General features: G+C 48.7%; 58 protein-coding genes (1 of these 58 only partly in view). 28 read left to right on the plus strand and 30 right to left on the minus strand.

Annotation, left to right across the window (positions count from 1 at the left end; translation table 11 throughout):
- The 6 genes from gltB to U0008_RS18200 form a co-directional block, all read left to right on the plus strand.
- Nucleotides 1–508, plus strand: the 3' end of a protein-coding gene (gltB, locus tag U0008_RS18175; protein ID WP_043489298.1) for a glutamate synthase large subunit. The gene continues 3,950 nt to the left of window position 1, outside the view; only the last 508 of its 4,458 coding nucleotides appear in the window; the start codon falls outside the window, past its left edge; it ends in the stop codon at nt 506–508.
- A gap of 14 nt (nt 509–522) precedes the next feature.
- Nucleotides 523–1,941: a glutamate synthase small subunit gene (locus U0008_RS18180; RefSeq protein WP_043489295.1), complete on the plus strand. Its 1,419-nt coding sequence runs from the start codon at nt 523–525 to the stop codon at nt 1,939–1,941.
- 182 nt (nt 1,942–2,123) lie between these two features.
- Nucleotides 2,124–2,804 carry an N-acetylmannosamine-6-phosphate 2-epimerase gene (locus U0008_RS18185; RefSeq protein ID WP_043489294.1) on the plus strand — a complete coding sequence of 227 codons (681 nt, stop codon included), beginning with the start codon at nt 2,124–2,126 and terminating at the stop codon, nt 2,802–2,804.
- 12 nt (nt 2,805–2,816) lie between these two features.
- The gene (nanK, locus tag U0008_RS18190) at nt 2,817–3,701 is read left to right on the plus strand and encodes an N-acetylmannosamine kinase (RefSeq protein ID WP_043489292.1); all 885 of its coding nucleotides are present in this window, start codon (nt 2,817–2,819) and stop codon (nt 3,699–3,701) included.
- A 12-nt stretch (nt 3,702–3,713) separates the two neighbouring features.
- Nucleotides 3,714–4,184 carry an N-acetylneuraminate anomerase gene (gene nanQ, locus U0008_RS18195; RefSeq protein WP_043489290.1) on the plus strand — a complete coding sequence of 157 codons (471 nt, stop codon included), beginning with the start codon at nt 3,714–3,716 and terminating at the stop codon, nt 4,182–4,184.
- A gap of 175 nt (nt 4,185–4,359) precedes the next feature.
- Nucleotides 4,360–5,241, plus strand: coding sequence for a MurR/RpiR family transcriptional regulator (locus tag U0008_RS18200; RefSeq protein ID WP_043489288.1), 882 nt, complete (start codon nt 4,360–4,362; stop codon nt 5,239–5,241).
- A 96-nt stretch (nt 5,242–5,337) separates the two neighbouring features.
- On the opposite strand, the gene sspB is transcribed toward U0008_RS18200, so the two are convergent.
- The 5 genes from sspB to zapE form a co-directional block, all read right to left on the minus strand.
- Entirely contained in the window at nt 5,338–5,835 is a 498-nt protein-coding gene (gene sspB / locus U0008_RS18205) for a ClpXP protease specificity-enhancing factor (RefSeq protein ID WP_040047157.1), read from the minus strand.
- 2 nt (nt 5,836–5,837) lie between these two features.
- Entirely contained in the window at nt 5,838–6,479 is a 642-nt protein-coding gene (gene sspA, locus U0008_RS18210) for a stringent starvation protein SspA (RefSeq protein ID WP_004091284.1), read from the minus strand.
- Between the two features lie 347 nt (nt 6,480–6,826).
- Nucleotides 6,827–7,219, minus strand: a complete 393-nt coding sequence (rpsI, locus tag U0008_RS18215) for a 30S ribosomal protein S9 (RefSeq protein ID WP_025801139.1) — start codon at nt 7,217–7,219, stop codon at nt 6,827–6,829.
- A 15-nt stretch (nt 7,220–7,234) separates the two neighbouring features.
- Nucleotides 7,235–7,663, minus strand: a complete 429-nt coding sequence (gene rplM / locus U0008_RS18220; RefSeq protein ID WP_004091281.1) for a 50S ribosomal protein L13 — start codon at nt 7,661–7,663, stop codon at nt 7,235–7,237.
- Nucleotides 7,664–7,954: 291 nt separating this feature from the next.
- The gene (gene zapE, locus U0008_RS18225; RefSeq protein ID WP_043489286.1) at nt 7,955–9,103 is read right to left on the minus strand and encodes a cell division protein ZapE; all 1,149 of its coding nucleotides are present in this window, start codon (nt 9,101–9,103) and stop codon (nt 7,955–7,957) included.
- Between the two features lie 409 nt (nt 9,104–9,512).
- Here zapE and zapG point away from each other — a divergent pair, with 409 nt between their 5' ends.
- From zapG to degS, 3 genes are all read left to right on the plus strand, one after another.
- A complete protein-coding gene (gene zapG, locus U0008_RS18230) occupies nt 9,513–9,908 on the plus strand; it encodes a Z-ring associated protein ZapG (RefSeq protein WP_040047155.1) in 396 nt (131 codons plus the stop codon).
- A 209-nt stretch (nt 9,909–10,117) separates the two neighbouring features.
- Nucleotides 10,118–11,446, plus strand: coding sequence for a Do family serine endopeptidase (locus tag U0008_RS18235; RefSeq protein WP_043489303.1), 1,329 nt, complete (start codon nt 10,118–10,120; stop codon nt 11,444–11,446).
- Between the two features lie 122 nt (nt 11,447–11,568).
- The gene (degS, locus tag U0008_RS18240) at nt 11,569–12,645 is read left to right on the plus strand and encodes an outer membrane-stress sensor serine endopeptidase DegS (protein ID WP_025801135.1); all 1,077 of its coding nucleotides are present in this window, start codon (nt 11,569–11,571) and stop codon (nt 12,643–12,645) included.
- Between the two features lie 80 nt (nt 12,646–12,725).
- Here degS and murA read toward each other — a convergent pair whose 3' ends face one another.
- The 7 genes from murA to mlaF form a co-directional block, all read right to left on the minus strand.
- Entirely contained in the window at nt 12,726–13,985 is a 1,260-nt protein-coding gene (gene murA, locus U0008_RS18245) for a UDP-N-acetylglucosamine 1-carboxyvinyltransferase (RefSeq protein WP_025801134.1), read from the minus strand.
- Nucleotides 13,986–14,051: 66 nt separating this feature from the next.
- Complete coding sequence (gene ibaG, locus U0008_RS18250) at nt 14,052–14,306, minus strand: BolA family iron metabolism protein IbaG (RefSeq protein ID WP_008815209.1); 255 nt, start codon at nt 14,304–14,306, stop codon at nt 14,052–14,054.
- Nucleotides 14,307–14,494: 188 nt separating this feature from the next.
- The gene (gene mlaB / locus U0008_RS18255; protein WP_025801133.1) at nt 14,495–14,809 is read right to left on the minus strand and encodes a lipid asymmetry maintenance protein MlaB; all 315 of its coding nucleotides are present in this window, start codon (nt 14,807–14,809) and stop codon (nt 14,495–14,497) included.
- Nucleotides 14,809–15,450, minus strand: coding sequence for a phospholipid-binding protein MlaC (mlaC, locus tag U0008_RS18260; protein ID WP_025801132.1), 642 nt, complete (start codon nt 15,448–15,450; stop codon nt 14,809–14,811). Before mlaC ends, mlaB begins: the two co-directional genes overlap by 1 nt.
- 17 nt (nt 15,451–15,467) lie before the next feature.
- The gene (mlaD, locus tag U0008_RS18265; protein WP_025801131.1) at nt 15,468–16,007 is read right to left on the minus strand and encodes an outer membrane lipid asymmetry maintenance protein MlaD; all 540 of its coding nucleotides are present in this window, start codon (nt 16,005–16,007) and stop codon (nt 15,468–15,470) included.
- Between the two features lie 4 nt (nt 16,008–16,011).
- A complete protein-coding gene (gene mlaE, locus U0008_RS18270) occupies nt 16,012–16,794 on the minus strand; it encodes a lipid asymmetry maintenance ABC transporter permease subunit MlaE (protein ID WP_025801130.1) in 783 nt (260 codons plus the stop codon).
- Nucleotides 16,795–16,798: 4 nt separating this feature from the next.
- Nucleotides 16,799–17,629: a phospholipid ABC transporter ATP-binding protein MlaF gene (mlaF, locus tag U0008_RS18275; RefSeq protein ID WP_025801129.1), complete on the minus strand. Its 831-nt coding sequence runs from the start codon at nt 17,627–17,629 to the stop codon at nt 16,799–16,801.
- A 542-nt stretch (nt 17,630–18,171) separates the two neighbouring features.
- Here mlaF and U0008_RS18280 point away from each other — a divergent pair.
- The 12 genes from U0008_RS18280 to U0008_RS18335 all read left to right on the plus strand — a co-directional run bounded on the left by U0008_RS18280 (nt 18,172) and on the right by U0008_RS18335 (nt 31,122).
- The gene (locus U0008_RS18280) at nt 18,172–19,155 is read left to right on the plus strand and encodes a calcium/sodium antiporter (protein ID WP_043489284.1); all 984 of its coding nucleotides are present in this window, start codon (nt 18,172–18,174) and stop codon (nt 19,153–19,155) included.
- 75 nt (nt 19,156–19,230) lie between these two features.
- Nucleotides 19,231–20,217, plus strand: coding sequence for an arabinose-5-phosphate isomerase KdsD (gene kdsD, locus U0008_RS18285; RefSeq protein ID WP_025801127.1), 987 nt, complete (start codon nt 19,231–19,233; stop codon nt 20,215–20,217).
- Nucleotides 20,218–20,242: 25 nt separating this feature from the next.
- Nucleotides 20,243–20,809: a 3-deoxy-manno-octulosonate-8-phosphatase KdsC gene (gene kdsC, locus U0008_RS18290; RefSeq protein ID WP_043489281.1), complete on the plus strand. Its 567-nt coding sequence runs from the start codon at nt 20,243–20,245 to the stop codon at nt 20,807–20,809.
- Entirely contained in the window at nt 20,806–21,384 is a 579-nt protein-coding gene (lptC, locus tag U0008_RS18295; protein WP_040047150.1) for an LPS export ABC transporter periplasmic protein LptC, read from the plus strand. Before kdsC ends, lptC begins: the two co-directional genes overlap by 4 nt.
- On the plus strand, nt 21,353–21,982 hold the full coding sequence (gene lptA, locus U0008_RS18300; protein WP_025801124.1) for a lipopolysaccharide ABC transporter substrate-binding protein LptA: 630 nt from the start codon (nt 21,353–21,355) through the stop codon (nt 21,980–21,982). The genes lptC and lptA overlap by 32 nt, the downstream gene beginning before the upstream one ends.
- A 6-nt stretch (nt 21,983–21,988) precedes the next feature.
- Nucleotides 21,989–22,714: an LPS export ABC transporter ATP-binding protein gene (gene lptB / locus U0008_RS18305; protein WP_025801123.1), complete on the plus strand. Its 726-nt coding sequence runs from the start codon at nt 21,989–21,991 to the stop codon at nt 22,712–22,714.
- 133 nt (nt 22,715–22,847) lie between these two features.
- Nucleotides 22,848–24,281 carry an RNA polymerase factor sigma-54 gene (rpoN, locus tag U0008_RS18310; RefSeq protein ID WP_025801122.1) on the plus strand — a complete coding sequence of 478 codons (1,434 nt, stop codon included), beginning with the start codon at nt 22,848–22,850 and terminating at the stop codon, nt 24,279–24,281.
- A 23-nt stretch (nt 24,282–24,304) separates the two neighbouring features.
- Entirely contained in the window at nt 24,305–24,592 is a 288-nt protein-coding gene (gene hpf / locus U0008_RS18315; protein WP_040047149.1) for a ribosome hibernation promoting factor, read from the plus strand.
- Nucleotides 24,593–24,716: 124 nt separating this feature from the next.
- Nucleotides 24,717–25,181, plus strand: a complete 465-nt coding sequence (ptsN, locus tag U0008_RS18320) for a PTS IIA-like nitrogen regulatory protein PtsN (RefSeq protein ID WP_025801120.1) — start codon at nt 24,717–24,719, stop codon at nt 25,179–25,181.
- Nucleotides 25,182–25,323: 142 nt separating this feature from the next.
- Nucleotides 25,324–26,175, plus strand: coding sequence for an RNase adapter RapZ (gene rapZ, locus U0008_RS18325; protein WP_025801119.1), 852 nt, complete (start codon nt 25,324–25,326; stop codon nt 26,173–26,175).
- Nucleotides 26,176–26,185: 10 nt separating this feature from the next.
- Nucleotides 26,186–26,458, plus strand: coding sequence for a PTS phosphocarrier protein NPr (gene npr, locus U0008_RS18330; protein WP_025801118.1), 273 nt, complete (start codon nt 26,186–26,188; stop codon nt 26,456–26,458).
- A gap of 239 nt (nt 26,459–26,697) precedes the next feature.
- On the plus strand, nt 26,698–31,122 hold the full coding sequence (locus U0008_RS18335) for a S6 family peptidase (RefSeq protein WP_327058432.1): 4,425 nt from the start codon (nt 26,698–26,700) through the stop codon (nt 31,120–31,122).
- A gap of 80 nt (nt 31,123–31,202) precedes the next feature.
- On the opposite strand, the gene U0008_RS18340 is transcribed toward U0008_RS18335, so the two are convergent.
- From U0008_RS18340 to U0008_RS18380, 9 genes are all read right to left on the minus strand, one after another.
- Complete coding sequence (locus U0008_RS18340) at nt 31,203–33,122, minus strand: BglG family transcription antiterminator (protein WP_043489270.1); 1,920 nt, start codon at nt 33,120–33,122, stop codon at nt 31,203–31,205.
- Between the two features lie 371 nt (nt 33,123–33,493).
- A complete protein-coding gene (dagF, locus tag U0008_RS18345; protein ID WP_043489268.1) occupies nt 33,494–34,234 on the minus strand; it encodes a 2-dehydro-3-deoxy-phosphogluconate aldolase in 741 nt (246 codons plus the stop codon).
- 16 nt (nt 34,235–34,250) lie between these two features.
- On the minus strand, nt 34,251–35,363 hold the full coding sequence (locus tag U0008_RS18350) for a DgaE family pyridoxal phosphate-dependent ammonia lyase (protein WP_038502481.1): 1,113 nt from the start codon (nt 35,361–35,363) through the stop codon (nt 34,251–34,253).
- Nucleotides 35,353–36,486 (minus strand): amidohydrolase/deacetylase family metallohydrolase, encoded by a 1,134-nt coding sequence (locus tag U0008_RS18355; RefSeq protein ID WP_043489264.1) that lies wholly within the window; start codon nt 36,484–36,486, stop codon nt 35,353–35,355. Before U0008_RS18355 ends, U0008_RS18350 begins: the two co-directional genes overlap by 11 nt.
- Before the next feature lie 76 nt (nt 36,487–36,562).
- Complete coding sequence (locus U0008_RS18360; RefSeq protein WP_025801114.1) at nt 36,563–37,210, minus strand: DUF4310 family protein; 648 nt, start codon at nt 37,208–37,210, stop codon at nt 36,563–36,565.
- Between the two features lie 18 nt (nt 37,211–37,228).
- Complete coding sequence (locus U0008_RS18365) at nt 37,229–38,005, minus strand: DUF4311 domain-containing protein (protein ID WP_025801113.1); 777 nt, start codon at nt 38,003–38,005, stop codon at nt 37,229–37,231.
- 170 nt (nt 38,006–38,175) lie between these two features.
- A complete protein-coding gene (locus U0008_RS18370; protein ID WP_025801112.1) occupies nt 38,176–38,475 on the minus strand; it encodes a DUF4312 family protein in 300 nt (99 codons plus the stop codon).
- A 3-nt stretch (nt 38,476–38,478) separates the two neighbouring features.
- Nucleotides 38,479–38,841: an SFCGS family glycine-rich protein gene (locus U0008_RS18375; protein WP_025801111.1), complete on the minus strand. Its 363-nt coding sequence runs from the start codon at nt 38,839–38,841 to the stop codon at nt 38,479–38,481.
- A 2-nt stretch (nt 38,842–38,843) separates the two neighbouring features.
- Entirely contained in the window at nt 38,844–39,158 is a 315-nt protein-coding gene (locus tag U0008_RS18380; RefSeq protein ID WP_372338162.1) for a transcriptional regulator, read from the minus strand.
- A 462-nt stretch (nt 39,159–39,620) separates the two neighbouring features.
- On the opposite strand from U0008_RS18380, the gene rnk reads away from it, so the two are divergent.
- Complete coding sequence (gene rnk / locus U0008_RS18385; protein ID WP_043489262.1) at nt 39,621–40,031, plus strand: nucleoside diphosphate kinase regulator; 411 nt, start codon at nt 39,621–39,623, stop codon at nt 40,029–40,031.
- A 157-nt stretch (nt 40,032–40,188) separates the two neighbouring features.
- On the plus strand, nt 40,189–41,280 hold the full coding sequence (locus U0008_RS18390; protein ID WP_043489261.1) for a transglutaminase-like domain-containing protein: 1,092 nt from the start codon (nt 40,189–40,191) through the stop codon (nt 41,278–41,280).
- Between the two features lie 61 nt (nt 41,281–41,341).
- On the opposite strand, the gene U0008_RS18395 is transcribed toward U0008_RS18390, so the two are convergent.
- The 3 genes from U0008_RS18395 to pmbA form a co-directional block, all read right to left on the minus strand.
- The gene (locus U0008_RS18395; protein ID WP_226930203.1) at nt 41,342–41,842 is read right to left on the minus strand and encodes a cytochrome b/b6 domain-containing protein; all 501 of its coding nucleotides are present in this window, start codon (nt 41,840–41,842) and stop codon (nt 41,342–41,344) included.
- 14 nt (nt 41,843–41,856) lie between these two features.
- A complete protein-coding gene (gene cybC / locus U0008_RS18400) occupies nt 41,857–42,249 on the minus strand; it encodes a cytochrome b562 (protein ID WP_025801106.1) in 393 nt (130 codons plus the stop codon).
- 236 nt (nt 42,250–42,485) lie between these two features.
- On the minus strand, nt 42,486–43,826 hold the full coding sequence (pmbA, locus tag U0008_RS18405; protein ID WP_025801105.1) for a metalloprotease PmbA: 1,341 nt from the start codon (nt 43,824–43,826) through the stop codon (nt 42,486–42,488).
- Between the two features lie 188 nt (nt 43,827–44,014).
- Here pmbA and yjgA point away from each other — a divergent pair, with 188 nt between their 5' ends.
- Entirely contained in the window at nt 44,015–44,572 is a 558-nt protein-coding gene (gene yjgA, locus U0008_RS18410; protein ID WP_025801104.1) for a ribosome biogenesis factor YjgA, read from the plus strand.
- 83 nt (nt 44,573–44,655) lie between these two features.
- Here the strand turns inward: yjgA and U0008_RS18415 are convergent, their stop codons facing one another.
- The 4 genes from U0008_RS18415 to U0008_RS18430 all read right to left on the minus strand — a co-directional run bounded on the left by U0008_RS18415 (nt 44,656) and on the right by U0008_RS18430 (nt 47,643).
- Nucleotides 44,656–44,934 (minus strand): barstar family protein, encoded by a 279-nt coding sequence (locus tag U0008_RS18415; protein WP_043489253.1) that lies wholly within the window; start codon nt 44,932–44,934, stop codon nt 44,656–44,658.
- Nucleotides 44,935–44,939: 5 nt separating this feature from the next.
- Nucleotides 44,940–45,398 (minus strand): ribonuclease domain-containing protein, encoded by a 459-nt coding sequence (locus tag U0008_RS18420; protein WP_025801102.1) that lies wholly within the window; start codon nt 45,396–45,398, stop codon nt 44,940–44,942.
- 256 nt (nt 45,399–45,654) lie between these two features.
- Entirely contained in the window at nt 45,655–47,115 is a 1,461-nt protein-coding gene (locus U0008_RS18425; protein ID WP_168126605.1) for an NAD-dependent succinate-semialdehyde dehydrogenase, read from the minus strand.
- Between the two features lie 213 nt (nt 47,116–47,328).
- Complete coding sequence (locus U0008_RS18430) at nt 47,329–47,643, minus strand: HdeA/HdeB family chaperone (RefSeq protein ID WP_025801100.1); 315 nt, start codon at nt 47,641–47,643, stop codon at nt 47,329–47,331.
- A gap of 710 nt (nt 47,644–48,353) precedes the next feature.
- On the opposite strand from U0008_RS18430, the gene hha reads away from it, so the two are divergent.
- From hha to glsA, 4 genes are all read left to right on the plus strand, one after another.
- Nucleotides 48,354–48,563 carry a hemolysin expression modulator Hha gene (hha, locus tag U0008_RS18435; RefSeq protein ID WP_121626083.1) on the plus strand — a complete coding sequence of 70 codons (210 nt, stop codon included), beginning with the start codon at nt 48,354–48,356 and terminating at the stop codon, nt 48,561–48,563.
- A gap of 227 nt (nt 48,564–48,790) precedes the next feature.
- Nucleotides 48,791–50,191 (plus strand): glutamate decarboxylase, encoded by a 1,401-nt coding sequence (locus U0008_RS18440; RefSeq protein WP_025801098.1) that lies wholly within the window; start codon nt 48,791–48,793, stop codon nt 50,189–50,191.
- 152 nt (nt 50,192–50,343) lie between these two features.
- Nucleotides 50,344–51,891 carry a glutamate/gamma-aminobutyrate antiporter gene (gene gadC, locus U0008_RS18445; RefSeq protein ID WP_043489249.1) on the plus strand — a complete coding sequence of 516 codons (1,548 nt, stop codon included), beginning with the start codon at nt 50,344–50,346 and terminating at the stop codon, nt 51,889–51,891.
- Nucleotides 51,892–51,995: 104 nt separating this feature from the next.
- Nucleotides 51,996–52,934: a glutaminase A gene (glsA, locus tag U0008_RS18450; protein ID WP_043489247.1), complete on the plus strand. Its 939-nt coding sequence runs from the start codon at nt 51,996–51,998 to the stop codon at nt 52,932–52,934.
- 129 nt (nt 52,935–53,063) lie between these two features.
- On the opposite strand, the gene U0008_RS18455 is transcribed toward glsA, so the two are convergent.
- Together U0008_RS18455 and evgA are read right to left on the minus strand one after the other, a co-directional pair.
- Complete coding sequence (locus tag U0008_RS18455) at nt 53,064–56,474, minus strand: response regulator (RefSeq protein WP_147440555.1); 3,411 nt, start codon at nt 56,472–56,474, stop codon at nt 53,064–53,066.
- Nucleotides 56,475–56,661: 187 nt separating this feature from the next.
- Nucleotides 56,662–57,276, minus strand: coding sequence for an acid-sensing system DNA-binding response regulator EvgA (gene evgA / locus U0008_RS18460; RefSeq protein ID WP_025801094.1), 615 nt, complete (start codon nt 57,274–57,276; stop codon nt 56,662–56,664).
- Between the last annotated feature and the right edge of the window lie 395 nt (nt 57,277–57,671).

A 57,671-nucleotide genomic window follows, 5' to 3' on the forward strand; every position in this document is an offset into this window, starting at 1 on the left:
TAGCCATGAGGCCAGCATTATTGGCAACACCTGCCTGTATGGCGCAACCGGCGGCAAGCTGTTTGCAGCAGGCCGCGCCGGTGAGCGTTTTGCGGTACGAAACTCCGGTGCTATTACCGTGGTTGAAGGTATCGGCGATAACGGCTGCGAATATATGACCGGCGGGATCGTCTGCGTCATGGGCCGCACCGGTATCAACTTCGGCGCAGGCATGACCGGTGGATTCGCTTACGTACTGGATGAAGACGGCGAATTCCGCAAACGCGTTAACCCAGAACTGGTTGAAGTGCTGAGTATGGAACAGCTGGCAATCCACGAAGAGCATCTGCGTGGTTTAATCACCGAGCATGTGCAACTGACCGGCTCGAGTCGTGGCGAAGAGATCTTGGCACACTGGCCTGAATGGGCACCAAAGTTTGCTTTGATCAAACCAAAATCCAGCGATGTAAAAGCACTGTTAGGTCACCGTAGCCGTTCCGCAGCTGAGCTGCGGGTACAGGCGCAGTAAGGGCGGAGAAGAATATGAGCCAGAACGTTTATCAATTTATTGACCTACAGCGCGTAGATCCGCCTAAGAAACCGCTCAAGATCCGTAAGATCGAGTTCGTCGAAATCTACGAACCCTTTTCTGAGACACAGGCGAAATCGCAGGCCGATCGTTGCCTATCATGCGGCAACCCGTACTGTGAGTGGAAGTGTCCGGTCCATAACTACATTCCAAACTGGCTGAAGCTGGCGAATGAAGGACGGATTATGGAAGCCGCCGATCTGGCGCACCAAACCAACAGCCTGCCTGAGGTGTGCGGCCGCGTATGTCCGCAAGATCGTTTGTGTGAAGGTTCATGCACCTTAAACGACGAGTTTGGCGCAGTGACCATCGGCAACATTGAGCGTTATATCAATGACAAAGCCTTAGCGATGGGCTGGAAGCCCGATATGTCGCACGTGCAGCCAACCGGCAAGCGCGTTGCCGTGATTGGCGCAGGCCCTGCTGGGCTGGCCTGTGCTGATGTCCTCGCTCGCAACGGCGTTCAGGCGGTGGTGTTCGATCGTCATCCAGAAATCGGTGGCCTGCTCACCTTTGGTATTCCGGCCTTCAAGCTGGAAAAAGAGGTGATGACCAAGCGTCGTGAAATCTTCAGCGGCATGGGTATCGAGTTCCGCTTGAACACGGAAGTGGGTAAAGACGTGCAGATTAGCGACTTACTCAATGAATACGATGCCGTTTTCCTGGGCGTGGGTACCTATCAATCGATGCGTGGCGGTCTGGAGAACGAAGACGCCAGCGGCGTATTCGATGCGCTACCGTTCCTGATTGCGAATACCAAGCAGCTTATGGGTTACGCCGCTACGGAAGAAGAGCCTTACGTTAGTATGGAAGGCAAGCGCGTGGTCGTGCTCGGTGGCGGCGATACGGCGATGGACTGCGTGCGCACGTCTATTCGTCAAGGCGCAACGCAGGTTTCCTGTGCCTACCGTCGCGATGAAGAAAACATGCCGGGCTCGAAGCGCGAAGTAAAAAATGCGCGAGAAGAAGGCGTGGAGTTCATGTTCAATCTGCAACCGTTAAGCGTTGAGCTTAACGGCGCTGGCCGCGTCTGTGGGGTGAAAATGGTGCGTACTGAACTAGGCGCACCGGATGCTGCCGGTCGCCGTGTCGCACAGCCCATCGCGGGCTCTGAGCACGTACTGGATGCGGATGCCGTAGTGATGGCATTTGGTTTCCGTCCTCACGCTATGAGCTGGCTGGCAGAACATGATGTGGTTCTGGATAAACAGGGGCGCATCGTGGCACCAGAAGGCAGCAATAACGCCTTCCAGACCAGTAATCCGAAAATCTTTGCCGGTGGCGATGCGGTTCGTGGCTCTGACTTAGTGGTCACCGCCATTGCGGAAGGCCGTAAAGCAGCTGAAGGGATCATGAGCTATTTAGAGGTGTAGAACTTCATCAGCGCATAATTTCCCATAACTAAAACGGAGCTTCGGCTCCGTTTTTTACTCTCGCAGCCCTCCGCTTTATGACACTGTTCACGTTTTAGTCACCTTTTGCTTGAAGCCGTATGGCGCCATCTCATATTGTATTTTGGAGTTTAACTTCAATAAAAATTTCAGGATGGAGCAGAATGTCACTCTTAAGCGATTTAGAACAATGCGTACGCGATCAGGGCGGATTGATTGTTTCTTGCCAGCCAGTGCCCAACAGCCCAATGGATCGCCCAGAGATCGTCGCGGCCATGGCACAAGCCGCCGTATCAGCGGGTGCGGTTGCCATACGCATTGAAGGAATTGAAAATCTGAAAGTCGTGCGCCCGCATATCCCCGTACCGATCATCGGGATCGTTAAGCGCGATCTCATCGACTCACCGGTGCGCATTACCCCTTTTCTCGAAGACGTCGATATGCTGGCAGAGGCCGGAGCCGATATCATCGCCTTTGATGCCACTTTCCGTTCACGTCCGGTTGATATTGACGCGCTCATTGCACGCATCCACCAGCATGGTTTATTAGCGATGGCAGACAGCTCAACCGTAGAGGAAGGGCTCAACTGCCAGCAAAAAGGCGTTGAGTTTATTGGCACCACGCTGTCTGGCTATACCTGCACGGTCACACCGGAAGAACCGGATCTGGCTATGGTGTCAGAACTCAGCCATGCAGGCTGTCGGGTGATCGCCGAGGGGCGTTACAACTCCCCTGCTCTTGCCGGTAAAGCCATCGAGCATGGGGCATGGGCTGTCACCGTAGGCTCAGCCATTACGCGTATTGAGCATATCTGCCAATGGTTTAGCCACGCCGTTAAACGCTAGACGGAGCGCACGATGAACATACTCGCCATTGATATTGGTGGAACCAAACTGGCCGCAGCACTTATTGAGGCAAACAGCCAGATATCGCAACGTCTTGAAATCGCGACGCCAGCCAGTTCATCGCCACTGGCTCTGGAAGAGGCGTTAGCGCAGCTGGTAGCACCTTATCAGGGTAAGGCACAGTGTGTCGCTGTGGCCTCAACCGGCATCATTGATCAAGGCATACTCACAGCACTTAACCCCGACAATCTCGGTGGGCTCAATCAGTTCCCACTGCAGCAAACCCTACAGCGATTAACCGCACTTCCCTGCACGGTATTAAACGATGCGCAGGCCGCCGCATGGGCTGAATATCACCATCTGGCAGACCGATTTAAGCACATCACTTTTATTACGGTTTCCACCGGCGTCGGCGGCGGCGTGATTATCAACGGTCAGCTCCTCACCGGGCCGCACGCATTTGCAGGACACATCGGTCACACGCTGGCCGATCCAAACGGGCCTCGCTGCGGATGTGGTCGCACCGGCTGCGTGGAGTCCATTGCTTCAGGACGCGCCATTGCCGCTGCGGCTCAAAATGAATTGCAGGGAAAAGATGCACGGCAGATTTTTAGCGCCGCGCAAAACGGCAACCTCCAAGCCAAACGGCTGATTACCCATTCAGCTCAGGCTCTTTGCCAACTGATCGCCAATCTTAAAGCTATTTTAGATACGGAATGCGTGGTTTTAGGCGGCAGCGTTGGTTTGGCACAGGACTATCGTCAGCAGGTCGAGGACGGCCTTGCTTTATTACCGTCGCCGTTTCATATCCCTGTGTTTGCCGCCCACTACAAACATGACGCAGGGCTGATTGGTGCCGCGTTATTTGCTGCCGAACAGAACCAGAATAAATATTAAAAGGATGGCTTTATGATTTTGGGAAAAATAACCGATATTGACCAACAGGCCGATCTCCCAGCCGCACTACGGGCGATCGTCAAACAAGCATTAGCTTTAGCGCCCGAAACGCTAGAGCCCGGACGCTATGAAATCGACAGCGACGATATCTTTATCAATGTGATGGCCTTTGAAACCGCCGATGCACAAAGCAAGCGTTACGAACAACACCGCGACTATGCTGATATTCAAATTCTGCTTAGCGGGAATGAACGTATCGATTTTGGCCCCGCCGATTCAGGGCAAGAGCTCGATACTTATCATGAAGACAATGACTATCAGCTGTGCAGCAAAGTTGAACCGCGCCAAACGCTTCACATGCAAGCGGGCATGTTTGCGGTGTTTCTGCCCGGCGAACCGCATAAGCCGGGGTGCATCGCAACTCAATCACAGACAATAAAAAAAGCGGTGATCAAAGTGCGGCAACGCTATCTCACCCACTGAGATTTCCAAATAATAATAACCATGCAGTAAGACGACTGTTTATCTTTGACCGCGTGATGTATATATACCCCCTATGTGTACATCGCGCTTTTTTTAACATACCACACTTGCTACGCTCTATGACATCAACTCTCCGCAGCCACGATCGCCTTAATCAGGTGGAAACAGGGAAATTATGCAGCCTCAAGCCCCTCGCCTTAAACCGGGGAAAATCCTCGACACCTTAGGTGCGATGCAAAACAGCCTGACTCGTGTTGCCCAACGCATTGCGCAGTACATTCTTCGTACCCCTCATCGCGTCACGCAGCTTTCCATTGCCGAGCTTTCCCGAGAAACGCAGGCGGGAGAAGCCTCCGTGATCCGTTTATGCCGGACGCTGGGTTATAAAGGTTTTCAAGATTTCAAAATGGATTTGGCTATCGAGTTGGCCACCGCAGAACCTGAAATCAATGCACCGTTGCTCGATGCTGAAATTGGAAATATCGACGATGCTCACACCATTGGCTTAAAACTCCAAAATACGATCAACAACGTATTGTCAGAAACGCTCAACCTGTTAGACCTGCATCAGGTCAGTCAGGTGGTTGAGGCGCTGAGAAACAGCCAGTCGGTTTATATTTTTGGCGTGGGATCCTCCGGCATTACCGCCGAAGATATGAAGCATAAACTCATGCGCATTGGGCTGCGGGTTGATGCCGTGACCAATAATCATTTTATGTATATGCAGGCTACGCTGCTCAACGCTGGCGATGTTGCAATTGCCATCAGCCACTCAGGCAGTTCGCCAGAAACGGTGCATGCGCTCACGTTAGCAAAACAGGCCGGAGCTACCACCGTTGCACTAACGCATAATTTAGGCTCTCCATTGAGCGAGGTGGCAGATTTCAGCCTTATCAACGGCAATCGGCAAGGCACGTTGCAGGGGGACTCGATTGGAACCAAAACGGCACAGCTGTTCGTTTTAGATTTGCTGTACACCTTGCTGGTTCAGGCCGCACCGGAGCAAGCGAGAGAAACTAAACTGCGCACCATGAGAGCCTTGGATATAGCCAAATAATCCCTCGAAAGCGCCACTGTTTTGCCTGATTTCAAATACAAAAAAGCCAGTCATATGACTGGCTTTTTACTGACTTAACAACCTAAATTCACGTTGCTATTTAACAACGCGCAATGAAGGTCGTCCGCGAGGCGGCGGCGTTGGCTCATCGCCATCGTCATCAGACTCAACGGGAACGTCTGGCAAATTGCCATCAATCACCGTCATGCTCGGCTCGCTTGTCGTTTCATCGTCTTCTACCGACATCAACGGCATTTCGTTTTCGTAAGCAGGCTCAGGCTCAAACATCGTACCAGCCCCGTTCTCACGCGAGTAAATCGCCATGACTGCGGAGATAGGCACGTAGACGTTACGAGGAACGCCACCAAAACGCGCATTGAAGCGAACGGCATCATCGCCCAGCTCAAGATTACCCACGGCACGCGGTGCAATGTTCAATACGATTTGACCATCGCGCGCAAACTCCATCGGCACCATCACGCCATGGCGGTTAACATCCACCACCAAGTGAGGCGTAAGCTGGTTATCAAGCAACCACTCATAGAAGGCACGCAGCAAGAAAGGACGGCGTGGCGACATTTGAGACAATTCCATGATTAGCCTCGGGTATGCAGACGCATTTCACGCTCAGCTTCAGTCATAGAAGCCAAGAATGCATCACGCTCAAAGACGCGAGTCATGTAGATTTTCAGTTCTTTAGAACCCGCGCCAGACAATTCAATGCCTAGAACCGGCAAACGCCATAACAGCGGTGCCAGATAGCAGTCAACCAAGCTGAACTCGTCGCTCATGAAGAATGGCTTCTGAGTAAAGACAGGCGCGATAGCCAGCAGCTCTTCACGCAGCTGTTTGCGCGCGTTGTCAGCTTCCTGAGCAGTACCTTTTTCAATTTTGTGCAGCAGTGAATACCAGTCGTTTTCGATGCGATGCATCATCAGACGGCTTTCACCACGGGCAACTGGATAAACTGGCATCAATGGTGGATGCGGGAAACGCTCGTCCAGATATTCCATGATGATACGGGATTCATACAGAGTCAGCTCACGGTCAACCAACGTCGGTACTGTGCGGTACGGGTTGAGGTCAATCAGATCCTGCGGCAGGTTATCCATCTCAACCTGCTCAATCTCGACGCTGACACCCTTTTCGGCCAGTACGATACGTACTTGATGGCTAAAGATGTCGGTCGGGCCGGAAAACAGCGTCATTACCGAACGTTTGTTGGCAGCGACAGCCATGAAAACCTCCAAGTTTATCTAGAAAACGGTATGAATAGCCGCCATCGGGCAGCGCTATCCAGATATTTGTTGTCACTCCTGACAGCCGTATAAGCCATAAAAATGAAGCATAAATAACAGGTTAGATTATTTAGTGCCTCTATTGCTCAACAATTGTACGGATAACAGGGCGCAAAAGTGGGAGATAGTTTAACAGAATTTGACGGTGTTGTGGGGAAGCGATGGTTATTTCATGGCGTAATAAGTTTACGACACGTAAATTTCCGTGTTTTTTGACTGTTTACAGATACAAAAAAGCCCGGCAAGCCGGGCTTTTACTATTAATGCTCTGCCGAAGCAGAAAAACATTAACGTTTGGAGAACTGAGGACGACGACGTGCTTTACGCAGACCGACTTTCTTACGTTCAACTTCACGAGCATCACGAGTAACGAAGCCAGCTTTACGCAGTTCGCCACGCAGGGACTCGTCGTACTCCATCAGAGCGCGGGTGATACCATGACGGATCGCACCAGCCTGACCAGAAGTACCACCACCTTTAACGGTGATGTACAGATCGAATTTCTCAACCATATCAACCAATTCCAGCGGCTGACGAACTACCATGCGGGCAGTTTCACGACCGAAGTACTGTTCCAGAGAACGTTGGTTGATTACGATTTTACCACTGCCCGGTTTGATAAACACGCGAGCGGCGGAGCTTTTGCGGCGACCAGTGCCGTAGTATTGAGTTTCAGCCATTGCCTATAATCCCGATTAAATGTCAAGAACTTGCGGTTGCTGTGCCGCGTGATTGTGCTCGTTACCAGCGTAAACTTTCAGTTTACGGTACATAGCACGACCCAGCGGGCCCTTCGGCAGCATGCCTTTAACCGCGATCTCAATGACACGCTCAGGGTGGCGAGCAATCATCTCTTCAAAGGTCGCTTGTTTGATACCACCGATGTGGCCGGTGTGATGGTAATAGATCTTGTCAGAACGCTTGTTGCCGGTTACAGCAACTTTTTCTGCGTTCAGAACGATGATGTAATCACCAGTATCAACGTGCGGAGTGTATTCCGCTTTATGCTTGCCACGCAGGCGACGAGCCAGTTCAGTAGCCAAACGGCCCAGAGTCTTGCCGTCTGCATCAACTACGTACCAGTCACGTTTTACGGTTTCTGGCTTAGCTGTAAAAGTTTTCATTAAAAGCTTACCCAATTTAAGTTACACGTTGGTGAACACCCAAACGCTTACCTGTTTAAAAAAGTAAATGTATTAGAGGCTCACACGACCATCGTCCAGCAAACCTACCCCTTCGAATAGCCAATGCCGGCACATAAAGTTTTTGGGAAAAAAAACTTCGTTGTAACGTGGGGTCGCAAGATTATAGAGAAGTAGAATCTAAAGATCGAATAATTTTTCGGGCTAAAATTGATTTTATGATTGCATCCGGTAGACAGCGGCACCGGATGCGAGTGTTTTTTAAACAAAACGTTACGGCAAATGCTCTAAGCGCAAATAATCTTCGCTTTGCATCTCCTGTAAACGAGACAAGCAGCGCTGATATTCAAACTTCAAATGATCGCCCTGATAAATTTCGAACATCGACAGCTCCGCGCTGATGATCAGTTTTACATGACGCTCATAAAACTCATCCACTAGTGCAAGAAAGCGGCGCGCCGTATTTTCATTCAGCGTATCCATCTTCTTGACGTGATGCAAAAACACGGTGTGGTAGCGTCGCGAAAGCGCAATGTAATCAAGCTGGCTACGCGCCTCCTCGCACAGAACTGCGAACTCAACGGCTAATACGCCACCCGAGCTGCACAGCGCAGGCAGTGGCCGATGGTTGATCTCTAACACGGGGTTAATCTCCCCCACGCTGCCCGCTAATTTGGCAAACATTTCATCCATGCGCTGCCGCGTTTCGGTGGTCATCGGCGTGAAATACAGCCCTGCCTGCGTCAACGTACGCAGACGATAATCGATACCCGCATCCACATTCATTACGGTGCAATAGCGTTTAATCAGATCGATAGCGGGCAGAAAGCGGGCGCGCTGCAAGCCATTATGATAAAGGTTATCAGGAGGAATATTTGAGGTAGAAACCAGCGTAATGCCTCGGGCGAATAGGGCTTGCAACAGCGTGCCTAGCAGCATGGCATCCGTGATATCTGACACAAAAAACTCATCAAAGCACAGTACATCCGCTTCTTTTTTAAAGCCATCAGCAATGATTTCTAATGGGTTTTCTTGCCCTTGCAGCGCAACCAGCTCTTCTTGTACCCGCAGCATAAAGCGGTGGAAATGCAAACGCAGCTTCCGCTCGCTGGGAATGCTGTGGAAAAACAGATCCATTAGCCATGTTTTGCCCCGACCAACGCCGCCCCACATATACAGACCTTGCACCGGCTCCTGCGGCTTGGCGGCAGGTTTTCCCAACAGGCTCTGCAAACGCCCGCGTAATCCTCGACTCTCAGCGACGGGTGTAGACCGTTCTCTCTCGATAAGCGCTTGCTGAATGACGGTTAAAGCCTCGACGGTTTGCCGCTGCACTGCGTCGGGTTGGTAGTCTCCGGCATCGAGCGCCTGCTGGTAGAACATGGTTGGCGTCAGCACGGACGTGGGGCGATTTGATGGCATTAGGTACAGGATCCCTACTCAATTTTTATCATTAGTTATATACCCAAAATAATTCAAGTTGCATTGCGGCGGCAAGTGAGCTCATCCCGATGAGCTTACATCAGTAAGTGATTCGGATGCGCGAATGTAGCCAACAAAAATGCGGCTTGAAGTATGACGGGTATAAAGAATTTTAAAAATCTTAAACGCGACTTTTCGCGCAGCTTAGCGGCTGATTGTCGCCTGTTAACTGACTTTTGTCTTGTATCGACAATTGTTTTTGCCCGTAAATCTCTCAGCAATGCACCTTCAGGATTCCACTCAGGTAAGGTTAACGGTTATAGTGTGCTTATGTGTAGGATATGTCGTTGAATCCCTACTAAGTAAAATAGCTAACGCAAGCACATTCTATATACAGATAGGAGTCATCATGACCTGGGAGTATGCGCTTATTGGTTTAGTCGTCGGTATCGTGATTGGTGCGATAGCGATGCGTTTCGGCAACCGAAAACTCCGCCAGCAGCAGGTGCTGCAAAACGAGCTCGAAAAAAGTAAAAACGAGTTGGAGCAATATCGCCAAGAACTGGTGAGCCACTTTGCTCACAGCGCCGAGTTACTTGATAACATGGCAAGCGACTATCGCCAGCTGTATCAGCACATGGCGAAAAGCTCAAACAATCTGCTGCCAGATATGCCGCCGCAGGATAATCCTTTCCGTTACCGCTTGACCGAAGCGGACAACGATCAGGCACCCGTTGAGTTCCCACCTCGTGATTACTCCGATGGTGCATCTGGATTACTGCGCGCCGAACGCCGCGACAAATAAGAAATATACCCAAAATAATTCACGGGTATAAGGTACTTCGGTGGCTGTTTTTTCTAACAGCCACCTCTTTTAATTACTCTTCTTAATCCCCACTTTGTTATTCTGAATAATATGGAACTTAATGCGCGCTGTTCGTTCTGAGTAGCACACCGGATTAATTTGCCCAAGACACATTGACCCTTTTGAAGACCATGAGAAAACATTCCATGATGAAGAAAAAATCTTTATTGCTCAGTGCGCTTGCTTTAAGCATGGGCTTAACAATGTTATCCGCACCGTTTGCGAATGCCGCATTACCACCCATCGTTGCTGGACAAAGCGTACCAAGCTTAGCGCCGATGTTGGAAAAAGTGCTGCCAGCCGTGGTAAGCGTTCACGTTGAAGGGATGCAAAATGCCAAACCAACGCCGGCGGCCAAAGGTGGGGAACGTCAGTTTGAGGGCTTAGGTTCAGGTGTCATTATTGATGCAGCCAAAGGCTATGTGCTGACCAATAACCACGTTATCAGCAATGCGACTACCATCAAAGTGCAGCTCAACGATGGACGCGAATACGCCGCTAAGCTGATTGGCCGTGACGAACAATCGGATATCGCGTTAATTCAGCTCACCGACGCGAAAAACCTGACGGCGATAAAAATCGCGGACTCAGACAAACTGCGCGTGGGTGATTTTGCCGTTGCCGTGGGTAACCCATTTGGGATTGGGCAAACGGCCACCTCAGGCATTATTTCTGCATTGGGTCGCAGCGGGTTAAATCTCGAAGGTCTGGAAAACTTTATTCAAACAGATGCTGCCATCAACCGCGGTAACTCCGGTGGTGCCCTGATTAACCTCAACGGCGAGCTGATTGGCATTAACACCGCGATCTTGGCTCCGGGCGGCGGGAATATCGGTATCGGCTTTGCGATCCCAAGTAACATGGCGCAAAGCCTCAGCGCTCAGTTGATCAAATACGGCGAAGTTAAACGCGGCGTTCTCGGTATTCGCGGTCGGGAAATGACGGCTGACCTCGCGCAGGCCTTCAAGCTTGACGCACAACGCGGTGCTTTCGTGAACGAAGTATTGCCAAACTCTGCCGCGGCGAAAGCGGGGATTAAAGCAGGTGACGTCATTACCGCACTGGATGGCAACCCACTCAGCAGCTTCGCCGAGCTGCGCGCCAAAATTGGCTCTGCCGCTCCGGGTACCGTGCTAAAGCTCGGTTTACTTCGCAACGGCAAGCCATTAACCGTTCCCGTTACGCTGGAAAATAGCGGTGTTACCACCACTCAAGCAGAAAACATCAGCCCTTCACTGCAAGGTGCAACGCTGAGCGATGGTGATGTGAAAGGCACACCGGGCATTAAAATTGATGACGTTGCCAAAGGCTCTGTTGCTGCACAAATGGGCATGCATAAAGGCGACCTGATCATCGGTATCAACAGCGAACGTATTCGTGATATCGCCTCTTTGCGTAAGGCACTGGCGGCAAATCCACCGGTTATTGCGCTGCACTTATTGCGCAACGGTGAAGGCCTATATTTGCTGATTCGCTAAATGCGGCTTCACTAAAAGAGTGATTTAAACAAAAACTGCACAAAAATCGGGCATAGGCGTGTGCCGTGCCCGATTTTCTCTGTTATTCTTCGCCTATCTTTTCTTACCCTTTCAGAAACTTCATGTTTACTAAGATATTACGCTCAGTTTTTCTGGGGCTTGTGGTAGCCATCATTTTGCTGATTGCGGTGCCATCACTGCGTCCGGTAGGGCTTTTTTCGCTATTTAAAGCAGCCTCATTCGAAGAAGCACCTATTAGCTACAATTCTGCGGTGAAACGAGCTGCACCCGCCGTCGTTAACGTTTACAACGGCAGCATGAATAATAGCGGTCAAGGCAACAATGGCTTAGCAATCAAAACCCTAGGCTCTGGCGTTATCATGGATAGCCGAGGCTACATACTCACCAATAAACATGTTGTCAGCGGCGCAGACCAAATCGTAGTCGCGCTACAAGATGGTCGCGTTTTTGAAGCTATGCTCGCCGGTTCAGACACGCTCACCGATTTGGCCGTACTGAAAATTCAGGCGACTAATCTGCCCGTTATCACCATCAACCCAAAACGCGTTCCTCACATTGGCGACGTGGTACTGGCTATCGGTAACCCCTATAACATTGGGCAAACCACAACCCAAGGGATTATCAGCGCTACCGGTCGTGTAGGGTTAAGCACCTATGGACATCAGAACTTCTTACAAACCGACGCCTCAATCAACCACGGTAACTCAGGCGGCGCATTAGTGAACACGCTGGGTGAATTGGTGGGAATCAATACCCTATCGCTTGATAAGAGCAACGACGGCGAAACGCCTGAAGGCATTGGTTTTGCCATTCCAACCGCCCTTTCGACCAAGATCATGGCCAAGCTGATTCGCGATGGACGCGTTATTCGTGGCTTTATCGGCGTGAGCGGCAGAGAAATTGCACCGGCGCGCAATCAGCCGCAGGCGAATGCGATGGAGCGTATTCAGGGTATTATCGTGCGTGACGTGGCCGCTAACGGCCCTGCGGCTAACGCAGGGATCCAGCCGGGCGATATCGTGCTCAACGTCGATGGAAAACCTGCGGTCAGCGCAGCCGAAACCATGGATCAGGTGGCTGAAATTCGCCCTGGAACGGTAGTACCAGTAATTATTATGCGTAACGGTGAACGTATGACGCTAAGCGTGACCATCGAAGAGTTTCCAAACGTCGATTGATAACCTTACACCACAGCGAAAAAATACCATAAAAAAACGCCATCGAAGGATGGCGTTTTTGTTTTCAAGCGTAGGCTAAATTACTCGCCTTTTACGCGCTCGATGTTTGCGCCCAAGGCGCTTAACTTGTTCTCGATGCGGTCATAGCCACGGTCGATGTGGTAAATACGATCGACGATAGTTGTACCTTCCGCAACGCAGCCAGCAATAACCAAACTTGCAGACGCACGCAGGTCAGTGGCCATTACCTGCGCACCAGACAGTTTTTCAACGCCGTAGCAGATCGCAGTATTACCTTCGATTTCAGCATGAGCACCCATACGGATAAGCTCAGGGATATGCATGAAGCGGTTTTCGAAGATAGTTTCGGTGATAACACCAGTACCTTCAGCCACCAGATTCAGCAAGCTGAACTGAGCCTGCATATCGGTTGGGAAACCAGGATGCGGAGCAGTACGAACGGTAACGGCTTTTGGACGCTCACCGTGCATATCTAAGGAAATCCAGTCTTCGCCGGTTTCAATATCTGCACCCGCTTCACGCAGTTTTGCCAACACGGCATCCAGCGTATCAGGACGAGTATTACGGCAGATAATCTTGCCGCGTGTAACCGCAGCGGCGATCAGGAAAGTACCGGTTTCGATGCGATCTGGCAGCACGCGATAAACACCGCCGCCCAAGCGCGCAACACCTTCGATGGTGATACGGTCTGAACCCGCGCCTGAAATTTTTGCCCCTAAGGTGTTCAGGAAGTTCGCGGTATCCACGATTTCCGGCTCACGCGCGGCGTTTTCAATAATCGTTGTGCCTTCAGCCAGCGTAGCCGCACTCATGATGGTTACGGTAGCGCCAACGCTTACCTTATCCATAACGATATGCGCGCCTTTCAAGCGACCATCAACGGAAGCTTTCACGTAGCCTTCTTCCAGTTTGATTTCTGCACCCAGCTGTTCTAAACCGGTGATGTGCAAATCAACGGGGCGAGCGCCAATCGCGCAACCACCCGGCAAGGAAACCTGACCATAGCCAAAGCGAGCAACCAGTGGGCCCAACGCCCAAATAGACGCACGCATGGTTTTCACCAGATCGTAAGGAGCACACAGCTCATTTACGTTGCTTGCATCAACGTGAACCGAACCGTTACGTTCAACGCGAACACCTAACTGGCTTAACAGTTTCATCGTGGTGTCGATGTCTTTCAACTTCGGCACGTTTTGAATTTCTACAGGCTCTTCCGCCAGCAACGCGGCGAAAAGAATTGGCAGGGCTGCATTTTTTGCACCAGAAATGGTGACCTCGCCGCTTAGGCGAGTGGGCCCCTGCACACGAAATTTATCCATTATTACCGATCTCAGTTAAATATTTGAAACAACCATCACCGCGAACGGTAATAGCGAGTATTGGGATCACAACGCATTAAGCTTGCGATCGCGCTGCCATTCTTCAGGAGTGAAAGCCTTGATCGACAGTGCGTGAATTCTGTTATCTGCGATGTATTCCATCAGAGGTGCATACACCGTCTGTTGTTTTTTAACACGGCTCATACCAGCAAACTGTTCGCCGACAACAATCACCTGAAAGTGGCTGCCGTCACCGGTTACATGGGCTTCCTGCAGGGATAATGCGTTCATCAACACATCTTTAATTTCGTTGTTGTCCATGGGCGCTCAATCATTGAATAAAGAAAAAATATGAACATCGTTTTGGCATTATTGGCATAAATGCTCTTTGCAGCCAAAAGGACTAAGCCGCCCATATTAGAGTAAATATGCTCTATCTTAAACAAAGAAAAGCCCCCGATAGCATCGTTATCGAGGGCTTTAGAAATAATCCTAATTATTGCACTGGGTTAGGAGGCTAATTCAGCCCCTTCAGCGATCAGGATGTCATTGAGGTTATAGAGCGCAATCAGCGTGCGTAGACGCTCGCTCACACCGGTAATCACAATCTGGGAAGCACCGCTCGCAGGCGTGTTTTGCACGTGAACCAGCATGGCGAGGCCCGCAGAATCCACACGCGCCAACTCGCTTAAATCCAGACGTTTCTTACCTTCAAGCAACGTGTGGCGATCGTCCCAAAAACTCATGAGTGAATCTCGATCGAGAATACCAATCAGCTTGAGCGTATCTTCTTCGCTACGCCATTGCAGGACATTCGGCGTCATTATTTTTGATCCAGCGTAATCGGCTGTTGCGCAGATGAGATCAGCTGTTTGGTTAAACCATCAACGCCGTTCTGACGCAGAATAGATGCCCACTCATTTTGTTTGGTGGTGATCATGCTGACGCCTTCAGCGATCATATCAAACGCCTGCCAGTTGCCCGTTTGGCTGTTTTTACGCCACTGGAAATCCAGACGAACCGGAGGGCGCCCCTGCGGGTCAATGATAGTGACGCGAATAGGTACGATGGTCGCATCGCCCAAATCACGCTCTGGCGCAATGTTGTAGGTCTGGCCATGATACATTGCCAGAGCCTGACCATAAGCCTGTTCTAAGTATGACTGGAAAGCCTTGAAGTAAGCGTCACGCTGTGCAGGTGTCGCGCCACGGTAATACTGACCTAGCACCAGCGCGCCTGCGTATTTGACCTGCACATACGGCATCAGCTCTTCATGCACGATGGTGCGCAGATAGTTAGGATCCTGCTTGATTTTAGGCTGTTCGTTTTTAAGACGATCAAAAGTTTGCTTGGCTGCGGCATCCATCAGCTTGTAAGGGTTTGTCTGATCGACGGCAGCATTTGCCAGTGTGGGTACCAGTGGGGCTACCGCCAGCAGTGCCACCATTAACATACGTTTAAACATGAATAAATCCCCTTAAATTAATGTGCTGCCGGAGCTTCAGCAGGCGCAGATGCGTCGCCCGAAGCGCTGTCTTTCTTGTTGGCGTCATCGTTGCCGCTCTTATATAAGAACTGGCCAATCAAATCTTCCAATACCATCGCCGATTTGGTGTCTTGAATGGTGCCGCCATCTTTAAGGATAGACGTTCCCATTTCAGGATCTTCAAAGCCCACGTTTAATGCGAGGAATTGCTCACCCAGCAGCCCTGACGTGCGAATAGCCAATGAGCTGGTATCTGGGATCTGGTTATACTGCTCGTCGATATCCATCGCGACGCGAGGCAGATACGTTTTAGGATCTAAGGTAATATCCGCAACGCGTCCAATCACAACGCCGCCGATTTTGATTGGCGAACGTGCTTTCAAACCACCGATGTTATCGAATGTCGCATAGATACGATAGGTTGGCTCATTGCCCAGCGATTTAACGTTTGCAACCTGCAAGCACAGGAATACTACCGCACACAGCGCGATAAGCATGAATACGCCAACCCAAATTTCACTTTTTTTCGTTTGCATTGCATCAGTTCCCAAACATCAGTGCTGTCAGCACAAAATCTAATCCCAAGACCGCCAGTGACGAATGCACGACGGTGCGCGTGGTCGCGCGACTAATCCCTTCAGAAGTGGGTATCGCATCATATCCGTTGAACAAGGCAATCCACATGATTGTAATGGCAAACACCACGCTCTTAATCATGCAGTTGACTAAATCCGTATGGAAATCGACCGAGCCCTGCATCGCTGACCAGAAGAAACCGCTATCAATGCTTTTCCAATCGACGCCCACTACAGATCCGCCCCAGATACCCACAGCGACAAAGATCGCCGTCAACAAAGGCATACTGATAAGGCCAGCCCAAAAGCGTGGCGCCACGATGCGGCGTAGCGGATCGACGGCCATCATCTCCATGCTGGAGATCTGTTCTGTGGCTTTCATCAGACCAATTTCAGCCGTCACCGCAGAACCGGCTCGGCCCGCAAACAGCAACGCGGTGACAACCGGGCCCAGTTCACGCAGCAGCGACAACGCCACCATCATGCCAAGACTCGCCTCAGCGCTGTAGGTGGTTAAAATCAGATAGCCCTGTAAACCGAGCACCATGCCGATAAACAAACCAGAAACCACGATGATCAGAAGAGACTGCACGCCAACGCTATACAGCTGTTTACGCAGCAGCGGCCATTGTTTGGCAAATTCTGGTTTACCTATCAAGGCATTAAACATCATCAAGCCTGCGCGCCCAAATGAAGCACAGACGTTGATTCCTCGGCGTCCAAACGACGCCAACGCATTTAACAGCATGAGATCACTTACTCCCTGATCCTAATGGGGCTAATCCAAGCAGCGCGGAACGATAATCGCCAGCCGGATAGCGGAATGGCACGGGTCCGTCCGCGATGCCGTCAAGGAACTGTCGGACTCGCGGATCGCTATTGCCGCTGAGCTCCGCTGAACCGCCCTGCGCAACTACGCGCTGATCCGCCACAATATAAGCGTAATCCGCAATACTCAATACCTCAGGCACGTCGTGCGACACCACCACGCAGGTAATACCCAGCGAGTGATTTAGCTCATCAATCAATTTGACCAAAACGCCCATTGTTATTGGATCTTGCCCAACAAATGGCTCATCAAACAAAATCATTTCAGGATCAAGTGCGATGGCACGTGCCAACGCCGCGCGCCGCGCCATCCCACCAGAAAGCTCTGACGGCATTAAACCGCCGGCACCACGCAGCCCTACCGCCTCTAATTTCATCAATACCGTCGTGCGGATTAACGATTCTGGCAGTTGGGTATGTTCACGCAGCGGAAACGCCACGTTATCGAATACGGTCAGATCGGTAAACAACGCGCCAGATTGAAATAGCATGCTCATTTTTTTGCGAGCTTCAAACAGCTTATGACGCGAAAGCGATGGGATATTTTGCCCATCGAACCAAATTTCACCTTTATCTGGGCGGATCTGCCCGCCAATCAAACGCAGTAGCGTGGTTTTACCGATCCCCGAAGGCCCCATGATGGCAGTGATTTTTCCTTTCGGGACGGTCATCGTAATATCGGTAAAAATTTGCCGGTTACCACGGCTAAAACTCATGCCGTTGATTTCCACCAAATTTGTTGCCTGTTGATTCATGAGCAAGATTCTCTTAGTCATCTTTATGGCACTGATTTATGGCGATTTTCGCCCTCATCCATGAGGCTGCATTAGATTTCACAGCACACGCGTTCCAAACGGTATTTCAAAGATCGGGATTCTCTCACGTTCTGACCCAATACCGCGCCAATACTTTGGCTATATTTATAACAATTTTGCGATTACGGCGCTTAAACCAGACTTATCCGGCTCATTCTGACAAATAATTCTCATGTTTTTCTGGCTAAAGGTGCCATGGGTTTTACTTTTCCCTCTCCGGCAGTCAGAATTGTTAAGATTCACGATAGTTATGGCTTAACGCTACATCGGTAGTTCATTTTCAAGAATTTCCGCCCCATTTGATAAGCCAGATCTTCGGAAATCATTTTTTCGCTTAACGTTTTTTACTATACCCAAAATAATTGGCGTTGCATCAAGGCGGCAAGAGAGAGGATCCCGAATGCAGCCAACACAGGGGCAACGTCAGGTATGACGGGTATAGAAACTGCAAACGCTGGATTATACCCAACAAAGGACTCTGCATGCTGCTCGCCACCCTATTGTTGATCGTTGGTTTAATACTATTAGTTTATGGCGCAGACCGCTTAGTTTACGGTGCCGCAGCTATAGCACGCTCATTCGGCGTCCCGCCGATGATTATTGGGATGACCATCGTGGGGATAGGCACATCCCTGCCCGAGCTGACGGTTTCCCTCACCGCGGTAATGAATAATCAAATAAACACCGCTGTCGGTACAGTCATTGGCTCAAACATCGCGAATATCTTACTTATTTTAGGCAGCGCCGCGATATTACGCCCACTTTCAGTTCGGTCTGATATTCTCAGGCGCGAACTGCCGTTAATGTTAGGCGTCACAATTTTGTGCGGGTTTGTCCTTTATGACAATCAGCTAACGCGCGTAGACGGCGTTATTTTGATTCTCGCCTTTGCGGCTTTTATGTGGCTGATGTTAAAGATGGCACGGCTGGCGATGCGCGACGGTAACGATCCGCTCACCGACGAGCAAATGGCAGAACTTCCCAAGGATACCAGCAATACCGTGGCTTTATTATGGATTGCTTTGGGGCTGATTATTTTGCCGCTGTCGGCCAAGATAATCGTTGATAACTCAACGGTAATCGCCCGTTATTTCGGCGTCAGTGAATTGGTGATTGGCCTAACCATTATTGCCATTGGCACTAGCCTGCCAGAATTGGCAACGTCCATCGCAGGAGCGATAAAAGGTGAGCACGATATCGTGTTGGGTAATATTATTGGCTCCAATATTTTCAATATTTTGATTGTACTTGGTGTTCCAGCCCTCATATCACAAGGGGATACCCAATTTGATCCCAGCGCCTTTAGCCGCGACTACTGGGTCATGCTTGGCGTGAGCGTGGTGCTGACTGCCCTGTGTATCAGGCGAAAACACAAAATTGGACGAACGGCCGGAGCGCTACTGCTTTGCGGATTTGCAGCCTACGTGGTGATGCTATTCATACATCAGCCGATGGGTATGGATTAAATAAGTACGAGACGGTGAGTACCGATTCATTAAACGTACCGCCGATTAAACCGCTGAATCGAGTGAGAAAAAAACATGTCACATTTGGATTTACAGCCGGGATTTGATTTCCAGCATGTGGGAAAGCAGGTTCTTCAGACTGAACGCGAAGGGCTGGCACAGCTAGATCAATATATTAATCAGGACTTCACCCACGCCTGCGAGGCGATTCTTTCCTGCATAGGAAAAGTTGTCGTGATGGGCATGGGCAAATCCGGTCATATTGGCCGCAAAATTGCCGCTACGCTTGCCAGTACAGGAACCCCCGCGTTCTTTGTACATCCTGGCGAAGCTAGCCACGGCGATCTCGGCATGGTCACCTCCCATGATATCGTGCTGGCGATTTCAAACTCTGGCGAATCTCACGAGATCCAGGCGCTGATTCCAGTTCTAAAACGCCAAAAAGTTAAGCTTATCTGCATGACCAATAATCCAGAAAGTTCAATGGGTAAAGCTTCAGATATCCATTTGTGCGTTAAAGTCCCACAGGAAGCCTGTCCGTTAGGATTAGCCCCAACCACCAGCACGACCGCAACGCTGGTGATGGGCGATGCGCTGGCCGTTGCTCTGCTACAGGCGCGCGGTTTCACCGCTGAGGATTTTGCACTTTCGCACCCTGGCGGCGCATTGGGCCGTAAATTGTTGCTGCGCGTCAGCGACATCATGCACACCGGTAGCGAATTACCACACGTCAGCCGCGATGCTTCACTGCGCGACGCACTGTTAGAGATTACGCGTAAAAACCTTGGGTTAACCGTTATCTGTGATGATTTGATGAAAATCGAAGGGATTTTCACCGATGGTGACCTGCGCCGGATTTTTGATTTGGGTGTTGATTTAAACAATGCGAAAATTGCCGACGTGATGACATCTGGCGGGATTCGTATTCGTCCAAATGCCTTAGCGGTCGATGCATTAAACTTGATGCAGGCTCGTCATATCACGTCGTTGTTGGTTGCCGACGGCGATCAACTGATCGGCGTCGTTCATATGCATGATATGCTGCGCGCTGGCGTGGTTTAAGATTTAACGTTTAGGTGAAAAATTAATGAGTGAACAAGGTATGAATATCGCTACCTGTTACGGCCCGGTTGCCCGTAAAATCATGGACAGCGCAGCAGATATTCGTCTCGTTATCTGCGACGTAGACGGTGTGCTATCTGATGGTCTGATTTACATGGGCAACAATGGCGAAGAGCTAAAAGCGTTTAACGTTCGCGATGGCTATGGTATCCGCTGTCTCATTACCGAAGGCATTCATGTGGCGATCATTACCGGTCGCCAATCCAAATTAGTCGCCGACCGCGCGGCTACATTGGGAATTGAGCACCTATATCAAGGGCAATCTGATAAACTGATTGCCTTTGAAAAAATTCTCTCCGATCTGAATTTGCAGCCAAATCAGGTTGCGTATATTGGTGATGATTTGATCGACTGGCCAGTCATGGCCAAAGTAGGACTTTCTGTTGCTGTAGCAGACGCGCACCCTATTTTATTGCAGCGCGCTCAATATGTTACCCGCATTGTAGGCGGGCGCGGTGCTGTTCGTGAGTTATGCGACCTTATCCTACAGTCACAGGGCAAACTGGATGAGGCCAAAGGGCTATCAATATGAGTAAAACCAAACGCTGGGTCATCCTGCTATTAACGGTTATTGCATTGGCGCTGATTGGATGGAATCTCACCGAAAATGATTCCGATTCCGTGCTGACCCCCACGAATAATCAGGAACCGACCTACCGCAGCCAGCATACCCTGACCGTGGTCTATGACCCGACGGGTAAACTAAGCTATAAGCTGGTAGCAGAAGATGTTCAGCATTTCACCGAGGATAAAACCAGTTGGTTTACCCATCCGGTGCTAACGACTTACGATCAGGACATTCAACCGACCTGGTCTATTCGCGCTGATAAAGCAAAACTTACCGATGACCGTATGCTTTATTTATACGGCAACGTTGAAGTAAACAGTTTGACGACGACCTCGCAATTGGAAAGGATTACCACCGATAATGCGCAGGTAAATCTAGTGACTCAGGACGTCAGCTCTGATGATGAAGTCACTCTTTATGGGTCAAACTTCACCTCCCATGGTCTGAAGATGCGCGGGAACATGCGGGAAAAATCCGCAAGGCTGATTGACAAGGTAAAAACCTATTATGAAATTCAAAACAAACAACAAAATCCTTAGCCTTATCATTGCCGGTTCATTGATCGCAGCCAGCGCCCCTGTGCTGGCGCTGACCGGGGATACCGAGCAACCGATTCATATTGACTCGGCTCAGCAGTCTTTGGATATGCAAGGCAACACCGTGACGTTTACCGGTGATGTGGTCGTGACCCAAGGCACTATCAAAATCAACGCCGATAAAGTTGTGGTGATCCGTCCTAACGGTGCTCAAGGCAAAGAAGTCGTTGAAGGTTACGGTAATCCCGTCACTTTCTATCAGATGCAAGACAACGGCAAACCGGTTAGCGGTCATGGACAGAAACTGCGTTATGAACTGGATAAAGACTTTGTCATCCTGACCGGCGACGCTTTCCTGAAACAGGTTGATAGCAGCATCAAAGGCGACAAAATCACCTATCTGGTCAAACAGCAGCAGATGGAAGCCTTTAGCGATAAAGGCAAGCGCGTAACCACGGTACTGATCCCATCCCAGTTGCAAGATAAGGGCGGCAAAGCGGCTCCGGCGGCAGCGCCAGCTAAATCACAACCGCAGAGCAAGCCTGCCGCACCGCAGGGTAAATCTCCGTTTAGTCAGTCCTCACAGACCAAGAGTAACTAATTCGTTATGGCAACTTTAATTGCTGAAAATCTGGCCAAGGCCTACAAAGGCCGCCGTGTGGTTGAAAACGTTAGCCTCACCGTTAACTCAGGCGAAATCGTAGGGCTGCTAGGGCCTAACGGCGCGGGTAAAACCACCACCTTTTATATGGTTGTTGGTATTGTGCCACGTGATGCGGGTCGCATTGAGATTGACGATGAAGACATCAGCCTGCTGCCGTTGCACGCACGTGCTCGTCGTGGGATCGGCTACCTGCCGCAAGAAGCCTCTATCTTTCGCCGCCTGAGTGTGTATAACAACCTTATGGCCGTGTTAGAGATTCGCGAAGATTTAACCAAAGAGCAGCGTGCCGATCGTGCCGATGAGCTTATGGAAGAGTTCCACATCGCTCATCTGCGTGACAATCTCGGACAATCGCTGTCTGGTGGTGAACGCCGTCGCGTTGAAATTGCACGTGCATTAGCCGCAAATCCTAAGTTCATCCTGTTAGATGAACCTTTTGCGGGCGTTGACCCAATCTCTGTTATTGATATTAAAAAAATTATCGAACACCTGCGCGACCGCGGTTTGGGCGTATTGATTACTGACCATAACGTGCGTGAAACGCTAGACGTTTGTGAACGTGCTTATATCGTGAACCAGGGCAACCTAATTGCTCATGGTACGCCATCTGAAATCTTGGCCGATGAGCAGGTTAAACGCGTCTATCTGGGTGAAGAATTCCGTCTGTAACGACGGCTATCTTGCGTCATATTTACCCTGTGCCATCTCGTGCAGGGTATACCGCACGGTGGTCTTCATGCGGCCGGACTCTTTTTAGTTTAGCAGGCACTCTGCTTACACCAATGGAAATGAGCTCGCGATTATGAAGCAAGGTTTGCAACTCAGGCTGAGTCAGCAGTTAGCGATGACTCCACAGCTGCAGCAGGCAATTCGCCTGTTGCAATTATCAACGCTAGAGCTTCAGCAAGAGATTCAACAAGCATTAGAAAGCAACCCGCTGCTTGAACAAGATGACACTCACGATGAAATCGAAACTTCAACGGAAGAAGTCAACGAAGAGCTGGATACCCGCGAACAGCTAGAGCAGCCGGATATGCCGGAAGAACTTCCTCTCGATGCCACATGGGACGAAATCTATACGGCTGGCACCCCATCAGGTACAGGAACCGACTACAGCGACGACGAGCTACCGATCTATCAGGGTGAGACCACCCAGACCCTGCAAGACTATCTGATGTGGCAAGTTGAACTCACCCCATTTAGTGATACCGATTTGGCTATTGCCACCGCCATCGTGGATGCCGTGGATGATACCGGCTACCTCACCTCCTCTCTCGACGATATTTTAGAGAGCATGGGCGATGAACACGTCATGATGGATGAAGTCGAAGCAGTACTTAAACGCGTACAGCGTTTCGACCCCGTCGGCGTTGCCGCCCGCGATCTGCGTGATTGCCTGCTGGTTCAGCTCTCACAGTTTACCGATGGAACGCCTTTCCTTATCGAAGCACGCCTCATTGTTGATAAGCATTTAGATCTCTTAGCGAATCACGATTTCCGTAATCTGATGCGTTCGACTAAGCTAAAAGAAGATGTCCTCAAAGCGGCGATGCAGCTGATCCAAACGCTCGATCCGCGCCCAGGGCTTTCTATCAATACCGGCGAATCCGACTACGTTATCCCAGACGTTTTGGTACACAAACATCAAGGACGCTGGGCAGTTGAATTAAATCAGGACAGCGTTCCACGCCTTAAAATTAATCAGCACTACGTCTCGCTCGGCGCACAAACCCGAAGCGATAGCGATACCCAGTTCATCCGCAGTAACCTGCAGGAAGCGAAGTGGCTGATTAAAAGCCTGGAAAGCCGTAATGAAACTCTACTGAAAGTGTCACGCTGTATCGTAGAACAGCAGCAGGCATTTTTTGATAATGGCGCTGAGTTCATGAAACCGATGGTGCTGGCCGATATCGCCCAGCAGGTCGAAATGCATGAATCCACCATCTCGCGTGTAACAACGCAGAAGTTTCTGCACAGCCCGCGAGGCATATTTGAACTGAAATATTTCTTCTCGAGTCACGTCAGCACCGAAGACGGCGGCGAAGCCTCCTCAACGGCAATCCGTGCTCTCGTGAAGAAACTCGTTGCGGCGGAGAATCCTGCCAAACCGTTAAGCGACAGCAAGCTAGCGACCTTGCTTGCCGATCAGGGTATTATGGTTGCCAGACGTACCGTTGCTAAATACCGAGAGTCTTTGTCCATCCCACCGTCAAACCAACGCAAACAATTGGTTTGACCATAACAGAGAAGGAAGACACTATGCAGCTCAACATTACCGGACATCATGTCGAAATTACCGAGGCTTTGCGCGAATTCGTCACCACTAAATTTGGCAAGCTAGAGCAATATTTTGACCGAATAAATCAGGTTTATGTGGTACTGAGCGTGGAGAAAATCCAGCACATTGCGGAAGCAACGGTACATATTAACGGCGGTGAGCTGCATGCTACCTCGGAGCAGCTAGATATGTATGCTGCGATTGATACTCTGGTTGATAAACTGGCGCGCCAGCTCAATAAACATAAAGACAAATTGAAACAACACTAGCGTTTAAATTGTTTAAACGCCTGCTGACTTCATCGGCCTGTTTCCTCCATGAAACGGGCCGATAAGCCATCATGGGGAGCATGAAAAATCAGCCCTTTGGTCTGATTTAAATGAAGAAGATGAGATGAGTAACGATTTAACTATGCCATTAACCTCCGTACTGAGTCCGGAGTGCACGCGCAATGCGGTTCACTGTTCCAGTAAGAAACGTGCTCTGGAAATCATCAGCGAACTCGCAGCTGCACAGCTGAACCTGCCACCACAGATCGTCTTTGATGCGATCTTAACGCGTGAGCGTATGGGGAGCACCGGCATTGGCAACGGCATTGCGATTCCTCACGGCAAGCTTGAGGAAGACACCCTGCGAGCTATTGCGGTTTTCATTCATCTAGAACAGCCGATAAGCTTTGACGCTATCGATAATCAGCCCGTCGACCTATTGTTTGCCTTGCTGGTTCCCGCTGACCAATGCAAAACCCACTTACAAACTCTCGCGATTATGGCGCAGAAATTGGCCGATAAAGGTGTATGCCGCCAATTACGCAGCGCGCAAAGCGATGATGAGCTGTACAAAATCATTACAGAATAAAGCGTTAGCACGCTGTCAAAACAGTGGCAGTAAGTGCTGCGTCACGTTACATTGGATATAACAATGAGTGATAGACCTCCTTTTGGAGGTCAAATTTCCACAGACAGTCAAAAGGCTGTCCGAAATTAAGGGGAGTTGTGACATGGTGCTGATGATTGTCAGCGGCCGTTCCGGTTCAGGGAAATCCGTTGCGTTACGTGCGCTTGAAGACATGGGATTTTATTGTGTAGACAATCTTCCCGTTGAGCTCTTGCCGAATTTAGCTCGCTCTCTGGCCGATCGCGGAACCTCCGCCGCCGTCAGTATTGACGTGCGTAACATGCCAGAATCTCCAGAAGTTTTGGAAACAGCGATGGACAGTCTGCCTGACAGCTTCTCTCCACAGTTGCTGTTTCTAGATGCCGATCGTAATACGCTAATCCGCCGATACAGCGATACCCGTCGTCTGCACCCTCTCTCGACTAAAAATCTGTCGCTCGAAAGCGCCATTGATGAAGAGAGTGATTTGCTGGAGCCACTACGCTCACGCGCCGATCTTATTATTGATACGTCCGAAATGTCGGTACATGAACTGGCTGAAATGTTGCGTACACGCCTGCTTGGCAAACGTGAGCGTGAACTGACGATGGTGTTTGAATCATTTGGTTTCAAGCACGGTATTCCGATTGATGCCGATTATGTCTTCGACGTTCGCTTTCTACCAAACCCGCACTGGGATCCCAAACTACGCCCAATGACAGGTTTAGATAAACCGGTTGCTGCATTTTTAGATCGTCATACCGAAGTGCATAACTTTATTTATCAGACCCGCAGCTATTTGGAACAATGGCTGCCAATGCTGGAAACCAACAACCGCAGCTATCTCACGGTAGCCATCGGCTGTACCGGCGGCAAACATCGTTCTGTTTATGTGGCTGAACAGCTTGCAGACTATTTCCGTTCACGCGGGAAAAACGTGCAATCTCGTCACCGTACGCTAGAAAAACGTAAATAGGCACCGTTGAATGACCGTTAAGCAAACCGTGGAAATCAAAAATCGTCTGGGCATGCATGCTCGCCCAGCGATGAAATTGTTTGAACTGGTTCAAGGCTTTGATGCTGAAGTATTGCTACGTAATGAAAGCGGCGTTGAAGCCGAAGCCAGCAGCGTTATCGCACTTCTGATGTTAGATTCCGCTCAAGGCGGTCATATTGAGGTTCAGGCCGAAGGGCCGGATGAAGATAAAGCGTTAGAAGCCGTGATTTCGCTGTTTGAAGCTGGGTTTGATGAAGACTAGTTGATTCTCGATTTTCATTACTAAGAACCCCGATTTTCGGGGTTTTTTCGTTATAAAAGCATCATTATCTCCCTGCCCCTAACAAAAAATATTTTACCCGCAATTATAAAAAAGCGTTGATTAATATAATCATTAAACAAAGATTAACTTTGAATTAATTAACATGATATTTATTTCATGATAAATAAAAAATGATAATGAATAGGAATATTCCTTTTTTTTGGAAAATGGAAAAACCTATGAAATGGAAACCAAAAGTTTTTAGCTTGCTGACATCTATTATAATATCGAATGCTAATGCGGGTATTATGCGTGAAGATGTATCGGTTCAAGACTATCGAGATTTTGCAGAAAACTTAGGAAAATATACACCCGGCGCTGAAAATGTTGAGGTATTTAAAACAGACGGGACCTCCGCCGGAATATTAGATTTTCCCATTCCTGATTTTGGCGCATCGGATGATAGCGCAGTCGCTACGCTTGTTGCCCCCTCCTATATTGTGAGTGTGGCACATAATACCGGGTATGGTGGTGTGAAGTTTGGTAACGGTGCTAAATACAGCGTCAGTTATAAAATCATTAACCGTAATGTGGATCCTGCTCCTGGTAAAGACTTCCATATCCCCCGGTTAAATAAAGTCGTTACCGATATTGCCCCCGCCGACATGGTTATACCTGACGATGCGCGTCACGATAAAGTACGCTATAAATATTTCGCACGCGTGGGCTCAGGATCTCAATATCAAGTATCTCCCACAACGCATAAGCCGGTATATATAGCCGGTGCCTACAAATGGAAAAGCGGCGGAACAATTGTTAATCCCACGTTTGAAAACTGGCGCTTACGCTGGACCGATTACGGTCCACCGGATACCCGAGCTCAACCTTTTAGCTCCGCAGGTCAAGGCGGTGATAGCGGTAGCCCATTGTTCGTTTATGACAGTCTTGAGAAAAAATGGAAGCTTTATGGTGTCACAACTAGCATTGCAACCTATGGCACCTACGATACCACAACTTATGTATTAGATCTTCAGACGGCATTTATCAACCAAATCATCGCTGGCAACACCGATCCCGATGTAACCGACGTCGCGAGCAACGGTGATATCCACTGGACTAAAGATGCCATAACCCAAGGTGACAGCAGTTGGGGATGGCACGGTATTGCCGATAAAGCCCTTCCCTCCAGTGCCACCTATGCCGAGTTGGATACGACCAAAGATCTGCGCTTCAACGGCGATGGAGGTCTAATTGTATTAGATAGCTCAGTGAATCATGGCGCCGCGAAGCTGCAATTTTCGAGCGACTATCGGGTGATTTCGGCCGAAGGCGCAAATGCCACTTGGGTCGGCGGCGGTATCGAAGTGGACGCGGATAAAACCGTCGATTGGGAAGTTAACGGGCTCGCCGGTGACACACTGCATAAAATTGGCGAAGGTACGCTATACGTTAACGCCACCGGTGTAAACGGCGGCGGGCTTAGAGCCGGCGATGGCACCGTGGTATTGGCGCAGCAGCCCGATCAAGACGGCAAACGGTCAGCATTTTCTACCGTGACGCTCGTCAGTGGCCGAGCGACCGTAAAACTCGGGGGTGAAGATCAAATCAGCGGCGAGAATATTCAATTCGGCTCTCGCGGCGGGATCCTCGATCTCAACGGCTACGATATGAGCTTCAGCACCATTAACCATAACGATTCCGGTGCTCGGATCATCAATGGTAATGCAGATACGCCTTCCACGGTGACGCTCGACAATACCAACGCTCAAGCCTTCATTGGTCATTTCGGTTCATCCGATACGGCCAATTCACTCAATGTCAATTACGCACCGGTGGGGGATCAGCAATGGACTCTTGGCGGCGGGGCTGACATTAATGAGCTAACCCTCAATGGCGGCGTATTTGCGATGAGTGGTCGGGCAACACCGCATGCAGGGGGTACAATATTTACGGATGACTGGATTAGTGAGGCCTATCACGCCAACCATATTCAGGTGGAAAATGGCTCACAGCTGCATTTGTATGAGCATGCAGCGCTGTATGGTGATGTTTCGATTGCCGATCATGCCACCATGGTCATGACCGGAAAATCCCGTTTCACCGGCAATCTTGAGATTGGCGATGAAGCATCACTTATCGTTGATACCAGCCAAACCAACCTCGCCAGTACCGATGGCAACACGGATTCTTGGTTAGCATCAAACGTATCGGGTACCGGCAATGTCGATAAATATGGCAGCGGAACATTGCACTGGATCGGTGATAACACCTATACGGGTCTTACCACGATTTATGGCGGTGTATTAGATCTTACCGGCTCCCTCGCTTCAAATCTTCAAATGATGAGTGGAACTGAACTAGCAGGCAATTTAAGCGTGCAAAGCTTAACGCTGGAAGATGGCGTTACCCTGCGCCCATACGCTGCCCCCGACTCGAATTTACTCACTGAAAGCACGTTCACTCCCCAGTCAATGACGGTTCAAAATAACTTCACTACTGGGGCAGGCACACAGCTTTATCTGCGGAGCCATATGGATGAAGCCCAACCAGACTCAGATCGCCTTTTGATTAATGGCGACGTTGATTCCTCGGCGGGTACCACCTTTATCAATATCGATCTTTCTGGTGAAGGTTATCTCACCGACACAAATAACAGTGGCATTGCGGGCCCGACAGAAGGGGTTTCACTGGTACAAGTTGGAGGTCTCTCAACCAAAGATAGCTTCCAATTGGCGGATGGTTATGTTGCCAATGGTCCATGGCAATATTCACTCTACGCCTTTGCGCCGGGTAAAAGCTCTGGTGACGAACGACTCATCAGCGGTAGCGGCAATCAATACTGGGATTATCGGTTAGAAACTCGTTACCTTTCCGAAGGTGATGAACCGCAACCTGACGATGGCGGCAGCACGCCTCCACCTGATGACGGCGGCAGCACCCCTCCACCGGACGACGGCGGCAGCACACCTCCACCTGATGACGGCGGCAGCACGCCTCCTCCTGACGACGGCGGCAGCACCCCTCCACCGGACGACGGCGGCAGCACACCTCCACCTGATGACGGCGGCAGCACGCCTCCTCCTGACGACGGCGGTAGCACACCTCCACCTGACGACGGCGGTAGCACACCTCCACCTGACGACGGCGGTAGCACACCTCCACCTGACGACGGCGGCAAAACACCTCCACCGGATGACGGCGGCAGCACCCCTCCCCCTGACGACGGCGGCAAAACGCCTCCACCGGATGACGGCGGTAGCACTCCTCCACCGGACGACGGTGGCAGCACACCTCCACCGGACGACGGCGGTAGCACACCTCCACCTGACGACGGCGGTAGCACACCTCCACCTGACGACGGCGGCAGCACCCCTCCCCCTGACGACGGCGGCAAAACGCCTCCACCGGATGACGGCGGCAGCACCCCTCCCCCTGACGACGGCGGCAAAACACCTCCACCGGATGACGGCGGCAGCACCCCTCCCCCTGACGACGGCGGCAAAACACCTCCACCGGATGACGGCGGTAGCACACCTCCACCTGACGACGGCGGTAGCACACCTCCACCGGATGACGGCGGCAGCACCCCTCCACCTGACGACGGCGGCAAAACGCCTCCACCGGATGACGGCGGCAGCACCCCTCCACCGGATGACGGCGGCGGCACACCGCCAAAACCTCGTCGCATTGCCGTGGTTCCGCAGGTGCCATCTTATTTGTCTCTGCCTTCAGCACTATTAAGCTATAACAGCAGGGTCAATCAAATGTTCCGTAATCTTGCACAATCACCTGATTCAAGTGGAAAAGTGGTTGATAGTTATCCTGTTTGGTTGCAGTACATCAACGGGGAGGATAAATATCACACCGCCATGGGCTTCCTCGACTATGGTTATGATTACACTCAAAAAGAGCAAGGTTGGTTGTTAGGTGGCCGGGTGTTACAGCTGGGTGACGAGCGTCAATACCTAACGTGGAACGTGGGCTTTGCTAACTCAACCCTGAAAATCACCCCCGATGCGAAGGATGGGAACAGCGAATCACACTACAACGCCTATGGTCTGACATCGTTGCTAACCCTTCGCCATCAGAGCGGTTTAACTCTCGACGTGGGAGCCGATGCCACCAAATATGACGGGCATGTCACCACGGATACCCGTCGTGGTCACGTTGCCGATATCAAGGCCTATTCTTACAGCGGTAATGCCGAAGTGAGCTACCCGTTTGAGTTAGGTAACCATGAAATAGCGCCAGTTTTGGGTGGTGGTATACAAGTGTTGAAAGTGGATGATTTTACCGATGCGGATGATATACACGTCCACTACGGTACTATCACTCGCCCTACAGGCCAGTTGGGCGTCCGCTATAACTACAAGCTTCGTGATACTCCGTTAGGTAATTTTGTTTTCTATACCAACAGCTACCTCACCAAAGACTTCAGCAATACACCTGATGTCTGGATCGGCAGCACCCGAACTAATGGAGCCTCCTCAACGTTTGATATGGGGAAAGTCGGTAGCTCAGCCACGGTAGATGTGGGCATTATCAATGAAATCACCCCAATGTTTGCAATCAATACCGGTGTTCAATATCAACAACGGCTCAGCAATGATGATGAAGGGATTAACTCTTGGCAGGCGAATGTAGGTATTAAAGTGACATTCTAAAACTGAGTGAAATCTCAACGCACTCTCTAAAAGCCAGCCACTACCGTGACTGGCTTTTTCATTCAAGGTACGGGCCCAAATTAACTACGGCTCAAACAATCCATCGCAATATCCCTAAACTGCTCAAAATCAGTACTCGCCAATAGTCGCCCTACGGCACGCTCTCGCATAAAGGTCACGAATAAATCGTAAATAGCCATCGCCTCTTCATAATCCTTCTTGCTAATGGCGAGCAGAAAAATCACGTGCGCCGTTTCATTCTCGCCCCAACGCACGCCTTGCGGAGCAAGCACGGTATAAATCACCGTTTTCTTGGCCAGTAATCCTAAGGAATGGGGTAGCGCAATGCCCTCGCCCAGCATAGTGGATACGATGCTTTCACGCTCAACCAGCGAAGGATGAAAATCTGCGTCGACGTACCCTTCCTGCTGGATTTGATGGCAAATGCGGGCAAATAAATCCGCCTGCGAAACTGGCTCGTTCAAAATGCAGAAATGGCCCGCATCGAAAAACTTTTCCAACATATAAGGCTTAGTTCGATCGACTAAGACCAGCTTAGCTAACTGCTCTAACTGAAAACTAGTTGGGAAAGGCGCTACGGTGACAACCGGTTTATTCTTCTCAGGCACCTTCGCCATGGAGATAACAAAGTCTTCTTCGATGTGATCGAGCTTTTCATACTCTCTTAGCGAATCAACCTGATTGACGATCAGCTGTGGAAACTCACGTTTCAGCTTAGTTTCCAGCAAGCGCAGCGTAGACATACCGGAATCACAGACCAGCAGCGCCTGCGGATGACGCTCGTAGCCAATGTCATAATGGCGCTCCAATCCCACGCCGATGTGCAAAACCAGATAGCCAATTTCATTATCGGTAATGGTGTAGGGCATATTTTTGCCCCAACTCGACACCGCGGCCAGCGTCACATCATACGCTAATGGATAATGCTGTTTGATATGCTCAAGCAGAGGGTTAGGGATATTTATCTGGTACTTAGCGCGAGTCATCATCGTCGCAATATGCGACAGTAAATCGCTGCTCAGTTGCTCATCGCCGCGTAAATCGTAGTTATAATGCTCGTTGATAAAACCAAGAATATGATTCACCAGCGCATGGTTTTCATCGCCGTCGATATTTTGCAGGCTGCTGGCATCCGTGATGCGGCGGGCAGCAATTTGCACGCTCAGATAGGCCACTTCGGTTTCAGGAATACCACAGCCAAATCGCTCTTCCAGATAACGAGCAACATCACGCGCGGCCTGAGTAAACACCGGTTCGACGTCGCTAACATCCAATGCATCTAACAGAAAACCGGTGCGAATGCGGTGCAAAATAATGCCGCAATAAATCAGTAGCTGCTGCTCAGCCTCATCCGTTAAACGGATGTGATACTGCTGCATGGTGAGGTGTAGTTGTTCGCGCAGTTGGGCAATATCGATTTCAGGTAATACTTTGCCTCGCAGCTCGCCAAACAGCGGGTCGCCCGCAGGATACTGAAACAGCAGGTTTGCCAAACAGGCGCGCACCGCATTCTCACGGCCAAACAGCTTCATACCATAGTGCGGCTTACTTTCTATCGTTAATCCGTACTTCCCCACCATGTCACGCACATCGGCCATATCACTTTGCAATGATGCTCGACTAACAAACCAGCTGTCCGCCACATCATCGAGTTTGATTGGCTCACCCTGCGCCAAAAAACGCAGCAATAGATGAGTGACACGATCTTTTGCCGAGCGCGGTACGCTTCGCGTCGCTCGGCTTTGCTGCTGTAGCAGCGAAAAACGGTCGGCATCATGCACATCTAACCGGTAGCCGCTGCCCCGTAAATGCACAAACTCGGCACCATATTGGCTCAGGATATCGTTCAACGCGGTGACGTCGGTTCGCACGGTTCGAGTTGAGACAGCAAAACGCCGCGCTAGCTCCTCTTGAGGCAACGTTTCCTCAAGAAGCGCATCAAACACCTGATTTAAACGAGGATAAGGAAATGAGATCATGCTAATACCGCTGCTAACTTACTGATGGACGCAACCCTGCGCAAAAAAATCATAGAGAAAACCAAATATGCAGAGGCAATTTATGGACCAACTTTACACTGATGTATCAAATCATACGGTGAATGGTTGCATTGGAATTATATCGTTCACTAGCAGATGCAGACAGGCAAGTAATGTGATCTAACGGGCAGAATTCGGAATTACTTCGCGGCGAGAAAAAAGAGAATGGCTGAAAACAACCTTAAAATTTACCTCACCCTATCCCTGCTCAAAAGAGGGAATCATTCATAGTCGTTCAATGGTGCGCGATCGGCTCTTCCTTCTACCAACAAGGGCGACTGGGAGAAGCTATCTCTCCCAGCCCAAAAAGACTAGCCCACCAGCTTCTTCACCATCCCCAGCAACCGCGCAACATCTTCCGGACGCGTATTCCCCGAGGCTTTATCAATGATCGAACTGTAGATATGCGGGATCACTTTCTCTACGCCAGCATCCAGCGCAATTTTCAGGATCGCTTCAAAGTTATCCAGATCGATCCCGCCCGTCGGCTCTAGCCAGAAGTTCTGTTTCGCACAGGCCTTAGCCACATACTCAAACTCTTCACGGCATTTCAACCCGCCCATTGGGAAGTATTTCACCGAGCTGCCGCCCATATCTTGTAATAACGCAATCGCGGACTCGACAGGCACAATAGCATCAGGCCCTTGACAACTCAGCGGGCCGGTCGAGATTTTCACCTGCCCAACCGTGCCGGTAGGCGACACTAAACCATTCACCACCGATGCATTCTGCCCAAGCATTCCACGGCTGGTGCCCACGCCGGTAAATACCTGATTCACATGCTGTGGCTGCACTTGCGCTGAAATCTGCGACACCATCAGCGATTGGTTAGGATCACCAGCGCCCAGCCCCACGGAAAGCGCATTATTAATCAGCGCTGAGTATTCCTTCATATCCGCAACGGCAGAAGAAACATCGGGATAATCTTTCGATAACACCCCAACCAGCACATAGCCTTCGGCCGCTTCATAAATTTCTCGGGCGTTCTCTTTGGAACCCGCCAACACGTTCAGGCAAACACGATTTTTATAAAATTTAGGTGTCAGTTGCATCAGTTAACTCCCTTAATTAGAACAATGCTTTAATACACTGGTAAACGGTATGCAGCTGCTCGGCGCTAACGCTACGCACATCCACTTCGATTTTTCCTTCGTTAGCCTTATAGCCACGGAAATAAATCGCGGGATCGCCGTTCTTCAAACGGTCAACGATCTCCTGCGTGCTGATCCCCAGCGCCGCATGATCGAACGCGATTTCAGTACGAGCGATATCGCGGCCGGCGCTGTCCCAAACGACTTTGGCCTGTACGCCGTTAAGTGAGTTCAGGTTCTCGATAAACGCCGTCATTTTTTCGACCATCTGCTGGCCGCTCTCTTTTTCAAGCGTCATATAGCTGGCGATGGCCTGAGTGAGGCCAAGAATGCCCTCTTTGCCCACTTTCATCGCACGCCCAATCCCATTGGACTGCAGCTTCACCCACTCAACATACTGCTGCTTACCAATCACCAAACCACTGGTTGGGCCTTCAATCGCTTTAGCGCCGCTATAAATCACCAGATCGGCCCCCATGTGGTAATAGCACTGCAAGTCCTCTTCCGCCGCCGCATCAACAATAAGCGGCAATTGGTGAGCTTTCGCGACTTCAGCTGCCTGTGCCACATTCAGCATGCTTTTCTGCACACAGTGATGAGATTTGATATACAGAATAGCGGCCGTATTTGGCGTAATCGCCGCAGCCAGCTGTGCTGGAGAGCATTCATTGGCATATCCCGCCTCGCGCAGCGTACCACCGCCCAATTGCACCATGGTGCCCACCGGCGCACCAAAGTTCACGTTATGGCCTTTTGGCACCACGATCTCGCTGGGTACATCATGCGGATGCGCATGCAGGTTTTCCAAACGGTACAGATTATCTTTAACGATTACCGCAGCCACCGACTGAGCGATCCCCGCAGAAGCGCAAGACACCACCACCGCATCTTCCACGCCAAGCAAATCAGCAATATAGCGGCCGGTTTTATTCACCAAATCTTTGACTTCAAAATAGTGATTCAGGCCAAAATTGACGGCTTCGACCACGTCTTCGCGCGGCGTCGACACGCCCAAAATGGTCATACGGCCTGAAGTATTGATCACCGTTTTCAGGTTATATTTCTGGTAGATAGACTGATTAGAAGACATTTCTGGATTCTCCATCCTGAGTAAGCATTGGCTGCCCTGCCACAACGGCGGCCAGCGGCAGGATTAGGGTTTGCCCGCTCCTGCTTTGTTGTTCTGAGTCTGCAAAAACCTGCGCCTGTTCAACCACATCAAAAATCGTAAAGTCAGCGTCGCAGCCCACGGCTAAGCGGCCTTTATTTGGCAAACGCAGCGCCTGTGCGGCATTTTTGGTGACGCAGTTAATGATGTGTGGCAACGAGAGTCCCACCAGCAGGAATTTAGACATAACGTAGGCCAGGCTATAAACTGGCCCCTTAATACGATTTTTACAGTAGATATCAGAGCTAATGGTGTGCGGGTAAATCCCCTGCGCGATAGCCACTTCAGCCACATCAAAACTAAAGCTGGCGCTACCGTGCCCAACATCGAGTAAAACACCGCGATCCAACGCGCGCTTCACCGCGCTGCGTAACTCCCCTTCAGGGGTCAAAATGCGGTTCGGTTTGCCGTTATAGCAGTGGGTAATGATGTCACCCTGAGTGAGTAAATCGGCAATATCATCGAGGTTGGGTGGATTGTTACCAATGTGCACCATCAGCGGTAAACCGCCGTTATTGGCCTGAATTTCTTTGGCTCGAACCAGTGGTTGGATCCCATTTTGCTGCACTACGCTGCTGCTCATTCGCGCCTTAATACCGACCACAAAGCCTTGATGCGCCCGAATTGCCTTATGCGCCAGCGCATCATCAATATCATTCATATCTCCCAGCTCATTTTGGCGCAGCAGGCCAATGCGGGAGATATTGAGAAAGGCAAACACGTTGGTTTTAGCACTACGGGTTAGGCGATAAAACTCATCGATGTCATCAGCGCCGGTGCTTCCCGCATCAACAACGGAGGTCACGCCGCTGGAAACACCCACCAGATCGGGTTCGTCGTTATAAATGGGAGAGGAGGGATAACAATGGGTATGGGAATCAATCCAGCCTGCACTGAGGAAATATCGGCCTTGCAGATCGAGTGTTCTCGCTGCCGTCGCGTTATGTTCCAGTGAGCCTAGCGCCGCGATTTTTCCCTCTTTGACAGCAATATCCATCACGCTGCCGTCAGCACATTTTCCCTGTTTAATGATTAAATCGTACATCGCACACCTTCTTACTTCTTAGTTCAGGTGAAGAGTGTCCCGCGCCATGGCGCGGGCATTGAGGAGATTTAAATAGTTAAATCGCGACTGGGAAAATTGAGCCAAAAATCATGGCACCCAGAATTGCACCACCGGTGATCGGTTTCTGCCAGAGATAGAACAGCAGAGCGCCAATCAGTGAGCCGATACCGATAGGAATGGACGCGGTAATCGCAGACAGAATAATCAACGGCCCCAAAAAGCGACCGGAAGCATTCCCCGCGCCCATCATGACGTCAGCACCGTAGGTGGAGTTGCTCTGATTGATGGTAAATTTTCGTGCCAAAATAATCAGGTAGCCAATCGCTAAACCAATGGCCAAGCCAGTTGCCAGCGAAGCACCAAAGTTCTCTACCGGATAAGCAAAGCCGGCCCCGAGTAGCAATGCAGGAACCCCCAAACCAACGCCGGTTTGGATAGCGCCGCCGATATCCAGAATCCCCACCAGAGAACCTTCGATAATACGGGCAAACAGGAAGCTCGCCCCGAATGCCGCGACCGCACCGTAAGAACCCGTATCGATACCCGCTCGCAGCATAGAAACAAACGCCACTTCGTTAAATGCGCCGATGCCATACAGGTAGTACATATGTGTCCCGGCGAACACACCGGCAGAGAGCAAGCCAACAAAGATCGGGAATGACCAGTCGGCGTACCAGAAGTTATTCTTTAATTTCTCGTCCATTATCTGTACTCCGCCTGATTATTTGCCGCTAAGGGTGTTGTGGATTTGGTCTAACCAGAACGGCACACCAAGATGGAAGGACTCCAGCATTTTCATGTCGAAGCCACGGAAGAACCCGCTCAGCACGAACAGCAGCACGATAACCGCCATCATGATCTTAGTGACCTTGTTCCAACCGCTCTCTTCCACGCCTTTACCAATCAGGATGCCCAATACCAAACCTGGTACGGCGTTCCCCATGATAAGCTGCGCCAAACCACCGAAAATCGTGGCCCAGAAGCCAGAGCGACGTCCTGCATCAATGGCGGCTAACCAGAAAATTACTGGCATCACGGTATTCACCAGCAGATTCGCCGCAGGCACCAACACTTTAACGGCGGTAATTTGCAGCGCGGCAGGTACCGCTGAAGCCGTTGAGTTCAGGAAGGCAACCACAATCACACCGATGATGCCGCAGGCAATCGCCATCTTTTTAGGGTCATGCATGGTGGTGGCTAAGTCGCGGTTTTTCATCAGCAATACGGCAGCACCCCAGTTAGGGATGATGCGGTGATCGACGTCCTGCGTGAATGCACCGGCGGCAACGGAAGATGCCCAGGCGTTAAAGAAGAAGCCCAAGCCAAAAGAGAAATGCGAAGCCGGATCGCCCTCGCAGGAGTTCAACTCACCTAACGTACGGAACGCCCCCATACCCTGAACCGTGGGTGCATGAAACATTCGCGCAGCCCCTGCGCCAACCCCCACGCCAACCAATCCGCCGATAATAATCGACTTCAGGAGGATAATTAGAAACATCAGCATATTCCTTATAATGTTATATACCCTTCACCTTTCAAACTGCCGCTTTTGGCATGTATGCTGAAAAGGATGGAGTACAGGAGAACATTAAATAATTAATATTCTCCTATTGTGATAATACACTGGAGTGGTTATACCCCTATTATATTTGGCACGGGGCCAAGTATTTAGGGCATTAATTTAAAATCAATTTTATCGGTATCGACCGTCGTCATATTCACCGTAACGTCGATGGTTACAGAATAGAGGTATTTCTTTCTTGGCAAGAAAAAGAAAAGAAACTTTTCGGTCGTTATTTTCTCTTCTGCCTTTATAACTTTAATATCGACTGGTTCAATTCTCAGGAATACTTTTTTGGACTCCCGCAGTAATGCACCCTGAACGCTACTTAAAGCGGCGGCAAAAGCTTTTTGCTTAGTATCACTTTTACCACTGACGGTTACCGTCGTCGTGATATTTTCTTTCATAGATTAGCAACCGTACTTTTTGGCATACGCTTCAACTAATTTCTGACCTAGCTCTTCTTTATCCATAAAGCCAAAACCTAGCACGTTGTAGCCTTCATTAATTGCGGTTACACCTTCTTCAACTGAACGCATACCGTATTTTGCTTTATAGCCATGCTTAGTTTGAGCCGTAATTGCACCAGCGCCGCCGCTGCCGCAGAAAGAGATCCCCAGGTTCGCTTCTTCTTTCTTCATCACGTCGCCCAGCTTCATATCAGCCGCAACCCCTGGGATGACAACCGCAACACCGCCAGCAGCTTCGACACCCTGTCCAACTTTCTGACCTTTACCCAGACGATCACCAATTACCACCTTAATTGCAGTCATGATTATTCTCCCGTTACACAACTTAATTCGTTTTCTTTAGCCACTTCAAAGTGGACAGATAATAAATGCGCTTCTTCATAGGCCAGATTATTAAACCAGCTAACAACCTGCTCTGCTAAATTTAGCGATAAAGGTGAAATTTCATCGAAGAGAGAAATATCAACTTCAGGTAATGCTTCACCCGTATGAGAACGTAACACCATGGCTTTGACGTGCGAAAATAACATCTGCTTTTGCACATCATTAGGATAAATGCCTTTATCCGTAAGCAGGTCGACAACTTTTTCAAGCGTCGTATTCGTTTCTGATTCTACTATTTTCTCATCCACTGAGAGTTGTTGTTCTGCCACGCCTTCTCTCCCCTATTATTCATTTCAACCGGAGCATTATCTCTGTTGATGTTTGTACCCTACAGCGGATAAATAAAAGTGAGCAGAGGGTCTTTTTCCAATTCAAACTGGAAATTAATGCCAAAAACCATTTCCAGTTCAAATTTCGTTTAAAGTTCGACAGTGGAAAATATTTTATTCCCTGATTTATCAGGAAAAAACAGTTGAGAGGTTATAAACCCGGATAGATTTTGATACTATCAAAGAGTCGGATATAGACTGTCCGATTCGTGATACAGCTCACTTTTAAAAATCTGGCAAGCTATCTATTATCACGTTATAGAAATCTGAATAACTCTGAACCCTTGCGCTTACGGGCGCGAGGGTTTTCTTTTGACACAAGACAACAAGAACAGGAGAGCCTCCTGTCTACCTTACATGGAGAGAACTATGTCACGACCAGCCATTATTCTGAACGAACTCGATGCTGCCCGCTTAGACACGCTGCTCGAGCAGCCCGCTTTCGCCAGCCTGCCGGTCGCTGAAGCATTAAACAATGAGCTTGATCGCGCTGAAATGCTCAGCCCTGCAAACATGCCAGCTGACGTGGTGACCATGAACAGCCGGGTTAAATTCCGCGACCTCCCTTCCAAAGAAGAACACGTGCGCACGCTGGTTTATCCTGCCAGCCTGAAAGACAGCGCAACTCAGCTGTCGGTCATGGCACCTATCGGCGCAGCATTACTCGGCTTACGCGTGGGCGATGCTATTACATGGGAACTGCCGAACGGCCAGAAAACCCATATCGAAGTCTTGGAATTACAGTATCAGCCAGAAGCGGCCGGTGAATATCATCGTTAATCATCACCATCCGTAATCATATTTAACGGGTAAAATATCTCTCTCACCTCGCTGGGTTAGCGGTTGGCTTCAGGCAAACAGAAACGGCGGATGAAAATAGGGAAGCCACATCGAACTCGCTGGCTTCCTTTTCCTACAACATCAACTTGGGAAATTCATGAACAGACGTCGTTTTCTCCGCCTCAGCGCTGCCGTTCCTTTCATTGCCTCGGCCCTTATGGGCGTTAGCCACGCTAACGCAGCAAATGAAACCAAAGACTGGAACCATTATCGCGTCACAACACAGGTTGATATTCCAGCAACCAACGAAGCGGTGCAGCTGTGGCTGCCATTGCCCGCTACCCGCTTAGGCGACTATCAACGCGCTCAAACGCCACACTGGAAGGTGTCAGACGATGGCAAGGCCAAGCTGATGCTGATAAAGCCGTACAACAGCCTAGTACTGCATGTCACTTGGCCTACCACAGCCAACCAGCATAGCGTGACCATGACGCAAAGCGTGAGCACGCGTAACCGCCACATCGACCTTAAAACGCCACCGGCCAATCCCGTTAAGCTCACAGCAGAAGAAATGGCGCTCTATTTGCAGCCAACGCGCTATTTACCAACCGATGGCATCGTGGCTAAAACAGCCAATAAAATCATTCAAGGACGCGGCGACAACAACATCGATCGCGCCAAAATGATCTATGACTGGGTGGTGGCCAATACCCAACGAGATCCCAAAACGCTGGGCTGCGGCGACGGCAACGTTAAGCAAATGCTCGACAGCGGCAACCTGTCTGGCAAATGTGCCGACATCAATGCGCTGTTTGTGGCGCTAGCACGCTCGGTTGGGATTCCAGCTCGCGATGCCTACGGCGTGCGTTTGGGCAAGTCAGACATGGGCTTTAACAGCCTAGGCAAAGATGGCGACATCACCAAAGCTCAGCACTGCCGCGCCGAGTTTTATATGGAAGGTTATGGTTGGATCCCGGTCGATCCGGCGGATGTGCGTAAAGTGATGCTGGAAGAGCAAGCCGGTGGACTACCGTTTAGCGATCCAAAGGTACAAAAAGCCAACGACTGGATGTTTGGCGGTTGGGAGATGAACTGGATGGCCTATAACCATGCCCATGACCTCAAACTGCCAGGCACTCAAGATCAGGCGGCCTACCTGATGTATCCACAGGCGCAGGTCGGGGATAAAAAACTGGATAGTTTGAAACCAGACACATTTAAATACTCGATTAACAGCGTGAAACTTTAATCGTCGCGCAACGCCAATCCTCTCCTCACGCGAAGAGAGGGTTGGACGTTTACCAAATCAATCACCGCTTACCCGGCAACATGGCGCGCACCAAGTCCTTACGCAGCCAAATCGACATCACAATCACCGCCACAATATGCACGCAAACCAGCGCTGTGACCGCGTTCACTAACCAATAATGCCAATCATCAACCGGATAGAGATCGATGAAATCCGTATCTTGTGCCCAGCCGGTGAGGGCAACTAGCGGCAACAAGATCCAGAACAGCCAAATCCCAATAGCACCTAGCGGATTATGGTGTAGCTCGGATGGGGAAGTTCGCGTTTTCAACTCGCGAAAATGGTTCTTCAGAGATGAAGGCGTTGGAACAATCGCAGACAAACGCGCGGGGCCTTTAGCGAACGTCAGCCCCCACAGCAAGCGCAGGATCACCAGACCTGCCACGACAAGCCCAATTCCCTGATGCCAATCGCTGCCCGGCTTGGTGACATGCAGGCGGTTAAGCAAAAAGCCTAACGCGACGCCCCAATGCGTGACGCGCACTACACTGTCCCAACGCATCCCCCGCACCATAATTACTTATACTTCTTATGGTAAGCGTTTCGCGTATCTTTAAATTTCTCAGCGGCGGCTTTAGCCTGCTCAAACTGGCCAGCATCGGCAAGCTTCTCAGCATCGTTGATTTGACCGATGAGAATATCTAACCCATGGCGAAAATCAGTCATTTTCGCGCCATCAGCAGGCTCTTTTTCCAGCTTAGGCGGAGTGCCTTTTTGTGCCTCTTGAGCCCCTGCCTTCATGCCTTCCAGCGCTTTCTTAAACTCTTGCGGATTATCTGTCTTTAACGCGGTTTTATAGTTGCTGGCGATGGTATCCATGGCATCACCCACATCTTCTCCAGCTGCATAGGCTAAAGAACTCCCCATCAACATTGCCGCACTTGCCAATACCAGTAATGTTTTACGCATCTTATTTTATCCTTACGTATTGATAACATTTGCTCACGTTTATCAACATAGAGAGTAGGGGCGGGATGTGCAAGATATGAAAGAGGAATTTACGTTTATTGACGGGGTATCAACATCTCTGCGGATGACTGACCCCCTCCCAACCTCCCCCTTCGCAGGGGGAGGAGCCGATCGTGATTCTTACAGACTACACAGAACAGTCCCCTCCCCTGCAAAGGGGAGGGTTAGGGTGGGGTCTATTCCCCCGCGATCTTCATCGCTTCCAGCAGCGCCGAACCACACTGGATATTACTGCGCAGTTCGATGTCATCACCCATAGTGACCAGATTCGACCACATATCTTTCAGGTTACCGGCAATCGTCACTTCGCTAACTGGATACTGGATTTCACCATTCTCAACCCAGAAACCCGCCGCTCCGCGAGAATAATCACCGGTTACGCCGCTCACGCCTTGACCCATAAGCTCTGTCACTAAGAAGCCGGTGCCCATTTTCTTCAGCATATCCTCAAAGCCCAAACCTTGGCCCGCGATACGCCAGTTATGAATACCACCCGCGTGTCCGGTGCTTTGCATACCCAGCTTACGCGCTGAATAGCTGGTCATCAGCCAAGTCTGTAACACACCATTTTCGACAATGTTGCGTTCCACGGTGCGCACACCTTCGCTGTCAAACGGCGTTGAGGCCATTCCTTTCAGCAGATGCGGCTGTTCATTGATGGTCAGCCATTCAGGCAAAATCTGCTTACCAAGGCTATCGAGTAAGAAAGTTGATTTGCGATAAACGCTGCTGCCGCTAATCGCGCCCACGAGATGACCAAATAGCCCCGTAGCCACTTCCGCTGCAAACATGATCGGCGCTTCCATAGTCGGCAGGCGACGCGGCGCTAAACGTGAAAGCGTACGGCGAGCGCACTCCTCTCCAACCCATTCCGGCGTTTTCAGCTCGTTGATATCACGCGCAATGGTGTATGCATAATCGCGTTCCATATCACCTTCATGCTCGGCAATTACGCAACTAGAAAGCGAATGACGGCTGGAGCTATAGCTTTGCAGCATACCGTGGCTGTTACCAAAAACTTTGATGCCATAGTGGCTGTTAAAGCTGCCGCCTTCGGTATTCGTAATACGCGGGTCAAACTGCAAAGAAGCTTGCTCAGCACGTGCTGCTAATTCAATACCGCGCTCCGCATCCAGCTCTGCTGGGTGGAACAGATCAAGATCCGGCGCATCAAACGCCAGCAGCTCTTTATCTGCTGGGCCAGCAAACGGATCGGGAGAGGTGTAACGTGCAATATCCAGCGCGGCCTGCACGGTGCGCGCAATCGCATCAGGGCTCAGGTCGGTCGACGACGCGCTACCTTTACGCTGCTGGTGATAAACGGTGATGCCTAAAGCACCATCGCTGTTAAATTCAACATTTTCAACTTCGCCAAAACGGGTGCTAATACTGATACCGGTGGTTTTGGTGACGGCCACTTCGGCGGCATCGGCGCCGACTTTAGCCAGTTCCAACGCCTGTGCAACCGCGTTTTCCAGCGTCTTGCGTTGTTCTGCAACCTGAGTGATTACTTTCATCAATCTGCCATAATTATCAGAAATGGATTAAACCACCGGCGCAATCATCGCCGTAGGCCGTTATGATAGGCACCTTAACGTGCCTGTTTCTAAAGCTTAGCTAGTTCTGAGTTTATCAGGAACTGAGATCAATTTCGCACAATCGCTACAACCTGATAGGATTAGCGTCTTTTTTTAAGGAATCAGATATGCAGAAGCATCCAGACGAAGACTGGTTAGACGAAGTACCCGAAAACGACATTGATAAAGACGAAGACGACGAGATCATCTGGGTCAGCAAAAGCGAGATCAAACGCGATGCGGAAGCCTTGAAAGATCTTGGCGCAGAGCTGGTTGATCTCGGCAAAAACGCGCTGGATAAAATTCCGTTGGACGTCGATCTGCGTGCTGCCATTGAACTGGCGCAGCGCATTAAAAAAGAAGGCCGCCGCCGCCAGCTACAGCTGATTGGTAAAATGCTGCGTCAACGCGACCCAGAGCCAATCCAAACTGCGCTAGATAAACTCAACAACCGCCACAACCAGCAGGTCGCTCTGTTCCATAAACTGGAACAAATTCGTGACCGTTTGATTGATGAAGGCGATGACGTGATTGCGGTTGTCTTGGATCTCTATCCACAAGCCGATCGTCAGCAGCTACGTTCGCTGATCCGCAATGCGAAGAAAGAGAAAGCGACTAATAAGCCGCCTAAGTCAGCCCGCCAGATTTTCCAATATCTGCGCGAACTGTCTGAAGAAAGCGAGTAATGGCGCCCCTGCCAGTGCATCTTTCAGCTCAGCGGATTACCGCTTGAAGGGTGCACTGTTGCAGACGTCGTTATACGTGCGCCCTAAAGGGCTTTTTCTGCCGTATTAAAACGTAACGCCCCTTCCAGCTCCTCTTCGGCTTCTTCAAAAAGCAGAACCAGCGCGGCAAAGCGACGTTTTTTATGGCCGTTAAAATTCACGAACTCAATTTCTACCGGTAATTTGATGCCCGCCGTCACCACATCCCAGAGCGCATCAAGGTTGTTGCCAAACTCACTATCAAGAGAAAATGCTTGGCTAAACTGATGGTAAAATGCCGGAAGATCGGCAATATGATTAAAATCGAACTTAACTTTATTCATGCTGATCACTCCATTTTAGTAAAGTTGCGATAGTGATCTCGCGTTACGTAAATCAGCCCATCATTAGAGTAGATCAACCGATCGGCCTGCCGACGCCCACAACGGTAATTAATATCAGCTTCTCGCCACACCCGCTTAGCTTTTTGGGGTAGGCGTTTTTCACGATTCGAAAAACGATCGCCGCCAATCGCTTTGCCAGGGAGCACACTACATAAATTCCCCGCGCTAGGCTCCCACCCTTCCGCTCTGGCCTGTTTTTTCGTGATGTAAAAACTAGGCAATCGTTGATGTTCGCGTAAGTAGCTGATAACACGATCCTGTTTGGTGAGCTGCTCAATATCTTCTGACGTCGAGGCTGATTGCCCTTCATTACTGCTACTGCTGCTGGCAGCCTGACTATTAAGAAATGCCACCCCGCTCAATGCCAGAATAATCAGTAATCCTGTCCACAAACGCTTTGCCATACATCCTCACCCAACCATTACATAAAAGATCTAACTAAAAATAATTGCGAAAAATGAAGCACAGATGAAACCCACATTTTTATTTTAGGCCGCTTGATCCACGTGATTACGCAGAACTGAAAAATCAGCCTCGTACTTATCATAATCGCAGAATAGGGAAACACCAGTAGGTATGGACTGAACAAATAGGAAAATAGCGTAGAGTTTGTCTTATAAGGGCGAAATACGTAAACACACGCAGTTCGCCCGTTAGGATTTAGAGGTTACCGAGGTGCAACGTTTTCACTTCCATAAACTCTTCCAGACCCAGCGTGGAGCCTTCACGGCCCAGTCCAGACTCTTTCACCCCGCCAAATGGCGCGAGCTCCGTTGAGACCGAGCATTCATTAATGCCGATCATCCCGCTTTCCAATAATTCGGATACGCGGAACACGCGCGAAAGATTCTGAGTATAGAAATAGGCCGCTAAACCAAACGGCGTATCGTTGGCACGTTTGATCACTTCATCTTCAGTTTTGAAACGATAGCAGGCAGCAACAGGGCCGAAGGTCTCTTCCGATGCCATCAGCATGTCTTCGTTAGCTTCAGCAATCAGCGTTGGTTGGAAGAAATTGCCGCCCAGCGCATGGCGCTGACCACCTACAATCACTTTCCCGCCGTTTTCTAGGGCATCTTTGACGTGTTGTTCCACTTTATCCACGCCCTTCTCGCTGACCAGCGGGCCAACATTCACGCCATCATCCATGCCGTTGCCCACTCTCAGCTGACGTATTTCATCCGCCAAACGACTAATAAACGTATCGTAAATGCTGTCGTGCAGATAAATACGGTTGATGCATACGCACACTTGTCCCGCATTGCGGAATTTATTTGCCATCACGCCTTTAATTGCGGTATCTAAATCAGCGTCTTCAAAAACGATGAAAGGCGCATTGCCTCCCAACTCCATTGACACCTTTTTCATGGTTTCAGCGGCATTACGCACCAAGGTTTTACCTACGCCCGTTGAGCCGGTAAACGAAATTTTACGCACGTCTTTGCTGGCCATAATCACGTCGCTGATAGCCAGCGTATCCCCCGAAACTGCGTTCAACACGCCATCTGGAACACCGGCTTTCTGCGCCAGCGCCAGCAACGCAAAGGCACACAGCGGAGTTTCATTGGCGGGCTTAATCAAACCGGTACAGCCCGCAGCAAGCGCAGGGCCTAATTTGCGGGTTAACATCGCTAACGGGAAGTTCCACGGCGTAATCGCCGCCACTACCCCAACAGGTTCACGCGTCGCCCATATGCGCGAACCCGGTTTCACCGGTGGGATTATCTCACCGTTGGCACGCTTGGCTTCTTCAGCGAACCACTGAATAAAACTAGCGGCATAATCCACCTCACCCAACGCTTCTTTAAGCGGCTTACCCTGCTCTGCCACCATCAGTTCGGCCAAAAATGGCTTATTTTCAACGATCAGATGATACCAATTCTGTAGGATTTCAGAGCGTTGCTTGGCCGTCGTTTTACGCCATGCAGGTAATGCTTCGCTGGCTGCACGAATTGCGGCCTGAGTCTCTTTTTGTCCTGCATTGGCGACTTTAGCTACCACTTCACCTGTTGCAGGGTTAGTGACTTCATAGGTATTCGAGGCGTCCTGCCATTGACCAGCAACAAAGAAGCCGGTTTTAAAGAATTCATTTTTCTTAAGTTTTTCGTGTAATGGGTTCACTTCTGCCTCCAGAATCGCCGCGATGCTCACAAATGAGGTTCACTGTGAGTGGTAAAAAAAATGCACACCGAAGAGTATAGAGGAAGATTTTTGAGGTGGAGATAAGAAGTCGATGAATTTTAACCGGTGCTAGCGACATTCCTTATTTTAGTCAAGGAACGTTATTATTCGCCAAGCGTAAGAAATCTTAGCGCTTGGCATTAGATTTAAATCTTAGTGCGCAACTAAATCCTGCAATTTATTTTTAAACTCATAGACTTTTTTGTCTTGGTTTTTCTTACAGAATTCAACCATAGGCGGCACAGCAATAACGGCTGATTCACGCAAAGAAACAGAGTCACCGCCTTTATAGTCGGTGACATCATCAAGCATAAAGAAGGCAATCGGAGCCATAGCTTTAGGATTAAGGTCGAGAAATTCTTTGCAGCTCATATTCTTAGGTGTCATATCTACATTAGCAGCAAAAGTTGAGCTCAGGGGAATAAACAATGCAGCAGAGAGCGTGGCAATAAGAATTGATTTCTTCATAAAAACCTCAGTGAGTTAATGATGAGTTATTGATGAAAGAACAATACATTTTAAAATTATAAATTCAAATCAATAAAACAGTCTGTTTACATAAAGTTTATAAACCATTAATTAGATGTGGCATAAATAGATAAAAAAATATAATTTACAACTAATACTTTATGAGTTATCTGACGAGTGTAATCCACAACCTACGCCTTTCTAGCGCCCGCCCTATAGACGATATCACCTCAGACACCTATCATATTCACTGTAACGCCAAGACACTATAAAAAAACCTGATTTAAGTTAATGTATTTTCATTAACCTCTAATAAAAATAAATTCATCGTGACCAGTTGCCAAAACATGCGTATCACTACATTAGAACTGTACGCTAACGTATATGATAAACCTGTTAAATAACGCAAAGGTATTTTGTGAAGATTATATATATTTTTATTATCGGTATTATGTGCATACCCGCCCTACATTCAGACCATGAACATGGCATGCAAAAATCATCAATTACCTATTTAATTCATAAGGTTAACATAAAGGATACCACAAAGAGCATTATGAATAGCCCATTGTTAAATAATAGAAAATGCTTCACACTGACGTTGATATGTTCAACAAAACATATACACTAAAGATATTTCAACTCACGAAATAATTGCCTCTATACAAATCACCGCATAATTAAAGAAATGAAGTTTGAGCGCCATTAACATGAAGAAAACAAAACAAGATTGGCTATTACAGCTTCGCCGCTGTACATGCAAGGACACACTAGAAAAAGTTATTGAAGCTAATAATTATAAACTCAGAAAAAACGACCTTATCATTTTCTACTCTGCGGCCGATCATCGACTCGCTGAAATAACAATGAATAAACTCTACGACAAAATCCCTGCCTGTGTCTGGTCATTTGTAAGATAGCGGCTACCTGTATACATAAAACTTAAAGCAAAGGCAGCATCCTACACTTGTAGGAAAATGACTTCATTTCTCCCACCTCATCTAACATCGTTAAAAATATTACTCTCGAGGTTAAAACAAGAACACCTTCGTTGATAAAACTGAGAGCAATAATAATGTTTAATCATGTAACTAGAGTGAATCTAGCATCTAGCTTAAATATGACGTCAATCTTTTAGAGGTGATACATGAATAATAAACAAACGCTGAAATGCAATGATGGACTAGACGATGTTTACGCTTCCATTGAGTTAGCATCCTCATTACCAAAAACAAAATTCCCAGCTCAAGAACATGACCCTCGTAATATTTTTAACGCAGTGCGTGATGAATTAATGTTAGACGGCAACTCTCGTCAAAATTTGGCAACCTTTTGCCAAACCTGGGTTGATGAAGAGATTCGTGATCTGATGGATTTATCAATTGATAAAAACATGATTGATAAAGATGAATATCCACAGACTGCCGAAATTGAAACTCGCTGTGTTCACATGCTAGCCGATCTTTGGAACTCTCCAACACCTGAAACGACGCTAGGCTGCTCTACTATTGGCTCATCAGAAGCCGCCATGCTGGGTGGATTAGCGCTTAAGTGGCAGTGGCGCAAAAAGCGTGCGGCCTTAGGCCTATCGACTGATAAACCGAACCTAATCTGCGGCCCAGTACAGATTTGCTGGCATAAATTTGCCCGTTATTTTGATGTTGAACTGCGTGAAATCCCGCTGCAAGGCGACCGCCTCATTATGAGCCCAGAAGAAGTCCTGAAGCGCGTCGACGAAAATACGATCGGCGTAGTCCCCACGCTCGGCGTTACTTTCACGTGCCAATATGAACCGGTAAAACAGGTTCACGATGCCCTCGACCAGTTGCAGAAAGAAACGGGTCTAGATATCCCAATGCACATTGATGGCGCAAGTGGCGGTTTCTTAGCCCCATTCTGCGCACCCGATCTTGAATGGGATTTCCGCCTACCTCGCGTAAAATCCATTAATGCTTCCGGCCACAAATTCGGCCTTGCTCCGCTCGGGACTGGCTGGGTGATTTGGCGTGAAGCGGCTGACCTACCACAAGAACTTATTTTCAACGTTAATTATCTTGGCGGCGACATGCCAACCTTCGCGCTGAATTTCTCGCGCCCAGGCGGCCAAATTATTGCGCAGTATTACAACTTCTTGCGTTTAGGCCGCGAAGGCTATGCCAAAATTCACAATGCCTGTTATTCAACGGCCCAATACTTAGCCCAAGAAATTGAAAAACTGGGCCCATTCGAAATGATCTTTGATGGTGATTGCGAAAAAGGCATCCCTGCACTTGCTTGGAAGCTGAAAGACAACGCCTCAACAAATGGCTATACCTTGTACGATTTGGCTGACAGACTACGCAGCCGTGGTTGGCAGGTGCCAGCCTATTCCATGCCGGCTGAGCGTGAAGACCTCGTGGTTCAACGCATCCTCGTCCGACATGGCGTTAGCCGCGACCTCGGTAGCTTATTGATTGATGATATGAAACGGGCGCTTGATTATTTCGAAAAACACCCAGTGAGCCATGCTCTATCAGCAAAAGAAGCCGGTGGATTTAACCACGGTTAAATTTTATTAGTTTTTCCTATGATTATTTAATCAATAACTTTATTAGATTTATATAATCTAGGCCTCCCTATATTTAATAGACAACAGCTGCCCTTTCATAACTATATTCCGTAAGGAATAGAGAGGGTAATTGTTGTTTCAAGGAAATAACAATGGCGAATATAAAAGCCTCACCGGTGACAAACCAATTATCGTTATTAGGCTTCTTTGCTATAACGGCATCAATGGTTATGGCTGTATATGAATATCCCACTTTTGCAACTTCAGGATTTAGCTTAGTCTTCTTTCTGCTGCTCGGTGGTATTTTATGGTTTATTCCTGTAGGCCTGTGTGCCGCAGAAATGGCCACAGTTGAAGGCTGGGAAGAAGGCGGCGTTTTTACTTGGGTATCTAAGACTCTCGGCGAGCGATGGGGGTTTGCCGCAATCTCATTTGGGTATCTGCAAATTGCAGTAGGCTTTATCCCGATGCTATATTTTATTTTAGGTGCTTTATCTTTCATCCTAAAATGGCCAGCGCTCAATGAAGATCCGATAACAAAAACCATTGCTGGATTAATTATCCTCTGGGCATTAGCGATTACTCAGTTCAGCGGCACAAAATACACCGCTCGCATTGCAAAAATCGGTTTCTTTGCGGGTATTTTACTACCTGCACTCATTCTGGTTGTTTTGGCCATTAGCTATTTAGCAAGTGGTGCACCGTTACAGATTGAAATGAGCACAACGACCTTCTTCCCTGATTTCACACAAATCGGAACCTTGGTTGTATTTGTTGCCTTCATTCTGAGCTACATGGGCGTTGAAGCGTCAGCAACGCACGTCAACGAAATGAAAAACCCAGGTCGTGATTACCCTATTGCGATGATACTGCTGATGATTGCCGCTATTTGCTTAAGCTCAATCGGCGGACTTTCTGTTGCTTCCGTTATCCCACATAATGACATTAACCTATCTAGCGGTGTCGTCCAGACATTCAACGTGCTAATTTCCCATTACGGCCCCGGCTTCGAATGGGCGACTCGTATCATTGCTGCACTGCTGATGCTGGGTGTTTTAGCCGAAGTCGCGTCTTGGATCGTTGGGCCTTCACGCGGTATGTTTGTCACCGCACAAAAGGGCATACTTCCTAAAAGCTTTGCGAAAGTGAACAAGAACGGCGTACCTGTTGCATTAGTTATTTCTCAATTGGCTATTACGACCATTGCGTTAACTATTCTGACGAACACCGGTGGCGGCAGCAATATGTCGTTCCTAATCGCATTGTCATTAACAGTGGTTATATATCTCTGTAGCTATTTCATGTTGTTCTTGGGTTATATTCAATTAATCCGTAAACAGCCTGAGAAAAAGCGTGCTTTCCATATCCCTGGCGGCAAGAATTTCAAAATTCTGATTGCTGTTGTTGGGCTAGTAATTTCAATCCTTGCCTTCGTTGTTTCATTCTTCCCGCCAAGTTCATTACCAGGCGGTGAGGCAAATGATGTTTACGTTGAACTGTTGGTTGTTAGTTTCCTGATTGTATTGTCCATACCTTTCATCGTTTATGCATTGCATAGCAAGAAAGGGAAAACAACCAATGCGACCCTAGTACCTATCAAGTCTCACAACGCGCCAGAGGGGCATTTCTTCATGCATCCACGCGCACGTTCAACACATCATTTTGTTGTTGGCAGCGAAAAGAAAATTGATAGTAAATAGTTAGCATTTCTCCTCAGAAACAAAAGCCCCCTGAAACGCCTAATTATTCATTAGGCGTTTCTTACTCTTTAGAGACTAAAATATTTCACAGTAGGGTTAACTTTATGACCATGATTCTAAATAATGTACAAGATGCATTAGTGAACGCCTATTCCCAATTCTCACTGCTCGAGGGCGGGGAAAACGCAAACTATATTCCTTATTTAGCAAGCATCCCAAATAACGTCTCATCTATGGCTATTGTCACCGTTGATGGCGATATTCTGTCTCAGGGAGATTCTGACTTCCGCTTTGCTTTAGAATCTATTTCCAAAGTATGTTCGCTTGCCTTAGCACTCGAAGACGTAGGACCAGCAGAGGTGCAAAACAAAATTGGAGCCGATCCGACGGGGCTACCCTTTAATTCAGTGATTGCGTTGGAATTGCATAACGGAAAACCCTTATCGCCATTGGTTAACGCGGGTGCTATGTCTACCGTTAGCCTCCTTAAAGCAAACAGCAGCGAACATCGATGGGAGCGTATTCTCGATATTCAGCAACAGCTAGCCGGCGCGCCGATTTCATTGTGCGAAGAACTTAATCACTCAGAGCAAACCACTAACTTTCATAATAGAGCCATTGCATGGCTGCTTTATTCTGCCGATGCCATGTATTGTGATCCCATGGAGGCCTGTGATGTATATACCCGTCAGTGCTCAACACTAGTTAATACCGTTGAGCTTGCGACGATGGCGGCCACCTTTGCCGCTGGCGGTATAAATCCAATGACACAGAAAAAAGTATTAACCGCAGCGAATATTCCTTTCCTGCTCGCTGAAATGACCATGGAAGGAATGTATGGAAGCTCTGGCGATTGGGCTTATACCGTTGGCTTGCCTGCAAAAAGCGGCGTCGGTGGAGGGATTTTAACGGTAGTTCCGGGTGTGATGGGAATTGCGGCATTCTCTCCACCGCTGGATGCCATGGGTAACAGCGTGCGAGGCCAAAAAATGACAGCTGCCTTCACTCAGCAATTGGGTTATAACCTGTATAAAAATCGCTAAAATCCAACGCCGCTGTTTCGCTCGCTCAATAGATAAATCGGCTGAAACAGATGAAAGAACTTAATGGCTCCATCTTCTCTCTAAATTTTGACGATTTCGATGGAGCCATTTATTTTACATAAACATTATTCATGTCGGTGAAAAGCTATTAATCGCCTCTCTTAAACGATTTAGCTCAACCTCAAGCAGTTTCATTCCATGTTCAATGGCTGAATCATCAGTCTGAACCACTAAATAGTTCTCTAACTTTTCGGCTAGTTCCTGTAATTTCGCCGCACCAAGAATTTGGGCAGTGCCATTAATACGATGCATATGCATTTTGAATGCAGTCCAATCACCGGCCATTTTAGCCTCCTGCGCAGCAAGATAATCTTTATTATTTTCTTGCTGAGACTGTTCCAACATCTGCTGCATTAATTTTGGATCATTTAATGCCAGCGATCGTAGCGTCGCAATATCAATAATTTCGTCTAGCTGGTAAGTCATATTTATCGTTCCCACAGAGGCCAATGCAGAAGCCAATTGTTGTAAATTAATCGGTTTGAAAAGGCATGCGTTCATACCAATTGCTAGGCATCGATCTTTTTCCTGCGTTTGGGCATTTGCGGTTAAGCCCCAAATAACGATATCACTATTAAAACTTCGAATATGACGGGTCAAAGTCACCCCATCCATATTCGGCATATTGACATCCGTTATTACCAAGTCATAGCTATTTTCATTTATCAGTATCAGCGCGTCATTTCCATCACTCGCCTCATCGACTTTATATCCCAGCGTATCTAATTGACGACGCAGCAGCAGACGGTTAACCGGATGATCGTCAACGATCAATATTTTTAGTTTCTTGGCAGGATATACTGCGGGCTGCAGCTCAACCGAGCTAATCATCGCTTCATGAGATACCGCCGTGACCAGATCGATCGTCATCGTTGTCCCTTGTCCAACCTGACTCACCAGCCCCAGTTTTCCATTCATACGCGTCACTAATTCTCGGCAAATCAAAAGCCCTAACCCAGAGCCTGTCTGCCGTTTACCCGTTTCAGTTTGACTGTAGGGTTTAAAGAGCCGTTCCTGATCTTCTTGGCTAATGCCCGCCCCGGTGTCTGTCACTCGTAAAATCAGCTGGGTTTGGCCAGAACGCGTGGCGATGGACTCTGCACTGACCTCAACACCACCGTGTTCTGTGAATTTTATAGCATTGCTTAGCAGATTGGAGAGCAATTGCTTGGTTGCCTGAGGATCTAGACGTAAATATTCCCCTTTGACCAGTCGATTAACAAAGGTGAGTTTGAGCTGTTTCTGCTTGGCAAGACCTTCAAATCCTCTCATCACCGTCGTAATCAGCACATCGAGATTGACCCAATCTGGAGATAATTCAAAGCTCCCAGATTCGATTTTATTCATATCTAAAATGTCGCCGATCAATCCCAGCAATGACTGAGCCGTGGCGTAAGCCAGCGAAATAGACTCTTTATCTTCTTCAGGGCTTTGGTTATGTAGCGCCAGTAATTCAAGGAATCCCATTACCGCACTGACTGGCGTGCGAATCTCATGGCTCATGCTGGCTAAGAAGGTACTTTTCGCCTCATTAGCCTGGATCGCTTTGTCTTTTTCAGTTTGCAATGCACTGAGCAACTGTCGGGATTCCGTCACATCTTGCCACCCACAGATTAGCGTTGGCATAACGTTGTCAGACGGCATAACACAAAGCGTAATCCAATGAATAATATGGCGATCCTCTCGACCATTGTTCAGCATAATGCTGTGCTCAATAACCTTATCCGGGATCAGACCATGTTGAATGTCTCGGTTGAGAACCGAAAAAATATCAGACAGTGGGTTACGACTATCAAACAAAGATGTAGAGGTCACATTTTTCTGGTCAGTTGAAAAAAACGACATAAAAGCACTGTTATAGCTTTGAACTTCACCATCAAGAGAAATGGTATAAACCGGTATGGGGATCGAATTAGATAATGTTTTTCTAAAGCTGAGTTGATTCTCTAAATCCGCCTGAGATTGTTTTCTCATACGAACTTCCCGTGATAGGTATCCACCCCATAACAAGAAACTCAAAATAATAAAAATAGACAGTGTAATGACAATATAAAATTGCTTGTTATATAGATGCCAAGTGTCAATTTTTATATCTGGTAGCTTAACCCATTTTGAGGAAATAAATAATATCGATTTTGGCGGGATATTATCTAACGCTTTATTCAATATCTGCTTTAACTCTTGATCCCCACGCGGGATAGCAAAACTGACTAAAGCCGGCGCTTCATCCGCCATGATCTCATATTTGAGTTGATTTGGATAATAGTGGTCTATCATGTAACGAGCGGTTAGCTGCGTTGATATGACAGCATCAACTTTTCCCTCAGCCAAAAGATTGAGTCCAATGCTGGTATTTTCGACCTGCACAATCTTGATCCCTGGATATTTGGTAGGCAATTTTTCCGTAAGTATATGCATAGTAGTCACTGCTACTTTCATACCCGGCAACAGCTCAGCTTTGCTAGAAGAAGCTCTCACTACGATAGCAAAAGGCGTCGTAATAATGGGATGAGTAAATGAAATTAACTCCTCACGGCTAGGACTATATGTTGCCGTAGGGAGTATATTCCAATCACCGTTTAGCATTTTATCAACCATTTCGGTATTGGAATTAGCCGTCACCGTTTCAAACTCTAAGCCCGTCTGCAAATGAATAAGATTGAGGATATCGCCTGTCACACCTCTGATTTCATTATTCTCATCCAAGAGTGTAAACGGCGCATAATACGGATTAATTAATACTTTAAGTTTGGGATGTTTCTCTAACCAACGCTGTTCCTGAGGGGTTAGTGATAAAGGTTTCGTCAAAAGCGCAGGATTACCGCTCTCTAGCCACGGCTGAGAGATATGATTAGTAATAGGATTTGTCAATCCTACTAAAAAACTATTAATAATAGGGATTAGAGGCGATTGCGTATCTAGAGCGATAAACTGATTATGTATCGGTGATGTACGCCAGAATTTTATAATACTTAATGACTGATGGAAATCACGCATTATAGTCGTGCCACTGGCAAGATTATTACCAATGAAATAGTTGCTTTTTCCGTTATATAACGAGGCGAGCGCTTGATACGCAGTCTCATAGTGAAGAATTTTAGCATTCGGAAATGAAGCTTTTACAAACTGTTCGCTAGGATAACCCTCTGCAATAGCAATGGTTACCGGACTATCCGTATGTAGCGGTTGCATAACATTTTTTTGCGTGGTGACTAAGGCTGGATAGGCGCTTACCATTGGCAAAGATGCAATAAATGGTGCCACGGCATTAAAATTTGTTCTAAGCGAAGTCAGCACTAGATCAGCTTTACCTGTTTTGACTGCATTCAAAGCAAACTCTTCGCTTTCATAGCGGTCAATTTTAACGTTGATACCCAACGCTCTCTGCAACAAAGACAGATATTCAGCATTCATCCCACGGAAACGACCAGAGGAACTATCCAACATCAGCGGTGGCGACTCAGGGGAATAGACAGCCACAACTAAGGTTTTTTTCTTCGCCAGCTACAACTGCTCAGCAGTGCTCAATTTGAGATTAGGGAGCATGGGCCCGCTATTACTGAAAATCTCAAGCCTTATGGGTTCTTTACCAGCAATTGCACCCTGAGCAACGAATAGCGTTCCAATGAAAAACAGAGTAAATCTGAGCAAGCGTTGCAGCATAAAATCAGCCAATTTTATTTCTATTTGATAAATTAAATAATTCCATCAGTGACTTACACTCCAGTTTTTCCATTAGACGACTTTTGTAGGTACTTACTGTTTTGCTGCTAATATTCATCTCAGTAGCAATATGCATGTTATCCACGCCATTTAAAATATAGCGCATAACTTTGATTTCTTGTGTTGATAAGGAATCCAGCTTTTCTTGCTCTGACGTTAACTTACCAACAAAGCTATCCAATGAAAAAGGAAAATAACTATAGCCATTACGCGCAGCCTTTACCGCCGCCACAATATTAGACATGCCCTTTTTCTTGCTCACAAACGCGTTTGCCCCAGCATCAGCGCTACGCTTGCCATAGAAGCGATCGTTTTTAGCAGAAACCACCACGATAATGCAGCTATTTTGCTGTCGTCTTAGCTTCTCGACAACTTCGATTCCGCTCAGAACAGGGATATCAATATCGACCACGACAATATCCGGCTGCATTTCTTTAATGACCTGCAGAGCTTCCGCGCCATCTCCTGATTCAGCAATCACGTTGATGTCATCATTTTCCAGCAAATTTCTGATTGCCACTCTCGCCAGAGGATGATCGTCTATAATTATAGCGCTCAACTTGTTATTTTCACTCAACATTGCTACCTCAAAAATAAGCCGTACTGTATTGATAAATATAGAGGAAAACCTCAACAGCGATTTCAGCAATGGCGAAGGCCATAACGTTTTTCGTGATGAGAGCCCTATCACTTTTATTGATGTAGACAACCTTGAACACGCCTTATCGGCTCCAGCTTTGCGAGGGAGGGTTCATTGATTGCAAACAAGAAGCACGCTACAACGTCATCTTATAAACAAAAGAATAGTAATATGTTCTCGATAGCGCGAATGTAGAATTGAGTTGATTATATGCTAATAAAATAAACAGTAGCTAAATGAAACCATTAGTTTATATATTCCACATGCTTAATTTTATTTGTTACCCACTGCTTGGGGCTACATTATTCCCTCAT

Origin of the sequence: Hafnia alvei, from assembly GCF_034424155.1 — a bacterium.
Taxonomy (GTDB): domain Bacteria; phylum Pseudomonadota; class Gammaproteobacteria; order Enterobacterales; family Enterobacteriaceae; genus Hafnia; species Hafnia alvei.

Coding starts and splice junctions, on each gene's coding strand:
- zapE (WP_043489286.1), bottom strand. CDS start 9,103: ATGCCATCAAATCGCCCCACGTCCGTGCTGACGCCAACCATGTTCTAC.
- mlaD (WP_025801131.1), bottom strand. CDS start 16,007: ATGCAAACGAAAAAAAGTGAAATTTGGGTTGGCGTATTCATGCTTATC.
- rpoN (WP_025801122.1), top strand. CDS start 22,848: ATGAAGCAAGGTTTGCAACTCAGGCTGAGTCAGCAGTTAGCGATGACT.
- npr (WP_025801118.1), top strand. CDS start 26,186: ATGACCGTTAAGCAAACCGTGGAAATCAAAAATCGTCTGGGCATGCAT.
- hha (WP_121626083.1), top strand. CDS start 48,354: ATGAAGAAAACAAAACAAGATTGGCTATTACAGCTTCGCCGCTGTACA.
- U0008_RS18340 (WP_043489270.1), bottom strand. CDS start 33,122: ATGATCTCATTTCCTTATCCTCGTTTAAATCAGGTGTTTGATGCGCTT.
- sspB (WP_040047157.1), bottom strand. CDS start 5,835: ATGGAATTGTCTCAAATGTCGCCACGCCGTCCTTTCTTGCTGCGTGCC.
- U0008_RS18335 (WP_327058432.1), top strand. CDS start 26,698: ATGAAATGGAAACCAAAAGTTTTTAGCTTGCTGACATCTATTATAATA.
- zapG (WP_040047155.1), top strand. CDS start 9,513: ATGACCTGGGAGTATGCGCTTATTGGTTTAGTCGTCGGTATCGTGATT.
- kdsC (WP_043489281.1), top strand. CDS start 20,243: ATGAGTGAACAAGGTATGAATATCGCTACCTGTTACGGCCCGGTTGCC.
- U0008_RS18375 (WP_025801111.1), bottom strand. CDS start 38,841: ATGACTGCAATTAAGGTGGTAATTGGTGATCGTCTGGGTAAAGGTCAG.
- U0008_RS18420 (WP_025801102.1), bottom strand. CDS start 45,398: ATGGCAAAGCGTTTGTGGACAGGATTACTGATTATTCTGGCATTGAGC.
- rapZ (WP_025801119.1), top strand. CDS start 25,324: ATGGTGCTGATGATTGTCAGCGGCCGTTCCGGTTCAGGGAAATCCGTT.
- U0008_RS18415 (WP_043489253.1), bottom strand. CDS start 44,934: ATGAATAAAGTTAAGTTCGATTTTAATCATATTGCCGATCTTCCGGCA.
- U0008_RS18350 (WP_038502481.1), bottom strand. CDS start 35,363: ATGTCTTCTAATCAGTCTATCTACCAGAAATATAACCTGAAAACGGTG.
- pmbA (WP_025801105.1), bottom strand. CDS start 43,826: ATGAAAGTAATCACTCAGGTTGCAGAACAACGCAAGACGCTGGAAAAC.
- ptsN (WP_025801120.1), top strand. CDS start 24,717: ATGAGTAACGATTTAACTATGCCATTAACCTCCGTACTGAGTCCGGAG.
- nanQ (WP_043489290.1), top strand. CDS start 3,714: ATGATTTTGGGAAAAATAACCGATATTGACCAACAGGCCGATCTCCCA.
- U0008_RS18180 (WP_043489295.1), top strand. CDS start 523: ATGAGCCAGAACGTTTATCAATTTATTGACCTACAGCGCGTAGATCCG.
- degS (WP_025801135.1), top strand. CDS start 11,569: ATGTTTACTAAGATATTACGCTCAGTTTTTCTGGGGCTTGTGGTAGCC.
- U0008_RS18200 (WP_043489288.1), top strand. CDS start 4,360: ATGCAGCCTCAAGCCCCTCGCCTTAAACCGGGGAAAATCCTCGACACC.
- ibaG (WP_008815209.1), bottom strand. CDS start 14,306: ATGGACAACAACGAAATTAAAGATGTGTTGATGAACGCATTATCCCTG.
- mlaE (WP_025801130.1), bottom strand. CDS start 16,794: ATGCTGTTAAATGCGTTGGCGTCGTTTGGACGCCGAGGAATCAACGTC.
- U0008_RS18430 (WP_025801100.1), bottom strand. CDS start 47,643: ATGAAGAAATCAATTCTTATTGCCACGCTCTCTGCTGCATTGTTTATT.
- mlaC (WP_025801132.1), bottom strand. CDS start 15,450: ATGTTTAAACGTATGTTAATGGTGGCACTGCTGGCGGTAGCCCCACTG.
- rnk (WP_043489262.1), top strand. CDS start 39,621: ATGTCACGACCAGCCATTATTCTGAACGAACTCGATGCTGCCCGCTTA.
- cybC (WP_025801106.1), bottom strand. CDS start 42,249: ATGCGTAAAACATTACTGGTATTGGCAAGTGCGGCAATGTTGATGGGG.
- U0008_RS18280 (WP_043489284.1), top strand. CDS start 18,172: ATGCTGCTCGCCACCCTATTGTTGATCGTTGGTTTAATACTATTAGTT.
- U0008_RS18390 (WP_043489261.1), top strand. CDS start 40,189: ATGAACAGACGTCGTTTTCTCCGCCTCAGCGCTGCCGTTCCTTTCATT.
- murA (WP_025801134.1), bottom strand. CDS start 13,985: ATGGATAAATTTCGTGTGCAGGGGCCCACTCGCCTAAGCGGCGAGGTC.
- dagF (WP_043489268.1), bottom strand. CDS start 34,234: ATGCAACTGACACCTAAATTTTATAAAAATCGTGTTTGCCTGAACGTG.
- U0008_RS18370 (WP_025801112.1), bottom strand. CDS start 38,475: ATGAAAGAAAATATCACGACGACGGTAACCGTCAGTGGTAAAAGTGAT.
- U0008_RS18235 (WP_043489303.1), top strand. CDS start 10,118: ATGAAGAAAAAATCTTTATTGCTCAGTGCGCTTGCTTTAAGCATGGGC.
- gadC (WP_043489249.1), top strand. CDS start 50,344: ATGGCGAATATAAAAGCCTCACCGGTGACAAACCAATTATCGTTATTA.
- kdsD (WP_025801127.1), top strand. CDS start 19,231: ATGTCACATTTGGATTTACAGCCGGGATTTGATTTCCAGCATGTGGGA.
- rplM (WP_004091281.1), bottom strand. CDS start 7,663: ATGAAAACTTTTACAGCTAAGCCAGAAACCGTAAAACGTGACTGGTAC.
- hpf (WP_040047149.1), top strand. CDS start 24,305: ATGCAGCTCAACATTACCGGACATCATGTCGAAATTACCGAGGCTTTG.
- U0008_RS18355 (WP_043489264.1), bottom strand. CDS start 36,486: ATGTACGATTTAATCATTAAACAGGGAAAATGTGCTGACGGCAGCGTG.
- mlaF (WP_025801129.1), bottom strand. CDS start 17,629: ATGAATCAACAGGCAACAAATTTGGTGGAAATCAACGGCATGAGTTTT.
- U0008_RS18360 (WP_025801114.1), bottom strand. CDS start 37,210: ATGGACGAGAAATTAAAGAATAACTTCTGGTACGCCGACTGGTCATTC.
- lptC (WP_040047150.1), top strand. CDS start 20,806: ATGAGTAAAACCAAACGCTGGGTCATCCTGCTATTAACGGTTATTGCA.
- U0008_RS18365 (WP_025801113.1), bottom strand. CDS start 38,005: ATGTTTCTAATTATCCTCCTGAAGTCGATTATTATCGGCGGATTGGTT.
- yjgA (WP_025801104.1), top strand. CDS start 44,015: ATGCAGAAGCATCCAGACGAAGACTGGTTAGACGAAGTACCCGAAAAC.
- rpsI (WP_025801139.1), bottom strand. CDS start 7,219: ATGGCTGAAACTCAATACTACGGCACTGGTCGCCGCAAAAGCTCCGCC.
- lptA (WP_025801124.1), top strand. CDS start 21,353: ATGAAATTCAAAACAAACAACAAAATCCTTAGCCTTATCATTGCCGGT.
- U0008_RS18440 (WP_025801098.1), top strand. CDS start 48,791: ATGAATAATAAACAAACGCTGAAATGCAATGATGGACTAGACGATGTT.
- lptB (WP_025801123.1), top strand. CDS start 21,989: ATGGCAACTTTAATTGCTGAAAATCTGGCCAAGGCCTACAAAGGCCGC.
- U0008_RS18395 (WP_226930203.1), bottom strand. CDS start 41,842: ATGCGTTGGGACAGTGTAGTGCGCGTCACGCATTGGGGCGTCGCGTTA.
- sspA (WP_004091284.1), bottom strand. CDS start 6,479: ATGGCTGTCGCTGCCAACAAACGTTCGGTAATGACGCTGTTTTCCGGC.
- U0008_RS18185 (WP_043489294.1), top strand. CDS start 2,124: ATGTCACTCTTAAGCGATTTAGAACAATGCGTACGCGATCAGGGCGGA.
- nanK (WP_043489292.1), top strand. CDS start 2,817: ATGAACATACTCGCCATTGATATTGGTGGAACCAAACTGGCCGCAGCA.
- mlaB (WP_025801133.1), bottom strand. CDS start 14,809: ATGACGCCGAATGTCCTGCAATGGCGTAGCGAAGAAGATACGCTCAAG.
- glsA (WP_043489247.1), top strand. CDS start 51,996: ATGACCATGATTCTAAATAATGTACAAGATGCATTAGTGAACGCCTAT.